General features: G+C 71.2%; 51 protein-coding genes (2 of these 51 cut by a window edge). 34 read left to right on the top strand and 17 right to left on the bottom strand.

Annotation, left to right across the window (positions count from 1 at the left end; genetic code table 11):
• A protein-coding gene (locus AC07FK_RS08570; protein ID WP_479103709.1) for a ComEC/Rec2 family competence protein crosses the window boundary here: on the top strand, positions 1 to 2,092 show its 3' portion. It extends 422 nt beyond the left edge of the window; 2,092 of the gene's 2,514 nt are visible here — the last part of the coding sequence; its start codon lies beyond the left edge, outside the window; its stop codon occupies positions 2,090 to 2,092.
• Positions 2,093 to 2,125: 33 nt separating this feature from the next.
• Here the strand turns inward: AC07FK_RS08570 and AC07FK_RS08565 are convergent, their stop codons facing one another.
• Positions 2,126 to 2,584: a pyridoxamine 5'-phosphate oxidase family protein gene (locus AC07FK_RS08565; RefSeq protein WP_479103707.1), complete on the bottom strand. Its 459-nt coding sequence runs from the start codon at positions 2,582 to 2,584 to the stop codon at positions 2,126 to 2,128.
• An 89-nt stretch (positions 2,585 to 2,673) separates the two neighbouring features.
• The gene (locus AC07FK_RS08560; protein WP_453404199.1) at positions 2,674 to 2,919 is read right to left on the bottom strand and encodes a hypothetical protein; all 246 of its coding nucleotides are present in this window, start codon (positions 2,917 to 2,919) and stop codon (positions 2,674 to 2,676) included.
• Between the two features lie 105 nt (positions 2,920 to 3,024).
• Between AC07FK_RS08560 and holA the strand changes: the two genes are divergently transcribed.
• A complete protein-coding gene (gene holA / locus AC07FK_RS08555) occupies positions 3,025 to 4,008 on the top strand; it encodes a DNA polymerase III subunit delta (RefSeq protein WP_479103705.1) in 984 nt (327 codons plus the stop codon).
• 412 nt (positions 4,009 to 4,420) lie between these two features.
• Here the strand turns inward: holA and rpsT are convergent, their stop codons facing one another.
• Complete coding sequence (gene rpsT, locus AC07FK_RS08550; RefSeq protein WP_028813489.1) at positions 4,421 to 4,687, bottom strand: 30S ribosomal protein S20; 267 nt, start codon at positions 4,685 to 4,687, stop codon at positions 4,421 to 4,423.
• Positions 4,688 to 4,880: 193 nt separating this feature from the next.
• Between rpsT and lepA the strand changes: the two genes are divergently transcribed.
• The 4 genes from lepA (at position 4,881) to hemW (ending at position 12,284) form a co-directional block, all read left to right on the top strand.
• Complete coding sequence (gene lepA / locus AC07FK_RS08545) at positions 4,881 to 6,746, top strand: translation elongation factor 4 (protein WP_479103703.1); 1,866 nt, start codon at positions 4,881 to 4,883, stop codon at positions 6,744 to 6,746.
• Positions 6,747 to 6,980: 234 nt separating this feature from the next.
• Positions 6,981 to 8,870 (top strand): AMP-dependent synthetase/ligase, encoded by a 1,890-nt coding sequence (locus AC07FK_RS08540; RefSeq protein WP_479103701.1) that lies wholly within the window; start codon positions 6,981 to 6,983, stop codon positions 8,868 to 8,870.
• Positions 8,871 to 9,052: 182 nt separating this feature from the next.
• On the top strand, positions 9,053 to 11,029 hold the full coding sequence (locus AC07FK_RS08535) for a SpoIIE family protein phosphatase (RefSeq protein ID WP_479103700.1): 1,977 nt from the start codon (positions 9,053 to 9,055) through the stop codon (positions 11,027 to 11,029).
• A 22-nt stretch (positions 11,030 to 11,051) separates the two neighbouring features.
• On the top strand, positions 11,052 to 12,284 hold the full coding sequence (gene hemW / locus AC07FK_RS08530) for a radical SAM family heme chaperone HemW (protein WP_479103698.1): 1,233 nt from the start codon (positions 11,052 to 11,054) through the stop codon (positions 12,282 to 12,284).
• 97 nt (positions 12,285 to 12,381) lie between these two features.
• Here hemW and AC07FK_RS08525 read toward each other — a convergent pair whose 3' ends face one another.
• Together AC07FK_RS08525 and AC07FK_RS08520 are read right to left on the bottom strand one after the other, a co-directional pair.
• Positions 12,382 to 13,212, bottom strand: coding sequence for a DUF3097 domain-containing protein (locus AC07FK_RS08525; RefSeq protein WP_479103697.1), 831 nt, complete (start codon positions 13,210 to 13,212; stop codon positions 12,382 to 12,384).
• A gap of 27 nt (positions 13,213 to 13,239) precedes the next feature.
• Positions 13,240 to 13,971, bottom strand: coding sequence for an MBL fold metallo-hydrolase (locus tag AC07FK_RS08520; RefSeq protein ID WP_479103695.1), 732 nt, complete (start codon positions 13,969 to 13,971; stop codon positions 13,240 to 13,242).
• A 185-nt stretch (positions 13,972 to 14,156) separates the two neighbouring features.
• Here AC07FK_RS08520 and hrcA point away from each other — a divergent pair, with 185 nt between their 5' ends.
• The 13 genes from hrcA to AC07FK_RS08455 all read left to right on the top strand — a co-directional run bounded on the left by hrcA (position 14,157) and on the right by AC07FK_RS08455 (position 26,566).
• Positions 14,157 to 15,173, top strand: a complete 1,017-nt coding sequence (hrcA, locus tag AC07FK_RS08515; RefSeq protein WP_479103694.1) for a heat-inducible transcriptional repressor HrcA — start codon at positions 14,157 to 14,159, stop codon at positions 15,171 to 15,173.
• Positions 15,174 to 16,307: a molecular chaperone DnaJ gene (gene dnaJ / locus AC07FK_RS08510; RefSeq protein ID WP_479103692.1), complete on the top strand. Its 1,134-nt coding sequence runs from the start codon at positions 15,174 to 15,176 to the stop codon at positions 16,305 to 16,307.
• 67 nt (positions 16,308 to 16,374) lie between these two features.
• On the top strand, positions 16,375 to 17,457 hold the full coding sequence (locus AC07FK_RS08505) for a nitronate monooxygenase (RefSeq protein WP_479103691.1): 1,083 nt from the start codon (positions 16,375 to 16,377) through the stop codon (positions 17,455 to 17,457).
• Positions 17,454 to 18,197, top strand: a complete 744-nt coding sequence (locus AC07FK_RS08500) for a 16S rRNA (uracil(1498)-N(3))-methyltransferase (RefSeq protein WP_479103689.1) — start codon at positions 17,454 to 17,456, stop codon at positions 18,195 to 18,197. The genes AC07FK_RS08505 and AC07FK_RS08500 overlap by 4 nt, the downstream gene beginning before the upstream one ends.
• Positions 18,198 to 18,289: 92 nt before the next feature.
• Positions 18,290 to 18,649 carry a histidine triad nucleotide-binding protein gene (locus tag AC07FK_RS08495; RefSeq protein ID WP_479103688.1) on the top strand — a complete coding sequence of 120 codons (360 nt, stop codon included), beginning with the start codon at positions 18,290 to 18,292 and terminating at the stop codon, positions 18,647 to 18,649.
• Between the two features lie 9 nt (positions 18,650 to 18,658).
• Complete coding sequence (locus AC07FK_RS08490; RefSeq protein ID WP_479103686.1) at positions 18,659 to 19,576, top strand: ribonuclease Z; 918 nt, start codon at positions 18,659 to 18,661, stop codon at positions 19,574 to 19,576.
• A 42-nt stretch (positions 19,577 to 19,618) separates the two neighbouring features.
• A complete protein-coding gene (locus AC07FK_RS08485; protein ID WP_479103684.1) occupies positions 19,619 to 20,608 on the top strand; it encodes an adenosine deaminase in 990 nt (329 codons plus the stop codon).
• 94 nt (positions 20,609 to 20,702) lie between these two features.
• Positions 20,703 to 22,004, top strand: a complete 1,302-nt coding sequence (locus AC07FK_RS08480) for a glucarate dehydratase family protein (protein WP_479103683.1) — start codon at positions 20,703 to 20,705, stop codon at positions 22,002 to 22,004.
• Between the two features lie 146 nt (positions 22,005 to 22,150).
• Positions 22,151 to 23,254 carry a carbohydrate kinase family protein gene (locus tag AC07FK_RS08475; RefSeq protein ID WP_479103945.1) on the top strand — a complete coding sequence of 368 codons (1,104 nt, stop codon included), beginning with the start codon at positions 22,151 to 22,153 and terminating at the stop codon, positions 23,252 to 23,254.
• 140 nt (positions 23,255 to 23,394) lie between these two features.
• Positions 23,395 to 24,408: a PhoH family protein gene (locus tag AC07FK_RS08470; protein WP_479103682.1), complete on the top strand. Its 1,014-nt coding sequence runs from the start codon at positions 23,395 to 23,397 to the stop codon at positions 24,406 to 24,408.
• Positions 24,409 to 24,435: 27 nt separating this feature from the next.
• The gene (ybeY, locus tag AC07FK_RS08465; RefSeq protein WP_479103681.1) at positions 24,436 to 24,933 is read left to right on the top strand and encodes an rRNA maturation RNase YbeY; all 498 of its coding nucleotides are present in this window, start codon (positions 24,436 to 24,438) and stop codon (positions 24,931 to 24,933) included.
• Positions 24,930 to 26,213: a hemolysin family protein gene (locus AC07FK_RS08460; RefSeq protein WP_479103679.1), complete on the top strand. Its 1,284-nt coding sequence runs from the start codon at positions 24,930 to 24,932 to the stop codon at positions 26,211 to 26,213. The genes ybeY and AC07FK_RS08460 overlap by 4 nt, the downstream gene beginning before the upstream one ends.
• Complete coding sequence (locus AC07FK_RS08455; RefSeq protein WP_479103678.1) at positions 26,210 to 26,566, top strand: MmcQ/YjbR family DNA-binding protein; 357 nt, start codon at positions 26,210 to 26,212, stop codon at positions 26,564 to 26,566. The genes AC07FK_RS08460 and AC07FK_RS08455 overlap by 4 nt, the downstream gene beginning before the upstream one ends.
• Positions 26,567 to 26,574: 8 nt before the next feature.
• Here AC07FK_RS08455 and AC07FK_RS08450 read toward each other — a convergent pair whose 3' ends face one another.
• A complete protein-coding gene (locus AC07FK_RS08450; RefSeq protein ID WP_479103677.1) occupies positions 26,575 to 28,002 on the bottom strand; it encodes an MFS transporter in 1,428 nt (475 codons plus the stop codon).
• A 156-nt stretch (positions 28,003 to 28,158) separates the two neighbouring features.
• On the opposite strand from AC07FK_RS08450, the gene AC07FK_RS08445 reads away from it, so the two are divergent.
• From AC07FK_RS08445 to era, 3 genes are all read left to right on the top strand, one after another.
• Entirely contained in the window at positions 28,159 to 28,980 is an 822-nt protein-coding gene (locus AC07FK_RS08445) for a helix-turn-helix transcriptional regulator (protein ID WP_479103943.1), read from the top strand.
• 27 nt (positions 28,981 to 29,007) lie between these two features.
• A complete protein-coding gene (locus AC07FK_RS08440; protein ID WP_479103676.1) occupies positions 29,008 to 29,370 on the top strand; it encodes a cytidine deaminase in 363 nt (120 codons plus the stop codon).
• 148 nt (positions 29,371 to 29,518) lie between these two features.
• Positions 29,519 to 30,460 (top strand): GTPase Era, encoded by a 942-nt coding sequence (era, locus tag AC07FK_RS08435; protein WP_028813516.1) that lies wholly within the window; start codon positions 29,519 to 29,521, stop codon positions 30,458 to 30,460.
• 4 nt (positions 30,461 to 30,464) lie between these two features.
• Here era and AC07FK_RS08430 read toward each other — a convergent pair whose 3' ends face one another.
• Complete coding sequence (locus AC07FK_RS08430) at positions 30,465 to 31,844, bottom strand: GH1 family beta-glucosidase (RefSeq protein WP_479103674.1); 1,380 nt, start codon at positions 31,842 to 31,844, stop codon at positions 30,465 to 30,467.
• Positions 31,845 to 31,850: 6 nt separating this feature from the next.
• Between AC07FK_RS08430 and AC07FK_RS08425 the strand changes: the two genes are divergently transcribed.
• Positions 31,851 to 32,201, top strand: coding sequence for a hypothetical protein (locus AC07FK_RS08425; RefSeq protein ID WP_479103672.1), 351 nt, complete (start codon positions 31,851 to 31,853; stop codon positions 32,199 to 32,201).
• A gap of 105 nt (positions 32,202 to 32,306) precedes the next feature.
• Here the strand turns inward: AC07FK_RS08425 and AC07FK_RS08420 are convergent, their stop codons facing one another.
• Genes AC07FK_RS08420 through AC07FK_RS08410 form a run of 3 tightly spaced genes read right to left on the bottom strand, consistent with a single transcriptional unit; the run spans position 32,307 to position 33,931 of the window.
• Positions 32,307 to 32,546 (bottom strand): type II toxin-antitoxin system CcdA family antitoxin, encoded by a 240-nt coding sequence (locus AC07FK_RS08420; protein ID WP_479103671.1) that lies wholly within the window; start codon positions 32,544 to 32,546, stop codon positions 32,307 to 32,309.
• Between the two features lie 37 nt (positions 32,547 to 32,583).
• Positions 32,584 to 32,850: a protealysin inhibitor emfourin gene (locus tag AC07FK_RS08415; RefSeq protein WP_479103669.1), complete on the bottom strand. Its 267-nt coding sequence runs from the start codon at positions 32,848 to 32,850 to the stop codon at positions 32,584 to 32,586.
• 25 nt (positions 32,851 to 32,875) lie between these two features.
• Positions 32,876 to 33,931 (bottom strand): M4 family metallopeptidase, encoded by a 1,056-nt coding sequence (locus AC07FK_RS08410; protein ID WP_479103667.1) that lies wholly within the window; start codon positions 33,929 to 33,931, stop codon positions 32,876 to 32,878.
• Positions 33,932 to 34,237: 306 nt separating this feature from the next.
• Here AC07FK_RS08410 and leuA point away from each other — a divergent pair, with 306 nt between their 5' ends.
• Positions 34,238 to 35,995: a 2-isopropylmalate synthase gene (gene leuA, locus AC07FK_RS08405; RefSeq protein WP_479103665.1), complete on the top strand. Its 1,758-nt coding sequence runs from the start codon at positions 34,238 to 34,240 to the stop codon at positions 35,993 to 35,995.
• 199 nt (positions 35,996 to 36,194) lie between these two features.
• On the top strand, positions 36,195 to 36,860 hold the full coding sequence (locus AC07FK_RS08400; RefSeq protein ID WP_479103663.1) for a TerB family tellurite resistance protein: 666 nt from the start codon (positions 36,195 to 36,197) through the stop codon (positions 36,858 to 36,860).
• A gap of 25 nt (positions 36,861 to 36,885) precedes the next feature.
• On the opposite strand, the gene AC07FK_RS08395 is transcribed toward AC07FK_RS08400, so the two are convergent.
• The gene (locus AC07FK_RS08395) at positions 36,886 to 38,256 is read right to left on the bottom strand and encodes an FAD-dependent oxidoreductase (RefSeq protein WP_479103662.1); all 1,371 of its coding nucleotides are present in this window, start codon (positions 38,254 to 38,256) and stop codon (positions 36,886 to 36,888) included.
• A gap of 158 nt (positions 38,257 to 38,414) precedes the next feature.
• On the opposite strand from AC07FK_RS08395, the gene recO reads away from it, so the two are divergent.
• From recO to AC07FK_RS08380, 3 genes are read left to right on the top strand one after another with little or no spacing between them, the layout of a single operon-like run.
• Positions 38,415 to 39,161: a DNA repair protein RecO gene (gene recO / locus AC07FK_RS08390; RefSeq protein ID WP_479103660.1), complete on the top strand. Its 747-nt coding sequence runs from the start codon at positions 38,415 to 38,417 to the stop codon at positions 39,159 to 39,161.
• 20 nt (positions 39,162 to 39,181) lie between these two features.
• Positions 39,182 to 40,009 (top strand): isoprenyl transferase, encoded by an 828-nt coding sequence (locus AC07FK_RS08385; protein ID WP_479103658.1) that lies wholly within the window; start codon positions 39,182 to 39,184, stop codon positions 40,007 to 40,009.
• 44 nt (positions 40,010 to 40,053) lie between these two features.
• Complete coding sequence (locus AC07FK_RS08380) at positions 40,054 to 40,581, top strand: YcxB family protein (protein WP_479103657.1); 528 nt, start codon at positions 40,054 to 40,056, stop codon at positions 40,579 to 40,581.
• Positions 40,582 to 40,660: 79 nt separating this feature from the next.
• Here AC07FK_RS08380 and AC07FK_RS08375 read toward each other — a convergent pair whose 3' ends face one another.
• From AC07FK_RS08375 to AC07FK_RS08360, 4 genes are read right to left on the bottom strand one after another with little or no spacing between them, the layout of a single operon-like run.
• Positions 40,661 to 41,119 carry a Fur family transcriptional regulator gene (locus AC07FK_RS08375; protein WP_479103655.1) on the bottom strand — a complete coding sequence of 153 codons (459 nt, stop codon included), beginning with the start codon at positions 41,117 to 41,119 and terminating at the stop codon, positions 40,661 to 40,663.
• 26 nt (positions 41,120 to 41,145) lie between these two features.
• Complete coding sequence (locus tag AC07FK_RS08370; protein ID WP_479103653.1) at positions 41,146 to 42,060, bottom strand: metal ABC transporter permease; 915 nt, start codon at positions 42,058 to 42,060, stop codon at positions 41,146 to 41,148.
• Between the two features lie 2 nt (positions 42,061 to 42,062).
• The gene (locus AC07FK_RS08365; protein WP_479103652.1) at positions 42,063 to 42,836 is read right to left on the bottom strand and encodes a metal ABC transporter ATP-binding protein; all 774 of its coding nucleotides are present in this window, start codon (positions 42,834 to 42,836) and stop codon (positions 42,063 to 42,065) included.
• A gap of 35 nt (positions 42,837 to 42,871) precedes the next feature.
• Positions 42,872 to 43,864, bottom strand: coding sequence for a metal ABC transporter substrate-binding protein (locus AC07FK_RS08360; RefSeq protein WP_479103650.1), 993 nt, complete (start codon positions 43,862 to 43,864; stop codon positions 42,872 to 42,874).
• Positions 43,865 to 44,030: 166 nt separating this feature from the next.
• Between AC07FK_RS08360 and AC07FK_RS08355 the strand changes: the two genes are divergently transcribed.
• Positions 44,031 to 45,416: a glycine--tRNA ligase gene (locus tag AC07FK_RS08355; RefSeq protein ID WP_479103649.1), complete on the top strand. Its 1,386-nt coding sequence runs from the start codon at positions 44,031 to 44,033 to the stop codon at positions 45,414 to 45,416.
• A 261-nt stretch (positions 45,417 to 45,677) separates the two neighbouring features.
• Positions 45,678 to 45,890 (top strand): DUF6243 family protein, encoded by a 213-nt coding sequence (locus AC07FK_RS08350; protein WP_479103648.1) that lies wholly within the window; start codon positions 45,678 to 45,680, stop codon positions 45,888 to 45,890.
• 97 nt (positions 45,891 to 45,987) lie between these two features.
• Here AC07FK_RS08350 and AC07FK_RS08345 read toward each other — a convergent pair whose 3' ends face one another.
• A complete protein-coding gene (locus AC07FK_RS08345; RefSeq protein ID WP_479103647.1) occupies positions 45,988 to 47,442 on the bottom strand; it encodes an MFS transporter in 1,455 nt (484 codons plus the stop codon).
• A gap of 52 nt (positions 47,443 to 47,494) precedes the next feature.
• Between AC07FK_RS08345 and dusB the strand changes: the two genes are divergently transcribed.
• From dusB to AC07FK_RS08325, 4 genes are all read left to right on the top strand, one after another.
• Positions 47,495 to 48,634, top strand: coding sequence for a tRNA dihydrouridine synthase DusB (dusB, locus tag AC07FK_RS08340; protein ID WP_479103646.1), 1,140 nt, complete (start codon positions 47,495 to 47,497; stop codon positions 48,632 to 48,634).
• Positions 48,635 to 49,011: 377 nt separating this feature from the next.
• Positions 49,012 to 51,750 carry a pyruvate, phosphate dikinase gene (gene ppdK, locus AC07FK_RS08335; RefSeq protein WP_479103644.1) on the top strand — a complete coding sequence of 913 codons (2,739 nt, stop codon included), beginning with the start codon at positions 49,012 to 49,014 and terminating at the stop codon, positions 51,748 to 51,750.
• A 604-nt stretch (positions 51,751 to 52,354) separates the two neighbouring features.
• Positions 52,355 to 54,541, top strand: a complete 2,187-nt coding sequence (locus AC07FK_RS08330; protein WP_479103642.1) for a hypothetical protein — start codon at positions 52,355 to 52,357, stop codon at positions 54,539 to 54,541.
• Between the two features lie 476 nt (positions 54,542 to 55,017).
• Complete coding sequence (locus tag AC07FK_RS08325; protein WP_479103641.1) at positions 55,018 to 56,097, top strand: ArsR/SmtB family transcription factor; 1,080 nt, start codon at positions 55,018 to 55,020, stop codon at positions 56,095 to 56,097.
• Here the strand turns inward: AC07FK_RS08325 and AC07FK_RS08320 are convergent.
• Positions 56,067 to 56,986: the 3' portion of an alkaline phosphatase PhoX gene (locus tag AC07FK_RS08320; RefSeq protein ID WP_479103639.1), read on the bottom strand. The gene runs 235 nt beyond the window's last position; the window shows 920 of its 1,155 coding nt (coding positions 236-1,155); its start codon lies beyond the right edge, outside the window; the stop codon is at positions 56,067 to 56,069. The two genes, AC07FK_RS08325 and AC07FK_RS08320, sit on opposite strands and share 31 nt — an antisense overlap.

The following is a 56,986-nucleotide window of genomic DNA, read 5'->3' as shown; positions in this document are numbered from 1 at the left end:
CGTGCGCGGCGACCACACGCTGCCGAGGCTGCTCGTGCTCAACGCGGACATCACGCGCGTCACCCGCCTCACGGGAGGCGACCGGGCGGCGACCGACGTGCGCACGCCGGTCCTGCTGGTCATGCGGGCACGTGGGCTGGCGGCGGCCCACTGGGAGCGGTTGCTGCCGTCCACCGGGCTGCGGCTGACGGTGCGGCTCGCACCGCCGACGGAAGGCGGCGGCGACCGTGTCGCCGCCGTGCTGCGCGTGCCGGACGGCGCACGCCCGGAGACCGTACGCCCGCCGAGTGCCGTACAGCGCACCGCCGGTGGGCTCAGGGCCGGCCTGCGCGAGGCGACCGACGGGCTCGCTCCGGACGCGCGGGCCCTGCTGCCGGGGCTGGTCGTCGGCGACACCTCCCGGGTGCCGCCCGAGTTGCAGGAAGCCTTCGAGGTCACCGATCTCACTCACCTTCTCGCGGTGTCCGGCAGCAACCTCACCATCATCCTGGTCCTGCTGATCGGGCCGCCCGGCACAGCGCTGCGGGCCGAACGCGGCGGGCTCGCCCCGCGCCTCGGGATCCCGCTGCGGGCGACCGCCCTGCTCGGCGGGGGACTGACGCTCGCCTTCGTCGTGGTGTGCCGGCCCGAGCCGAGCGTGCTGCGGGCCGCCGCCTGCGGGCTCATCACACTGCTGGCCATCGGCACCGGCCGCCGCAGGCAGTTGCTCCCGGCGCTCGCGGCCGCCGTCCTGCTGCTCGTGCTGTACGACCCGTGGCTGGCCCGCAGTTACGGGTTCCTCCTCTCCGTACTGGCCACGGGCGCCCTCCTCACCATCGCCCCGCGCTGGAGCGCCGCGCTGCGACGGCGCGGCGTGCCGCCGAGGCTCGCCGAAGTGCTGGCGGCGGCCGCCGCCGCCCAGGCCGTGTGCGCGCCCGTCGTCGCGATGATGGCGGCCCGGGTGAGCCTGGTGGCGATCCCGTGCAACCTCTTCGCCGAGTTCGCGGTCGCTCCCGCGACGGTGCTCGGGTTCGCGGCGCTCGCCACGGCTCCGGTGGCGATGCCCGTCGCCGAACTGCTCGCCCGGTGCGCCGGCTGGCCGGCCGGATGGATCGCGGCTGTCGCCCGCGCGGGGGCCGCGCTGCCCGGCGCGGAGGTCGACTGGCCCGGCGGCTGGCGCGGCGGGCTGCTGCTGGCGGCCCTGACGGTCGTCGCGGTCATGGCCGCCCGCCGCCTCCTGCGTCACCCGTGGCTGAGCGCGGCCTGCGCGCTGCTGCTGGTGCTCGCCGTCCTGCGGCCCGCGCCGCTCACGCGGGTCGTCACCGGCTGGCCGCCGCCCGGCTGGAAATTCGCCATGTGCGACATCGGCCAGGGGGACGCTTCCGTCCTCGCGGCGGGCGAGGGAACGGGCGTCGTCGTCGACGCGGGGCCGGACCCCAAGCGGGTCGACCGCTGCCTGCGCGCGCTCGGCGTCACCCGGGTCCCGCTGGTGCTGCTCACCCACTTCCACGCCGACCATGTGGCGGGGCTGCCGGGTGTGCTGCGCGGACGCTCGGTGGGCGAGATCCGTACGACGAGCCTTCAGGAGCCAGCGGAACAGGCCGCGTTCGTCCGCAGGATCGCGGCTGCGGCGCGCGTACCGCTGCTGGAGACGGCGCCGGGGGAGCGGCGCCGAATCGGCCCGCTGTCCTGGCGGGCCCTGTGGCCGCCGCCCTTCCCCGCTCCGGACCCAGGGGAGCCCAACGACGCCAGCGTCACCCTCATCGTCCGCTCCGGCGCCCTCAGTCTGCTGCTCCTGGGCGACCTCGAACCCCCGGCGCAGCAAGCCCTGCTGAGGGCCCATCCGACCCTTCCGCCCGTGGACGTACTGAAAGTCGCCCACCACGGCTCGGCCTACCAGGACCCGGCTCTGCTCGCCCGCGCCCGCCCCCGGCTGGCCCTGGTGTCCTGCGGCCGTGACAACCCGTACGGCCACCCCTCGCCCCGTACGCTCACCGCACTGCGCACGGGCGGAGCAACCGTGCTGCGCACGGACACGGACGGGGCGATCGCGGTGACGGGGGCGGGGCCGGACCTGCGGGCGCTGGCGGAGGGGGGAGACGCCGGCCCGTAGAACGAGGCCGGCACCTGGACAGGGCGCCGGCCCCTAGACGAGCCAGTTCCCGTCCCGCATCAGTTCCCGCTCGGCCAGTTCGTTCTCCTCGCGCCACGCCTTCACGGTGCGCGGTGTGAGGCGGAGGTACACCCAGGCCCTCCGGTCGCGCGGGTCCCAGCCGCGCAGCTTCGCCGTGAAGGCGTCGGCGGAGCCGGTCGCCAGGTCCGAGCCCTCCACCGGCTCGACGGCGCCCTCGATCAGGACCACGTCCCTGGTGTGGCCGAGACTGACGCGTGCCTCACCGGCCGGGGTGAGGTTGCGTGCTGTCGGGTTCGTCCGCCGGGTGCACATCAGGATCGTGCCGACGTCCCAGACGAAGGACAGCGGCACCAGGCAGGGCACGCCGTCCGGTGAGGCAGTCGCGACCCAGAGGTCCTCGTCCTTCGCCAGGCGGTCGAGGACGTGCTGCTTGCGCTGTTCGCGGGGGCGCGCCGGTTCCGTGATCGTCATGCCCGCACGCTAGCGACGTCCCACCCGCACGCGCCTCGGCCGAACGGCCTAGGACCGGGGGCGGGGAGGGGAGAGGCGGCGGCCGCGCGTCAGGGGCGTTCGAGCCAGCCCTCGTACTCGCCCGCCAGTGCGTGCAGCGCGTCGTCGTCGAGTCGTGCGCCCGGGTCCTCGACGACGACCAGCCACTGCGCGTCCTCGGCGTCGTCCTCGCCGGCCAGCGAATCGCGTATGAGCTGCGGTTCCTCGACGGCTCCGAAGCGCTCGCAGACCGCCACGGCCACCTCCTCGGCGGCTTCCCGGTCGGGCAGGACGAGTACGTGTCTCACATCGCTCACCTGCCCATTCTCCAACACGAACGTCTCCCGGCACGCGAGGGGCCGTCCCCGCGAGTGCCCGTCCGCGCGAGGGGCTGTCGGTGGGCCGTGGGATGCTGGACCACGATGGCCACCAGGAAGAACTCGACCGACGATCCGCTCGCCCCCCTCACCCTCGCCGTGGGGCAGGAGGACCTGCTGCTCGACCGCGCCGTGCAGCAGGTGGTGGCGGCCGCCCGCGCCGCCGACGCCGACACCGACGTACGCGACCTCACGCCCGACCAGCTCCAGCCCGGCACCCTCGCCGAGCTGACCAGCCCGTCGCTCTTCTCCGAGCGCAAGGTCGTCGTCGTGCGCAACGCGCAGGACCTGTCCGCCGACACGATCAAGGACGTGAAGGCGTACCTGGACGCCCCCGCCGAGGAGATCACGCTCGTACTCCTCCATGCGGGTGGCGCCAAGGGCAAGGGGCTGCTCGACGCCGCCCGTAAGGCCGGGGCCCGCGAGGTGCCCTGCCCCAAGACCACCAAGCCCGCCGAGCGGCTGTCGTTCGTACGGTCGGAGTTCCGGGTACTGGGCCGCTCCGCCACCCCCGAGGCCTGTTCGTCCCTCGTCGACGCCATCGGCAGCGACCTGCGCGAGCTGGCCAGCGCCGTGGCCCAGCTCGTCGCCGACGTCGAGGGGACGATCGACGAGGCGGTCGTCGGGCGGTACTACACGGGCCGCGCCGAAGCCTCCAGCTTCACGGTCGCGGACCGCGCCGTGGAGGGCCGGGCGGCCGAGGCCCTGGAGGCCCTGCGCTGGTCGCTGTCGACGGGCGTGGCGCCCGTCCTGATCACCAGCGCGCTGGCCCAGGGTGTCCGGGCGATCGGCAAGCTGTCCTCCGCGCGCGGCGGCCGCCCCGCCGACCTCGCCCGCGAGCTCGGCATGCCGCCGTGGAAGATCGACCGCGTACGGCAGCAGATGCGCGGCTGGACACCGGACGGCGTGGCGCTCGCCCTGCGGGCCGTCGCCGAGGCCGACGCCGGCGTGAAGGGCGGGGGCGACGACCCGGAGTACGCGCTGGAGAAGGCGGTCGTCACCGTCGCCCGGGCCGCCCGCCACCGCTAACCCTGATCGCCCGAAGCCCGTCGGCCCGGACCGCACGAAGCCGCCGGCCCGGCACGGAAGCGCGCCGGCCCGGACGCCACGGACGCCTGGCCCGGACCGCACAAAGCCCCGCCCCCACGCAGCCCCCGCCACCACAAAGCCCCCGCCACCACAAAGCCCCCGCCCCCACACAGCCCCCGGGCACGCACCCCCATCCCCGCAAACCCCCGGACAGCACGAAGGCCCCGGCCGCCGTCCTGGGGAGGACGGGGCCGGGGCCAACGTGTGAAGCCCTGAAGCCTGTCAAAGCTTTGATGCGCCGCACCCGCGTGGCGAACGCAGGCCGCGTGCGGCGCGAGGTGCCGGGTCAGGAGCGGAAGAGAGGGCCCGCTGAGTCCCTACCGGCGATCGTGCGGGTCGTACAAGCGAATGCTCAGCCCTGGAGGGAGGCAACCTTGTGCGCCAGCGCCGACTTCTTGTTGGCGGCGGCGTTCTTGTGGATGACTCCCTTGGAGACTGCCTTGTCGAGCTTGCGGGAAGCCTCGCGGACGGCCACGGTGGCCTTCTCGAGGTCACCAGCGGTGACAGCCTCACGGGCCTTGCGGATCGACGTCTTGAGCGAGGACTTGACGGCCTTGTTGCGCAGGCGCGCCTTCTCGTTCGTCTTGTTCCGCTTGATCTGGGACTTGATGTTCGCCACGAAAGAGCCTCTACAGGTTCGTTGGATCTTCGATGAGTGCCCCGCCGGCCGGAGAGCTACTCCGAGGGTTGTGAGACACAGCTGCTCAGCGTACCAGCGGCCCGCCGGACGGCCCAAACCGAGACCCGGCCGCCGTCCGTGGGACCATGGAAGCTACGTATCGATCCAACATCGCCCCGAGACGAGACCCTGCGTGCCCGCGACTCCTACCCACGTGCCCGAGCCGAGCCGTACCGACCCGGCGCTGATCCGCAACTTCTGCATCATCGCGCACATCGACCACGGCAAGTCCACGCTCGCCGACCGGATGCTCCAGCTGACCGGTGTGGTCGACCAGCGGCAGATGCGTGCTCAGTATCTCGACCGGATGGACATCGAGCGCGAGCGCGGCATCACGATCAAGTCCCAGGCGGTACGGCTGCCCTGGGCGCCCAACGAGGGCCCGGACGTGGGCAACACCCACATCCTGAACATGATCGACACGCCTGGCCACGTCGACTTCACGTACGAGGTCTCCCGGTCGCTCGCCGCGTGCGAGGGCACGGTGCTCCTCGTCGACGCCGCGCAGGGCATCGAGGCGCAGACCCTCGCCAACCTCTACCTGGCGATGGAGAACAACCTCACGATCGTCCCGGTCCTCAACAAGATCGACCTGCCGGCCGCCCAGCCGGAGAAGTTCTCCGAGGAACTGGCCAACCTCATCGGCTGCCAGCCCGAGGACGTGCTCAAGGTCTCCGCGAAGACCGGCCTCGGCGTGGACGCGCTGCTCGACCGCGTCGTTCGCGACATCCCGGCCCCGGTCGGCGACGCGGACGCGCCCGCCCGCGCGATGATCTTCGACTCGGTGTACGACTCGTACCGCGGCGTCGTCACCTATGTGCGTGTCATCGACGGCGGGCTCAACAAGCGCGAGCGCATCCGCATGATGTCGACCAACGCCACCCACGAGCTGCTGGAGATCGGCGTCTCCTCCCCGGAGATGACGCCGTCCGACGGCATCGGCGTCGGCGAGGTGGGCTACATCATCACCGGCGTGAAGGACGTCCGCCAGTCCAAGGTCGGTGACACGATCACGTCCCTGCACAAGGGCGCCACCGAGGCCCTCGGCGGCTACAAGGACCCGAAGCCGATGGTCTTCTCGGGCCTGTATCCGCTGGACGGCTCGGAGTACCCCGACCTGCGCGAGGCGCTCGACAAGCTCCAGCTCAACGACGCCGCCCTGGTGTACGAGCCGGAGACCTCGGCGGCGCTCGGCTTCGGCTTCCGCGTCGGTTTCCTCGGCCTCCTGCACCTCGACGTGATCCGCGAGCGCCTGGAGCGCGAGTTCGGGCTCGACCTGATCGCCACCGCCCCCAACGTGGTCTACCGCGTCGTGATGGAGGACGGCAAGGAACACACCGTCACCAACCCGAGCGAGTTCCCCGAGGGCAAGATCTCGGACGTGTACGAGCCGGTCGTACGGGCCACCATCCTCGCCCCCAGCGAGTTCATCGGCGCGATCATGGAGCTCTGCCAGACCCGCCGCGGCACGCTGCTGGGCATGGACTACCTCTCCGAGGACCGCGTCGAGATCCGCTACACCCTCCCGCTCGCGGAGATCGTCTTCGACTTCTTCGACCAGCTGAAGTCCAAGACGCGCGGTTACGCGTCCCTCGACTACGAGCCCACGGGCGAGCAGGCCGCCTCGCTCGTCAAGGTCGACATCCTGCTGCACGGCGACCGGGTCGACGCCTTCTCGGCCGTGACGCACAAGGACGCGGCGTACGCGTACGGCGTGCGGCTCGTCGCCAAGCTGCGCGAGCTCATCCCGCGCCAGGCCTTCGAGATCCCCATCCAGGCGGCCATCGGCTCCCGGGTCATCGCGCGCGAGACCATCCGCGCCATCCGCAAGGACGTCCTCGCCAAGTGCTACGGCGGTGACATCTCCCGTAAGCGGAAGCTGCTGGAGAAGCAGAAGGAAGGCAAGAAGCGGATGAAGATGGTCGGCAGCGTGGAGGTCCCGCAGGAGGCCTTCATCGCGGTGCTGTCCAGTGACGACTCCGGAGCCAAGAAGAAGTAGTCACGTTCCGCCACCGCGTTCGAACAGCACACGAAAGCGTCCTCCGTACTCACGGACGGGCGCTTTCGTGTGTGAGGGAACAGGAGTGATCAGCGGTTCCGTTCCGTTATGAAGCCGCGCGCCGCAGCCTCTTACGCACCGGCCCCTCGCGCTTTACTCTGATCACCACTCGAAGGTTACTCGCCAGTTAAATACCAGCCAGTCGTGCAGCATGCCGCAGGCCCGGAGGACGTCGTGAGCGACACACAGACCTTGATCGAGAACCGGCCGCCGTCGGTAGCCGCCCTCTTCATTGAGCGCGTGGCTGCCACGCCCGATGCCGAGGCCTACCGATACCCCGTGCCGGCCGCCTCCGGGCAGGGAGCCGACGCCTGGAAGTCGCTGAGCTGGGGACAGGCGGCCGAACGGGTGTACTCCGTCGCCGCCGGTCTGATCGACCTCGGCGTGCAGCCCGAGGAGCGGGTCGCGCTCGCCTCCAACACCCGGGTCGAGTGGATCCTCGCGGACCTGGGCGTGATGTGCGCCGGCGCGGCCACCACCACGGTCTACCCGTCGACCAACGCGGAGGAGTCCGCGTACATCCTGGCCGACTCCGAGAGCCGGGTGCTGATCGCCGAGGACGCCTCCCAGCTCGCCAAGGCGCGCGAGCGCCGGGCCGACCTGCCGAACCTCGCCCACGTCGTCGTCATCGACGCCACGGGCGTCGAGCGGGCCGAGGACGACCCGGAGGGCTGGGTCCTCACGCTCGCCGAACTGGAGAAGCGCGGGGCGGCGTACCTGGAGAAGCACCCGCAGGCGGTCACCGAGCGGGTGGAGGCCATCACGGCCGAACAGCTCGCGACGCTCATCTACACCTCGGGCACCACGGGCCGCCCCAAGGGCGTACGGCTGCCGCACGACTGCTGGTCGTACATGGCGAAGGCCACGGTGGCCACCGGCCTGATCAGCACCACGGACGTGCAGTACCTCTGGCTGCCCCTCGCCCACGTCTTCGGCAAGGTGCTCACCTCCGGGCAGATCGAGGCCGGTCACGTCACCGCAGTCGACGGCCGGGTCGACAAGATCATCGAGAACCTGCCGGTGGTCCAGCCGACGTACATGGCCGCCGTGCCCCGCATCTTCGAGAAGGTCTACAACGGCGTCGCCGCCAAGGCGCGGGCCGGCGGCGGCGCGAAGTACAAGATCTTCCAGTGGGCCGCCGAGGTCGCCCGCGAGTACGCCAAGGTCACCCAGGACAACTTCCGCCGCACGGGCACCGCCTCCGCGCCCTTCGGCCTGACCGCCAGGCACAAGGTGGCCGACAAGCTCGTGTACGCCAAGATCCGCGACGCGTTCGGCGGCCGGCTGCGCGCCTGCGTCTCCGGCTCGGCCGCGCTCGCGCCGGACATCGGCTTCTTCTTCTCCGGCGCCGGCATCCACATCCTGGAGGGCTACGGGCTCACCGAGTCCAGCGCCGCCTCCTTCGTCAACCCCGGCGAGGCGTACCGCACCGGCACGGTCGGCAAGCCGCTCCCCGGCACCGAGGTGCGCATCGCGGACGACGGCGAGATCCTGCTGCGCGGCCCCGGCATCATGCAGGGCTACCACCAGCTGCCCGAGAAGACCGCCGAGGTCCTGGAGCCCGACGGCTGGCTGCACACCGGGGACATCGGGGAGCTGTCCGTCGACGGCTACCTGCGCATCACGGACCGCAAGAAGGACCTGATCAAGACGTCGGGCGGCAAGTACATCGCGCCGGCCGAGGTCGAGGGCCGGTTCAAGGCGGTGTGTCCGTTCGTCTCGAACATCCTGGTGCACGGCGCGGACCGCAACTTCTGCACCGCGCTGATCGCCCTCGACGAGCCGACGATCCTCGGCTGGGCCAAGGACAACGGCCTGGAGGGCAAGTCGTACGCCGAGGTCGTCGCGTCCCAGCGGACCGAGGAACTCATCGAGGGCTACGTGAAGCGGCTCAACGAGGGGCTCCAGCGCTGGCAGACCATCAAGAAGTTCCGGCTCCTGCCGCGCGACCTGGACATCGAGCACGGCGAGCTGACGCCGAGCCTCAAGCTCAAGCGCCCGGTCGTGGAGCGCGAGTACAAGAACCTCATCGAGGAGATGTACGCCGGATCGCGCGAGGCGTAGTGGCGCACGGGGGACGCGCGGGCGCGGCCGGGGAACGGTCCCGCCCGCGCGGCTCTCCGGCCCCCCGTCACCCAGACTCGTTACGGCCACTTCGGTGACTCCGTGCTTATGTGCGGCGTCCGTCTGTCACTCTGTTCCATGTCGCCAGCGGCGTGAGCAGAGAACCGACGGGGAGCCGCACTGTGGGGTCCATTCCGAGGCAGCGGAAGACTACGTACCGCCCGACGCACCTGCCGACCGGGCTGCCCGATCCGCACGCGGCGGCCTGGACCAGCCTGCCCGGGAATTCCCTCGCGCCGGCCGCCGCGCGGCGCTTCGTCCGCGCCGCGCTGGCCGAGTGGACCGGGCTCGGCCTGCCGGCCGCCGAGGGCTTCACCGGCCGGGTCGCGGACGACGCGGTGATACTCGTCAACGAGCTGGTGACCAACGCCGTCGTCCACGCGGGCACGAACGTCGAGCTGGTCTGCCACCTGGAGGAGGCGACGGAGGACGACCCGGCGGCCCTGGTCGTCGAGGTCTCCGACCACCACCCCGCCCGCGTCGTACGGAACGAACCCGGCGGGTCGCCCGCGGCCGGCGGCCAGGAGTTCGGGCGCGGTCTGCACATCGTCGCGGCCCTCTCGGCGTGCTGGGGCGTCACCTACCGCAGCGGTCTCAAGACCGTCTGGGCCCGGATCGCCATCGAGGGCGTACCGCCTGCCGTGTCCGGCGGGCCGGCCGACAGCCCCGAGCAGGCGCTGCAGCGCGGGCTGAGGGCCGCCGAGATCCTCGCGCCCGTGCCCCGGCGGTCCGCGCGCGAGTACGACAGCGACTGGATCAACCGGGGCGCGCTGTCCTTCCTGGCCGAGGCGTCCGACCTGCTGACCGGGCAGTTCGACGAGGACATGATCGCGGCGCTGGCCGCGCAGCTCCTCGTGCCGAGGCTCGCGGACTGGTGCGCGGTGTGGCTGGAGGAGGAGGGCGGCGCGCCGCGCCTGTCCCGCGTCTGGCACCAGCGCGAGTCCAGCATCGAGGAACTGCGCAGACACGTCGAGAAGGAGCCGCCGCCCGCGCTGCCGGAGTCCGCGCGCGGCGGACCGGTGCCCGTGCCGTGGCCGGGCCTGGCCGGTCCGGAGGCCGCCGAGGGCGGTGACGCCGGTGACGGCGGTCCCGGCGGGGACGGTGCGGCGGTCGCGTACCGGCTGATCGCCGGCGGGCGCGGGCTCGGGACTCTGATGCTGGGACGGGCGGCGCTGGAGCGGATGCCCGACGAGGTGACCGGCCTGATCGAGGACTTCGTACGCCGGGTCGCGCTGGCGGTCGCGGCCGCCCGCCAGTACACGCGCCAGGCCACCATCAGCCACGTCCTGCAGCGGGCGCTCCTGCCCGGCCAGATGGCCGACATCCCGGGCGTGGCGCGGGCCCTCGTCTACGAGCCGCGCGGGCAGGGCGTCGCGGGCGGCGACTTCTACGACGTCTTCCCCGGGGTGAAGGGCAGCTGGTCGTTCTCGCTCGGCGACGTCCAGGGCAACGGCCCCGAGGCCGCGGTCGTCACCGGCCTCGTCCGCCCGTGGCTGCGGCTGCTCGCGCGCGAGGGACGGTCGGTCGGCGAGGTGCTGGGCCGGCTCAACGGGCTGCTGCTCGACGACGCGGTGGAGGCGGCGGAGGCGACGGCACGGATGGCGGTGGCCTCGGCGGGCGCTCCCGTGGCGCCGGGCGCCGCGCTGCTGGGCCCCCTGCGCGACGCGGCGCCGCAGCCGCGCTTCCTCTCGCTCCTGTACGGCGAACTGGTGCCGCTCGCGCCCGAGGACGGCGGCGGGGCGCGCTGCACGCTCGCCTGCGCCGGGCATCCGCTGCCGCTGGTGCTGCGGCCCGACGGGAGCGTACGGCCGGCGGCGGCCTCCCAGGTGCTGCTCGGCGTCGTCGACGACGTGAGTTACGAGAGCGAGACCTTCCTCCTGGCGCCCGGCGACACCCTGCTGTGCGTCACCGACGGCGTCACGGAGCGGCGCTCCGGGCGGCGCATGTTCGACGACGCGGACGGGCTGGCGGCGGCGCTCGGGCGGTGCGTGGGGCTGAGCGCGCAGGGGGTCGCGGAGCGGATCATGCGCGAGGTGCACGACTTCTCGCCGACGCCGCCCGACGACGACGTGGCGCTGCTCGTCCTCCAGGCGACGTGAGCGGAGCTGTGACAATGGGGTCATGCCTTCAGTTCTGCCCGACGGTGAGCCCATGCCCCACGACGGGGCGCTGCCCGCGCACGCCCTGGCCGGCGCGGCGGAGCGGCCGCTCGGCTTCTACCTGCACGTTCCGTACTGCGCGACCCGCTGCGGCTACTGCGACTTCAACACCTACACGGCGACCGAGCTGCGCGGTTCGGGCGGCGCGCTGGCCTCGCGCGACAACTACGCGGACACGCTGGTGGAGGAGGTACGCCTGGCCCGCAAGGTCCTCGGCGACGACCCGCGCCCGGTGCGGACGGTCTTCGTGGGCGGCGGTACGCCGACGCTGCTGGCGGCGGGTGACCTCGTACGGATGCTGGGGGCGATCCGCGACGAGTTCGGCCTCGCGGACGACGCGGAGGTCACGACGGAGGCCAACCCCGAGTCGGTGAATCCGCGGTACCTGGCGGAGCTGCGGGAGGGCGGCTTCAACCGCGTCTCCTTCGGGATGCAGAGCGCGAAGCAGCACGTGCTGAAGATCCTGGACCGCACGCACACGCCCGGGCGGCCGGAGGCGTGTGTCGCGGAGGCGCGGGCGGCGGGCTTCGCGCACGTGAACCTCGACCTCATCTACGGCACGCCGGGCGAGTCCGACGCGGACTGGCAGGCGTCGCTGGACGCGGCGATCGGGGCGGGCCCCGACCACGTGAGCGCGTACGCGCTGATCGTGGAGGAAGGGACGCAGCTGGCGCGGCGGATCCGGCGGGGCGAGGTCCCGATGACCGACGACGACGTGCACGCGGACCGGTACCTGATGACGGAGTCCGCGCTGTCCGCCGCCGGGTTCGAGTGGTACGAGGTGTCGAACTGGGCCACGTCCGACGCGGCGCGGTGCCTGCACAACGAGCTGTACTGGCGCGGGGCGGACTGGTGGGGCGCGGGCCCCGGCGCGCACAGCCACGTGGGCGGCGTGCGGTGGTGGAACGTCAAGCACCCGGGCGCGTACGCCCAGGCCCTGGGGGACGGGCGCTCGCCGGGGGCCGGCCGCGAGGTGCTTCCGGCGGAGGACCGGCGCGTGGAGCGCATCCTGCTGGAGCTGCGGCTGCGGGAGGGCGCGCCCCTGTCCTTGCTGCTGCCCGCGGGCCGGGCGGCGGCGGACCGGGCATTGCGGGACGGCCTGCTCGACGCCGGGCCGTACGCGGACGGGCGGGCGGTGCTCACGCTGAAGGGCCGCCTGCTGGCGGACGCGGTGGTGCGGGACCTGGTGGACTGATCACCCCCCGAGTGAACCGTCCTGATTCGGGTCCGGCACCGCGCTCCAGCACGACGACGTCGGGCTGAAACGTCGGATTTCCCGACGCTGCCCAAGATCAGGCGTCACCGTCGGCCGTAACGAAATCGATCAGCTCCTCGACCCGCCCCAGCAGCGCCGGCTCCAGGTCGCGGTACGAGTGGACCGAGCCCAGGATCCGCTGCCACGCCGCCCCCGTGTTCTCCGGCCAGCCCAGCCCCCGGCACACGCCCGTCTTCCAGTCCTGCCCCCGTGGCACCTTCGGCCAGGCGGCGATGCCCACCGCCGACGGCTTCACCGCCTCCCACACGTCGATGTACGGGTGGCCGACCACCAGGACGTTCGCGTCCGTGACCTGGCCGGCGATGCGGGACTCCTTCGAGCCCGGGACCAGGTGGTCGACCAGGACGCCCAGACGCGCGTCCGGGGCCGGACCGAACTCCGCGACGATCGCGGGCAGGTCGTCGATGCCCTCCAGGTACTCCACGACCACGCCCTCGATGCGCAGGTCGTGGCCCCACACCCGCTCGACCAGTTCCGCGTCGTGGCGCCCCTCGACGTAGATCCGCCCGGCCCGCGCCACCCGCGCCCGCGCCCCCGGAACGGCCACCGAGCCCGACGCCGTACGGGCCGGACGCGACGCGGCGGCGGCCGACGGGCGCACCAGGGTGACGACGCGGCCCTCCAGCAGGAAGCCGCGCGGTTCCATCGGGAACACCCGGTGCTTGCCGAAGCGGTCCTCCAGGGTCACCACCGGGCCCTGCGCCGTCTTCTCGCACCGGACCACGGCACCGCAGAAACCGGTGCCGACCTCCTCCACCACCAGGTCGGCCTCGGCGGCCACCTCGGGAACGGGAGCGGTCTTCTTCCAGGGCGGGGTGAGATCCGGCCCGTACTGTCGGCTGCGCATTGGGCCGACGATAGTACCGACCCCAGTTCAGGACGCGCCGAATCGCTCCGCCAGCGCGTCACGCTGCGCCCGCACGTACGCCGCGTCCACGACCGCCCCGTGCCCCGGCACGTACGCCGCGTTCTCGCCGCCCAGCGCGAGCAGCCGGTCCAGGGCCGCCGGCCAGCGGGCCGGGTGGGCGTCGGAGCCGGCCTGGGGGGTGCCGGACTCCTCGACCAGGTCGCCGCAGAAGACCACCTCCGGGCTCCCGGGCACCAGTACCGCCAGGTCGTGGCCGCTGTGCCCGGGGCCGACGTTGGCGAGCAGCACCTGGCGGCCGCCGCCCAGGTCCAGCGTCCACTCGCCGCACACCAGGTGGTGCGGCGCCACCAGTACGTCCGTCGCCTCAGCCGCCGCGCCCCGTTCGACGCCGTGCCGCACGGCGTCGTCCCGCAGCTCGTCCCGCTCGCGGCGCAGCAGCTCGTCCACGCCGACCGCCCCGTAGACCTGGGCGCCCGCGAACGCCGCCGTACCGAGCACGTGGTCGAAATGGGGGTGGGTGAGCGCGATATGCGTCACTCTCCGGCCGGGGCCGAGGAGCCGCTGCGCCTGGGTCCGCAGCTCCACGCCCTCCCGCAGAGTCGCTCCCGTGTCGATCATCAGCGCCCGGCCGTCGCCCCCGGCGACCAGGCCCACCGTCGCGTCCCAGACGGGCATGCGGCGTCGCCCCACGCCCTGCGCGAGCCGCTCCCAGCCCGCCTCTTCCCAACTGACGTCCATACCGCGACGCTAGTGCCATCACCGGGGACCTCGCCCGCTGAACAGCGCCGTCGCGCGACAACGTGACCGGCTGCCCTTGCCCGCGGCGTACCTGCCCGCCGTACACTTGCCGGGGACTGCTGGCACTCGCCCGCAGCGAGTGCCAGGCGCAGGCCGAACGACCGATCAGCTGGAGGTGGTGCGAGATGCTCAGCGAACGCAGACTTGAGGTGCTGCGCGCCATCGTTCAGGACTACGTGGGTACCGAGGAGCCCGTGGGCTCCAAGGCGCTCACGGAGCGGCACAAGCTCGGCGTGTCTCCGGCCACCGTCCGCAACGACATGGCCGTCCTGGAGGACGAGGGCTTCATCGCCCAGCCGCACACGAGCGCCGGGCGCATCCCGACGGACAAGGGCTACCGGCTTTTCGTCGACAAGCTCGCGGGCGTCAAGCCCCTGTCGTCGCCCGAGCGCCGCGCCATCCAGAACTTCATGGACGGGGCGGTCGACCTCGACGACGTCGTGGCCCGTACGGTCCGGCTGCTCGCGCAGCTGACCCGGCAGGTCGCCGTCGTGCAGTACCCGTCGCTGACCCGGTCGACGGTCCGGCATGTGGAACTCCTCTCGCTGGCTCCCGCCCGCCTGATGCTCGTGCTCATCACGGACACCGGCCGGGTCGAGCAGCGCATGATCGACTGCCCCGCGCCCTTCGGCGAGACGTCCCTCGCGGACCTGCGCGCCCGGCTCAACAGCCGGGTCGTGGGCCGCCGCTTCGCGGACGTGCCGCAGCTGGTGCAGGACCTTCCCGAATCCTTCGAGTCGGAGGACCGGGGTACCGTGTCCACGGTGCTCTCCTCCCTCCTGGAGACTCTGGTCGAGGAGACCGAGGAGCGGCTGATGATCGGCGGCACCGCCAATCTCACCCGCTTCGGGCACGATTTCCCCCTCACCATCCGGCCGGTGCTGGAGGCGCTGGAGGAGCAGGTCGTGCTCCTCAAGCTGCTGGGTGAGGCAACGGACTCAGGCATGACCGTACGAATCGGGCACGAGAACGCCCACGAAGGGCTCAGCTCCACGTCCGTCGTCGCGGTCGGCTACGGTTCGGGCGACGAAGCAGTCGCCAAACTCGGCGTGGTCGGACCGACCCGCATGGACTACCCCGGAACGATGGGAGCGGTACGCGCAGTGGCACGTTACGTCGGACAGATCCTGGCGGAGTCGTAAGTGGCCACCGACTACTACGCCGTACTCGGCGTACGCCGCGACGCTTCCCAGGACGAGATCAAGAAGGCATTCCGGCGGCTGGCGCGCGAGCTCCACCCGGACGTGAATCCCGATCCCAAGACGCAGGAGCGTTTCAAGGAGATCAACGCCGCCTACGAGGTGTTGTCGGACCCGCAGAAGAAGCAGGTCTACGACCTCGGCGGCGACCCCCTCTCGCAGGCCGGCGGCGGAGCCGGCGGCTTCGGCCAGGGCGGCTTCGGCAACTTCTCCGACATCATGGACGCGTTCTTCGGCACGGCGTCGCAGCGCGGCCCGAGGTCGCGCACGCGGCGCGGCCAGGACGCGATGATCCGGCTGGAGATCGACCTCAACGAGGCGGCCTTCGGCACCACGAAGGACATCCAGGTCGACACGGCCGTCGTGTGCACCACGTGCTCGGGCGAGGGCGCCGCACCCGGCACCTCCGCCCAGACCTGTGACATGTGCCGCGGCCGCGGTGAGGTCTCGCAGGTCACGCGGTCCTTCCTGGGCCAGGTCATGACCTCGCGCCCCTGCCCGCAGTGCCAGGGCTTCGGCACGGTCGTACCGACCCCGTGCCCGGAGTGCGCGGGCGACGGGCGCGTGCGCTCGCGCCGGACGCTCACGGTCAAGATCCCGGCCGGTGTCGACAACGGGACCCGCATCCAGCTCGCGGGCGAGGGCGAGGTCGGCCCCGGCGGCGGCCCCGCCGGTGACCTGTACGTCGAGATCCACGAGCTGCCGCACGCGGTGTTCCAGCGGCGCGGCGACGACCTGCACTGCACGGTCACCATCCCGATGACGGCGGCCGCGCTGGGCACGAAGTGTCCGCTGGAGACGCTCGACGGGATCGAGGAGATCGACGTACGTCCGGGCACGCAGTCCGGTCAGTCGATCCCGCTGCACGGGCGCGGCGTCACGCACCTGCGCGGCGGCGGACGCGGCGACCTCATCGTGCACGTCGAGGTCCTGACCCCGTCGAAGCTGGACCCGCAGCAGGAGGACCTGATGCGCCAGCTCGCGAAGCTGCGCGGCGAGGAACGCCCCACGGGGCAGTTCCAGCCGGGGCAGCAGGGCTTGTTCTCGCGCCTGAAGGACGCGTTCAACGGGCGGTAGGCGCTTGCCTCCGCGGAGGCGGAAGCCTGGATTCGGCGCAGTGCGGAGGGCATGAAACGATGCGTTCATGTCCTCCGCACTGACCGATCTCTGCCGTTATCCGATCGTGCAGGCCCCCATGGCGGGCGGCGCCTCCAGTCCTCAGCTCGCCGCCGCCGTCTGCGATGCCGGCGGTCTCGGGTTCCTCGCCGCCGGTTACAAGACCGCGGACGGCATGTACGAGGAGATCAAGCAGCTGCGGGGTCTGACGAGCCGGCCGTTCGGCGTCAACCTCTTCATGCCGCAGCCGAGCCACGTCGACCCCGCCGCCGTCGAGGTCTACCGCCACCAGCTCGCCGGCGAGGCCGACTGGTACGACACCCCCCTCGGCGAACCCGACAACTGCGCCGACGACGGCTACGAAGCCAAGCTGGCCATCCTCATCGACGACCCGGTCCCCGTCGTCTCCTTCACCTTCGGCTGCCCCACCCGCCCGGTCCTCGACGCCTTCGCCAAGGCCGGCACCCTCACCGTCGTCACCGTGACCACGCCCGAGGAGGCCCAGGCCGCGCAGTGGACCGGCGCCGACGCGGTGTGCGTCCAGGGCGTCGAGGCGGGCGGCCACCAGGGAACGCACCGCGACGACCCCAAGAACGACGGCAGCGGCATCGGTCTGCTGTCCCTCGTCACGCAGGTCCGCGAGACCGTCCAGCTGCCGATCATCGCGGCGGGAGGGCTGATGCGCGGCGCGCAGATCGCCGCCGTACTCGCCCTGGGCGCGGACGCGGCGCAGCTCGGCACGGCGTTCCTGGTGTGCCCGGAGTCCGGCGCCAACGTCCTGCACAAGCAGGCCATGACCAATCCGCTGTTCGTCCGCACGGAGCTCACCCGGGCGTTCTCGGGACGCCCCGCACGCGGCCTCGTCAACCGCTTCATGCGCGAGCACGGCCCGTACGCCCCGGCCGCCTACCCGCAGGTGCACCACATCACCTCCGGCCTGCGCAAGGCCGCCGCCAAGGCGGGCGACGCGCAGGGCATGGCGCTGTGGGCCGGGCAGGGGCACCGGATGGCGCGCGAGATGCCGGCCGCGCAGCTGGTCGAGGTCCTGGCGGCCGAGACCGACGCGGCGCGCGCGACGCTGGATCTGCGGGGCGCGGGCGGTGCGGTGTGACCGCGCCGGTGTTCGTCGTCGACGCCGTACCGGCGAAGGGCCGGTTCGTACTCGAAGGCCCCGAGGGGCGGCACGCCGTCTCCGTGCGGCGGCTGCACGCGGGGGAGCACGTCGTCCTGACCGACGGGCGCGGTACGGGCGCGGCGGGGGTGGTGCTGGCGGCCGAGGGCAAGGACCGGCTCGTCGTCGACGTGACGGACGTGACCCTGGAGCCGGAACCGGCTCCCCGCATCACCGTCGTACAGGCGCTGCCCAAGGGCGACCGGGGCGAGGTGGCGGTCGAGACGATGACGGAGACCGGCGTCGACGCGATCGTGCCGTGGCAGGCGTCGCGCTGCATCACGCAGTGGCGCGGCGACCGGGGCGCGAAGTCCCTCGCGAAGTGGCGGGCGACGGCCCGGGAGGCGGGCAAGCAGTCGCGCAGGCTGCGCTTCCCCGAGGTCGCGGACGCGCTGACGACGAAGCAGGTGGGCGCGCTCCTGGCCACGGCCGACTTCGCGGCCGTCCTGCACGAGGACGCGTCGGTGGGCAGTGGGGCGCTCGCCACCGCCGAGCTGCCGGAGACGGGTTCCCTCGTGCTGGTGGTCGGTCCCGAAGGGGGCGTGTCCCCCGAGGAGTTGGCGCTCTTCGCCCAGGCGGGGGCGAAGCCGTACCGGCTGGGCGGCAGCGTGCTGCGTACGTCGACGGCCGGCACGGCGGCGGCGGCGCTGCTGCTCGGGCGCACGGGCCGCTGGTCCTGACCGGCTCGGGAGTCGCGGGCCGCGGCACGGATAGCATGCGGCCATACTTGATCAGCACATCCTGATCAGCCGGAACCGAGGAGGCCAGGACCATGGCGGGTGAACCCCAGGCAGACTGCCTGTTCTGCAAGATCGTGGCGGGGGAGGTGCCGGCGACGATCGTCCGCGAGACGGAGACGACCGTGGCGTTCCGCGACATCAACCCCCAGGCGCCGACGCACGTCCTGGTCATCCCGAAGGCGCACCATCCCGACGCCGCCTCGCTGGCCGTCGCCGAGCCGCAGGTCCTCGCGGACGTCCTCGCCGAGACCGGCAGGGTCGCCGCCGACGAGAAGGCCGACGCCACCGGCTACCGCGTCGTCTTCAACACGGGGGCCGGAGCGGGCCAGACCGTCTTCCACGCGCACGCGCACGTACTCGGCGGACGCGGCCTCAACTGGCCGCCCGGATAGGACGTTTCCGTGTCCGCACGAGAACTCGTGGTCCTCGGCACCGCCAGCCAGGTCCCCACCCGGCACCGCAACCACAACGGCTACCTCCTGCGCTGGGACGGCGAGGGCATCCTCTTCGATCCCGGCGAGGGCACCCAGCGCCAGATGCTGCGCGCCGGTGTGGCCGCGCACGACATCAACCGGATCTGCGTCACCCACTTCCACGGTGACCACTCGCTCGGCCTCGCCGGAGTGATCCAGCGCATCAACCTCGACCGCGTCCCGCACCCCGTCACCGCCCACTACCCGGCGAGCGGGCAGCGCTTCTTCGACCGGCTGCGGTACGCCACGGCCTACCGCGAGACGGTCAGGCTGACCGAGGCGCCGGTCGCCGGCGACGGGCCGCTGGCGACCGGTCCCTCGTACGAGCTCGACGCCGTCCGGCTGTCGCACCCCGTCGAGTCGTACGGCTACCGGCTCACCGAGCCGGACGGGCGCCGCATGCTGCCCGAGCTGCTCGCCCGGCACGGCATCAAGGGCCCGGACGTCGGCCGCATCCAGCGCGAGGGGCGGCTCGGCGAGGTCACGCTCGACCAGGTCAGCGAGGAGCGGCGCGGGCAGCGGTTCGCGTTCGTCATGGACACCAGGCTCTGCGACGGCGTGCACGCCCTCGCCGAGGGCTGCGACATGCTCGTCATCGAGTCGACGTTCCTCGACGAGGACATGGCGCTCGCCGCCGAGCACGGTCATCTGACGGCCGGCCAGGCGGCGCGGGCGGCGCGCGACGCGGGCGTACGCCACCTGGTCCTCACCCACTTCTCGCAGCGCTACAACGACCCGGAGGTCTTCGAGCGGCAGGCCCGCGCGGCCGGATTCGACGGCGAGCTGACCGTCGCCGCCGACCTGCTGCGCGTGCCTCTCCCCAAGCGCCACCCCCTCAAGCCCTGAGCCACCGGCTCCCGTCCCCCCCACGCGATCGAGAAGACCTCCATGCACCTCCCCAAGGCCGAACTGCACCTCCACATCGAAGGAACCCTCGAACCGGAGCTGGCCTTCGAGCTCGCCGCCCGCAACGCCGTGGTGCTGCCGTACTCCACCACCGAGGAGCTCCGCCGCGCCTACCTCTTCGACGACCTCCAGTCCTTCCTCGACCTGTACTACGCGCTGATGGCGGTCCTGCGCACCGAGGACGACTTCGACCGGCTCGCCGACGCCTACCTGGCGCGGGCCGCCGCGCAGGGGGTGCGGCACGCCGAGATCTTCTTCGACCCGCAGGCGCACACGGCGCGCGGCGTGGACATCGGCACGGTCGTCGAAGGGCTCGCCCGCGCCCTGGACCGGAGCGAGGAGCGGCACGGGATCTCCACGCGGCTGATCATGTGCTTCCTGCGCGACCAGTCCGCCGAGTCCGCGATGGAGACGCTGGAGGCCGCCCGGCCGTACCTGCACCGCATCGCCGCCGTCGGCCTGGACTCGGCCGAGGTCGGACACCCGCCGTCGAAGTTCCGTGCGGTGTACGAGGCGGCCAGGGAGCTGGGGCTGCGCGCGGTCGCGCACGCGGGCGAGGAGGGCCCGCCGGCGTACATCTGGGAGGCGCTGGACGTCCTCGGCGTCGAGCGCGTCGACCACGGGCTGCGCTGCATGGAGGACCCGGAGCTCGTGGAGCGGCTCGTGCGCGACCGGGTGCCGCTGACGCTGTGCCCGCTGTCGAACGTACGGCTGCGGGCCGTCGACGTCCTGGAGGACCACCCCCTGCGCGCGATGATGGAGGCCGGGCTGCTGGTCACGGTGAACTCCGACGACCCCGCCTACTTCGGCGGATACGCCGGGGACAACTTCCACGCGGTGCGCGAGGCCCTCGGGCTGGGGCAGGAGCAGTTGCGCGAGCTGGCCCGCAACTCCTTCCGCGCGGCCTTCCTCGACCACGACGAGAAGCGCAGGGAGGCGTATCTCGCCGAGGTGGACGCGTACGTCTTCTGATCCGCCGGCGCCCGTACCGTTGACGCCCGCGCGGGCTCGTCCCTACGCTGCATTCCCCTACGTGGACGTCGTCTGCATACGGAGATGAGCTGTTGTGGCGGACCTGACCATCGCGGAAGTCCGGCTGACCCCCGTCCTCGTCTCCGACCCACCCCTCCTCAACGTCCAGGGCGTACACCAGCCGTACACCCCGCGCCTGGTCGTCGAGGTGATCACGGCGGACGGCGTCACCGGTGCGGGTGAGACGTACGGCGACACGAAGTACCTCGAACTGGCTCGCCCGTACGCCGAGCTCCTGACCGGCCACTCGGTCGCGGATCTGAACGGACTGGTCACGCTCGCGCAGCGGGTCGCCGTCGGCGCCGCGCGGGTGGACCACGCCGTCGACGTCAGCGGGCTGCGCGGCGCGCAGACGGCGGACAAACTGCGGCTGTCCGTCGTCTCCGTGTTCGAGGTGGCGTGCCTCGACGCGCTCGGCAAGGCGTACGGGCAGCCCGTGCACGCACTCCTCGGCGGCAAGGTGCGCGACCACGTCGAGTACAGCGCGTACCTCTTCTACCGCTGGGAACGGCACCCGGGCGGCGCGGGCGAGAGCGACGACTGGGGAGCCGCGCTGGATCCGGCGGGGATCGTGGCGCAGGCCCGGCGGTTCGTGCGGGAGCACGGCTTCCGCTCGTTCAAGCTCAAGGGCGGTGTCTTCCCGCCGGAGCAGGAGATCGCCGCCGTTCGGGCGCTCGCCGAGGCGTTTCCGGGGCAGCTCCTGCGGCTCGACCCCAACGGGGCCTGGACGCCGCGGACTTCCCTGAGGGTCGCGGGCGAGCTGGCGGGGGTGCTGGAGTACCTGGAGGACCCCGCGCCCGGGACCGCCGCGATGGCGCAGGTCTCCGCCGGCACGGACGTGCCGCTCGCCACCAACATGTGCGTGACGACCGTCCCCGAGATCCGCGAGGCGTTCCTCACCGACGCCGTGCAGGTCGTCCTGTCCGACCACCACTACTGGGGCGGACTGCGGGCCACCCGTGAACTGGCCGCCGTCTGCCGGGCGTTCGGCGTCGGCCTGTCCATGCACTCCAACACCCACCTGGGCATCAGCCTCGCCGCCATGACCCACGTCGCCGCGACCGTCCCGGGCCTCGACCACTCCTGCGACAGCCACTACCCCTGGCAGGCCGAGGACGTCATCACCCGGCGCCACACCTTCGCCGGCGGCCGTCTCGCCGTCTCCGACGCCCCCGGACTCGGCGTCGAGCTGGACCGCGACGCCCTGGAGCGGCTGCACGGCCGCTGGCTGGACGCGGACTCGTACGGCGCCCTGCGGGACCGCGACGACGCCGCGGCGATGCGCCGGGCGCCGGGGCACGAGACCTGGCAGGCGCCCGCGCTGCCGCGCTGGTGACGCCGGGGGCGGGCCGACGTCGTATCGCCGCGAGCTGCCACCGGCGCGTATCGGGCACACTGGCCTGAACCCGCACCACATCACGGGAGCGCACGGTGAGCACGGAGAGCAAGCACGCGGCGGCCACGACAGCGGCCACGGACGGCATCGAGCGGCAGCACGAGGCCACGGACCTCGACCCCCTGGACGGGCTGCGCGAACCCGATGGACCGTGCTGCGACGTGTTCCTCACCGGCACGGTCTTCCTCGACATCATCTTCACCGGCCTCGACAACGCCCCGGTGCGCGGCACCGAGTCCTGGGCCCGCGGCATGGGCTCCAGCCCCGGCGGCGTCGCCAACATGGCCACCGCCCTGGCCCGTCTCGGCCTGCGCACGTCGCTGGCCGCGGCCTTCGGCGACGACCACTACGGCGAGTACTGCTGGGACGCGCTCGCCGACGGCGAGGGCATCGACCTGAAGATGTCACGGACCGTCCCCGGCTGGCACTCGCCCGTCACCGTCTCCATGGCGTACGAGGGCGAGCGCACCATGGTCTCCCACGGCCACGAGGCCCCGCCGCCGGCCGGGCCCGGACCCTTCCCCGACTGCCCGCCCCGCGCGCGGGCCGCCATCGCCGCCCTCACGCCCGGCCGGACGGAGGAGTGGATCGCCTCCGCCGCCCGCCGCGGGGCGAAGATCTTCGCCGACGTGGGCTGGGACGACACGGGCCGCTGGGACCTGGCCGGCCTCACCGACCTGGCGCACTGCGAGGCGTTCCTGCCCAACGCCGAGGAGGCCATGCGCTACACCCGAACCGACTGCCCGCGCGCCGCCGCCCGCGCCCTGGCCGAGAAGGTCCCGGTCGCGGTCGTCACGCTGGGGGCCGAGGGCGCGTACGCCGTGGACGGCTCGACCGGGGAGACCGCCGAGGTGCCCGCCATCGCAGTGGAGGCGCTGGACCCGACCGGCGCGGGCGACGTCTTCGTGGCCGGTTTCGTCACCGGCACCCTCGCCGGCTGGCCGCTCGCCGACCGGCTGGCCTTCGCGGGACTGACCGCGGCCCTGTCGGTGCAGGAGTTCGGGGGATCGCTGTCGGCGCCCGGCTGGTCGGAGATCGCGGCCTGGTGGCAGCAGGTGCAGGCGGTCGACGGGCAGGACCCGCAGGCGCTGCGCCGGTACGCCTTCCTGGACGGGCTGCTGCCGACCGCGACCCGGGCGTGGCCGTTGCGCAGGGCGGTGCCGACGATCGGTTTCCGCAGGCCCGCGTGACCGGGCGGTGAGCCCGTGCCGGGGCCGGGTGCGAAAAGCCTTCGGCCTTGTCAGTGCACCGTCGTACGCTTGGACGCAAGAGGTTGTCGAGCAGCGAGAACCCTGCAACGGGAGGTACGTGCAGGCCACAGTGCCGGCCCATGACTCAGACACCCACACAGCCGCAGGCCCGCGCCCAGTTCACCGTGCCGGACACACACCCCATGGTGATGGTCCTGGGTTCCAGCGATTCCCTGTTGCGCGTGATCGAGAACGCCTTCCCCGACGTGGACATCCACGTCAGGGGGAACGAGGTCAGCGCGGTCGGTGACCCGACGGAGGTCGCCCTGATCCAGCGCCTGCTGGCCGAGATGATGCTGGTGCTCCGCACCGGACTGCCGATGACGGAGGACGCAGTGGAACGCTCGATCGCCATGCTCAGAGCGAACGGGAACGCCGGTGGCGCGGAAGCCGTCACCGAGACCCCGGCCGAGGTGCTCACGCAGAACATCCTCTCCAGCCGCGGTCGCACCATCCGCCCCAAGACGCTCAACCAGAAGCGGTACGTCGACGCCATCGACAAGCACACCATCGTCTTCGGCATCGGCCCCGCCGGTACGGGCAAGACCTACCTCGCCATGGCCAAGGCGGTCCAGGCCCTGCAGTCCAAGCAGGTCAACCGGATCATCCTGACCAGGCCCGCCGTCGAGGCGGGCGAGCGGCTGGGCTTCCTGCCCGGCACGCTCTACGAGAAGATCGACCCGTACCTGCGCCCGCTCTACGACGCCCTGCACGACATGCTCGACCCCGACTCGATCCCGCGCCTGATGGCCGCGGGCACGATCGAGGTGGCCCCGCTGGCGTACATGCGCGGCCGGACGCTCAACGACGCGTTCATCATCCTCGACGAGGCGCAGAACACCAGCGCCGAGCAGATGAAGATGTTCCTGACCAGGCTCGGCTTCGACTCGAAGATCGTCGTCACGGGCGACGTCACCCAGGTCGACCTGCCGGGCGGGACGAAGAGCGGTCTGCGCCAGGTCCAGGACATCCTGGACGACGTCCCCGACGTCCACTTCTCCCGGCTCACGTCCCAGGATGTCGTCCGGCACAAGCTGGTCGGCCGTATCGTCGACGCGTACCAGAAGTACGACGACAGCCAAAACGGGCTGTGACTTTGAAGCAGGGGTAGATCCAGCACCATGTCGATCGACGTCAACAACGAATCCGGCACCGAAGTCGACGAGCAGGCGATCCTCGACATCGCCCGTTACGCGCTCACCCGGATGCGGATCCACCCGCTCTCCGAACTGTCGGTGATCGTCGTGGACACGGCCGCCATGGAGCAGCTCCACATCCAGTGGATGGACCTCCCGGGACCGACGGATGTCATGTCCTTCCCGATGGACGAGCTGCGTCCGCCGAAGAAGGACGACGAGGAGCCCCCCCAGGGGCTCCTCGGTGACATCGTGCTCTGCCCCGAGGTCGCCCAGAAGCAGGGGGAGGAGGCGGACACGCGGCACTCCATGGACGAGGAACTCCAGCTCCTGACCGTCCACGGCGTGCTGCACCTGCTGGGCTACGACCACGAGGAGCCGGACGAGAAGGCCGAGATGTTCGGCCTCCAGGCGGCGATCGTCGACGGCTGGCGAGCGGAGAAGGGCCTGACCGGTCCGTCCCCCGCGCCGACCGTCTCATGACCGCCCAGCTGATCACCGGCGCCGTCCTGCTGGTCGTGGTCGCCTGGCTGGCCGCCTGCGCCGAGGCGGGCATCGCCCGCGTGTCCAGCTTCCGGGCCGCCGAGGCCGTACGGTCCGGCCGGCGCGGCAGCGCCAAGCTGGCGCAGGTCGCGTCCGACCCGGTCCGGTACCTGAACGTGGCCCTGCTGATGCGGGTGGCCTGCGAGATGGCCGCCGGCGTCCTGGTGACGTACGCCTGCCTGCGCGAGTTCGACGCGACCTGGGAGGCCCTGGCCGTGGCCATCGGCGTGATGGTCCTGGTCTCGTACGTCGCCGTCGGCGTCTCCCCGCGCACCATCGGCCGCCAGCACCCGCTCAACACGGCGACCGCGTCCGCGTACGTCCTGCTGCCGCTCGCCCGCGTCATGGGCCCCGTCCCGCAGCTGCTGATCCTCATCGGCAACGCGCTCACGCCCGGCAAGGGCTTCCGCAAGGGCCCCTTCGCCAGCGAGGCCGAGCTGCGCGCGATGGTCGACCTGGCCGAGCAGGAGTCACTGATCGAGGACGACGAGCGCCGCATGGTGCACTCCGTCTTCGAGCTCGGGGACACGCTGGTGCGCGAGGTCATGGTGCCCAGGACCGACCTGGTCTCCATCGAGCGCTTCAAGACGATCCGCCAGGCCCTCACCCTCGCCCTGCGCTCCGGCTTCTCCCGCATCCCGGTGACCGGCGAGAACGAGGACGACATCGTCGGCATCGTCTACCTCAAGGACCTGGTCAGGAAGACGCACATCAACCGCGAGTCCGAGTCCGACCTCGTCTCGACCGCGATGCGCCCCGCCGTCTTCGTCCCCGACACAAAGAACGCGGGCGACCTGCTGCGGGAGATGCAGCAGGAGCGCAACCACGTCGCCGTCGTCATCGACGAGTACGGCGGCACGGCCGGCATCGTCACCATCGAGGACATCCTCGAAGAGATCGTCGGAGAGATCACGGACGAGTACGACCGCGAACTGCCGCCCGTCGAGGAGCTGGACGACGGCTGCTACCGGGTGACCGCCCGGCTCGACATCGGCGACCTCGGCGAGCTCTTCGGCTTCGACGGGTTCGACGACGAGGACGTGGAAACGGTCGGCGGGCTGCTCGCCAAGGCGCTCGGCCGCGTGCCGATCGCCGGCGCGCACACGACGGTGGACCTCCCCGACGGGCGCGCGCTGCGCCTGACCGCGGAGTCCCCGGCCGGCCGCCGCAACAAGATCGTCACGGTGCTGGTGGAGCCGCAGAAGAAGGAGGAGGCATGACGCCGCAGGAGCTCAGGGCGTTCTGTCTGGAATTCAACGCCGCGACCGAGGAGTTCCCCTTCGGCCCCGAGACCTCGGTCTTCAAGGTCCTCGGGAAGCTCTTCGCGCTCAGCGCCCTGGACGCCGAGCCGCTCACCGTCAACCTCAAGTGCGAACCGGAGATCGCGGTGCGGCTCCGCGAGGAGCACGCGGAGATCGTCCCCGGCTGGCACATGAACAAGCGCCACTGGAACACGGTCACCGTCGACGGGCAGCTCCCGGACCGCGTGGTCCGGGAGCTGATCGAGGACTCGTACGACCTGGTCGTGGCCGGCCTCCCGAAGGCCGAGCGCCTGCGGCTCGACCGGGCCTGACACCGGCCTCAGACGCCGCGCCGGGTCCGCAGCCCCACACCCACCAGGACCGCCGCCGCGACCACGATCGCCGCGTCCACGGCCAGGACCGTGCGGACACCGTCGAAGAGCGAGCCGTGCGTCGTCGCCAGCACGCCCAGCATCGGGATGCCGACGGTGAGGCCGACCTGCTGGGTCGTGGTGACGAGCCCGGTCGCCAGGCCCTGCTCCTCGTCGGGGACGCCGGACGTGACGATCAGCCCGTACGAGATGATCGCGCCCAGGTGGCACATGCTCGCGAGCGATACGGCGGCGGTCGCCAGCAGAGCGCCCGTCTCGGTGCCGACGGCGAGCAGGACGGCCACGAGCACGCCCTGGCCGAGCAGCGAGCCCACGAGCGTGCGGCGGGCGCCGAAGCGGCCGATGACCCGGGGGGCGAACGTGCCGGCCACGACGGACAGCGCGCCCTGGAAGCCGAAGACGAGGCCGGTCCGGAAGGCGGAGAGCTCCAGCACCTCCTGGAGGTAGAGGGTGAGAACGAAGACGACCGTGCTCATCATCGAGAACGTCACCAGCCCGCCAACATTGCCCCAGGCCACGGTCCGGCGGCGCAGCATCGGCAGCGAGACGAGCGGCGCGGCGGCATGGGACTCGACGTACCAGAAGGCGGCGAGAAGGAGGACGCCCGAGACCAGCGTGACCCGGACGTCGGCGCCGCCGAACCCGTGCTCCGCCGCCGTCGACAGGGCGTAGATCAGTGCCAGCAGGCCGCCCGTGACGGTGACCGCGCCGGGCAGGTCGAGGCGCGGGCGCCCGGGGTGGCGGGACTCCGTCAGCAGACCCGGCGCGAGAACGAGGACGAGCACGGAGGCGACAGCCAGCAGGCCCATCGTCGAGCGCCAGCCGAGGGTGTCGGTCATGACGCCGCCGAGCACCATGCCGACGGTGAACCCGAGCGAGAGCAGCGTGCCGCTGATGCCCAGCGCCCGGTCGCGCTGCGGGCCCTCGGGGAACGTGGTGGTCAGCAGCGACATGCCGGTCGGCACGATGGCGGCGGCGCCCAGCCCTTGGAGCGCCCGCCCGGCCAGGAAGGAGGCCGGGTCCCAGGCGAAGGTGGCGAGGAGGGAGGCGGCGCCGAAGACGGCGAGGCCCGCGAGGAACAGCCTGCGCCGCCCGAACAGGTCGGCGGCCCGCCCGAAGAGCAGCAGGAATCCGCCGGAGGGCAGTGCGAAGGCGGTGACCGCCCACTGCAGCGCGGACCGGCTCATGCCGAGGTCCTCGCCGAGGACGGGCAGCGCGACGTTCAGTACGGAGAAGTCGAGGGCCACCATGAACTGGGCGGCGCAGAGCACGAAGAGGACCAGCCTGGCGCGGGCGGAGAGCTTCACGGGGACCGGCGCCGGTGCGGACGCCGGCGTGGTCACCGGCGTGGTCGGGGTGGAGGTGTCTGTGGGCATGCCCGCCACCCTGCGGCCGTCGGAACAACCGTGGGGAGCGGGAACTTATCCTGTTGCTGCCACCACCAGGCAGCGGGACAGGGGGAGTACGTGGAGCGCTTGGCCGCACCGGTCGATCTCAAAGCTCACCGTCTGGGCGAACTGCGCGAGTTCCTGATGAGCAGACGCGCCCGGGTCAGCCCGGCGGAAGCCGGACTGCCGGACGGCGGAGGCAGGCGGCGTACGCCCGGACTGCGCCGGGAGGAGGTGGCCGTCCTCGCGGGCGTCGGCGTCTCCTGGTACCAGTGGCTGGAGCAGGGCCGGGACATCACCGTCTCGCCGCAGGTGCTCGACTCGGTGGGCCGGGTGCTGCGGCTGAGCAGCGCGGAGCGCCGTCACCTGTACGTCCTGGCCGGGCTCAACCCGCCCGCGCCGGAGGTCGATCCGCGGTACGCCGACATGTGCGAGGGTCTGCGCCGGCTGATCGACGCGTGGATGCCGTACCCCGCGCACATCATGGACGCGTACTGGAACACGGTCGTCCACAACGACGCGGCCGGCGCGGTGCTGGGCATGCGGCCCGGGATCACTCAGAACTGCCTGGTCGCCTTCTTCACCGACCCCGTCTACCGCTCGCGGGCGAAGAGCTGGGAGCAGAACGCGGCGAACGTCGTCGCGCAGTACCGGGCCGCGTGCTCGGAGCGGCCGGACGACGAGGGCTTCCGCGCGGTCGTCGACGAGGTCACCGAACTCTCGCCCGAGTTCGCCGAGCTGTGGCGGCGGCGGGACATCGCGCCGGGCGGCCAGGTCCGCAAGGAGATGGAACACCCGGTGGTCGGCACGCTCGTCGTGGAGTCGACGCAGCTGCGCGTGCCGGCCCGTCCCGACCTGGCGATCGTGCTGCACACGGCGCTCCCGGAGGCGGACACGGCGGCGAAGCTGGAGTGGCTCGCCTCGCCGGAGGGGCGGCGCGGCTCGATGTACCCGGTCGCGGGCTGAGCGGTGCCCGCTCCCTATGCTCGGGGCATGACTGAGACCACGCCGAGCACCGAACTCGACCCCGAGGACCGCAAGATCATCACGCTGGCGCGCAGCGCGCGGGCGCGCAACGGGGTGCCGGAGGGAGCGGCCGTACGGGACGAGACGGGCCGTACGTACGTCGCCGGGACCGTCGCGCTCGACTCCCTGCGGCTGAGCGCACTGCGCACCGCGGTGGCGATGGCCGTCGCGAGCGGCGCGACGTCGCTGGAGGCGGCGGCGGTCGTGACCGACGCGGAAGGCGCCTCGGAGGAGGACCGCGCGGCGGTGCGCGACCTGGGCGGGGCGGCGACGCCGGTGCTCGTCGCGGGGCCGGACGGGGTGCTGCGGGCCAGCGTCACGGCGGGCTGACGCCAAGGCCGGCGCGGCCGGGCGTGAGCCCCCGCCGCACGGGGGCGCCGCCGCCGAGGCCGGAAAGCGCCGCCTTGCCGGGCCGCACGCCCGCCCCCGGGGCGGGCACTGGTCGGCTCCGCGGCGTACATCGGGGAGAATGGCACGCATGAGCGCTCGCACCCAGTCTTCCGAGGCCCCCCACCGGGCCGGCTTCGCCTGCTTCGTCGGCCGCCCCAACGCGGGCAAGTCCACCCTGACGAACGCTCTGGTCGGCCAGAAGGTCGCCATCACGTCCAGCCGGCCGCAGACCACCCGCCACACCGTGCGCGGGATCGTGCACCGCCCCGACGCGCAGCTGATCCTGGTCGACACCCCCGGCCTCCACAAGCCGCGCACGCTGCTCGGCGAGCGTCTCAACGACGTCGTACGCACCACCTGGGCCGAGGTCGACGTGATCGGCTTCTGCCTGCCCGCCGACCAGAAGCTCGGCCCCGGCGACAAGTTCATCGCCAAGGAGCTCGCGGGGATCAAGAAGACGCCGAAGGTCGCGATCGTCACCAAGACCGACCTCGTCGACTCCAAGCAGCTCGCCGAGCAGCTCATCGCCATCGACCAGCTCTCCAAGGAGCTCGGCTTCGAGTGGCAGGAGATCGTCCCGGTGTCCGCCGTCGGCGACAAGCAGGTCTCGCTCCTCGCCGACCTGCTGATCCCGCTGCTCCCCGAGAGCCCGCCGCTCTACCCCGAGGGCGATCTCACCGACGAGCCCGAGATGGTCATGGTCGCGGAGCTGATCCGCGAGGCCGCGCTCGAAGGCGTACGGGACGAGCTGCCGCACTCCATCGCGGTCGTCGTCGAGGAGATGCTGCCGCGCGAGGACCGCCCGGCCGACAAGCCGCTCCTCGACATCCACGCGAACGTCTACATCGAGCGTCCCAGCCAGAAGGGCATCATCATCGGCCCCAAGGGCCAGCGCCTGAAGGACGTGGGCACGAAGTCGCGCAAGCACATCGAGGCCCTGCTGGGCACGCCGGTCTTCCTCGACCTCCACGTGAAGGTCGCCAAGGACTGGCAGCGCGACCCGAAGCAGCTACGCAAACTGGGCTTCTGAGCCGTCACGGCCGCCCGGACGCCCCGGGCGGCCGCTGCTCGCGCAGCGCGTCCCGCAGCCAGTGGAACGACGCCTTCGGCGTCCGGGCCAGCGTCTCGTAGTCGATGTGCACGAGGCCGAAGCGCTGGGCGTACCCCTCGGCCCACTCGAAGTTGTCCGTCAGCGACCAGACGAAGTAGCCGCGTACGTCGACGCCCGCCTCCAGCGTCCGGTGCAGCGCCCGCAGGTGGCCGTCGAGGAAGGCGATCCGCTCCTGGTCGTCCAGACCGTCGTACGGGCAGCCGTTCTCGGTGATGACGACCGGCGGCAGCCGGTCGCCGTACCGCTCGCGCATGGAGGTCAGCAGCTCGGTCAGGGCCTCCGGGACGACCGGCCAGCCGAAGGCCGTGCGCGGGTGGCCCTCGATCTCCCGTACGGAGAACGGCATCTCCGGCGGTATCCCGACGCCCGCGAAGTCGGTGGGCGCGTCCGCGCCGGGGGCCCCGACCAGCGTCGGCTGGTAGTAGTTGACCCCGTACCAGTCGACCGGCCGCGCGATGACCTCCAGGTCCTCGGCCACCGGACCGGGAAGCATCTCGGCGATGCCGTCCGGATACCGCCCGAGCAGCAGCGGGTCGGCGAACAGCCGGTTGAGCAGCAGGTCGTACAGGCCGGCAGCGCCCGTGTCCTCTTCACCCTCCGACGCCGGCCACACCGGTCCGTGCGAGTTGGCGATCCCGATGCCGCCCGCGCCCCTGGCCCGCAGCGCCTGTACGGCGAGTCCGTGGCCCAGGAGCTGGTGGTGGGCGGCGGGCAGCGCGTCGAAGAGCAAGCGCCTGCCGGGGGCGTGCTCCCCGAGCCCGTAGCCGAGCAGCGTCACCTCGGCGGGTTCGTTGAGCGTGATCCAGCGGTCCACCCGGTCACCCAGCCGGGCGGCCACCGCATCGGCGTACTCCGCGAACCGGTGGGCGGTGTCCCGCTCCAGCCAGCCATCGGCCTTCTCCAGCGCCAGCGGGGTGTCCCAGTGGAAGAGGGTCGGCACCGGACGCACCCCGGCGGCGCACAGCTCGTCGACGAGCCGGTCGTAGAAGCCGAGCCCGGCCGCGTTCACCGGCCCGCAGCCCTCCGGCATCACCCGCGGCCAGGCCACCGAGAAGCGGTACGCCCCGACGCCCAGGTCCTTGATCAGTGCGACGTCCTGGGCGTACCGGTGGTAGTGGTCGGTCGCGACCGACGCGTCCGAACCGTCCTTGATCCGTCCCGGCTCGGCGGCGAAGGCGTCCCACGACGACGGCCCCCGGCCGCCCACGCCGACCGCGCCCTCGATCTGATGAGCCGAAGTCGACACCCCCCAGAGGAAGTCGGCGGGGAAGCGGGGCAGCGGGTGCGGCGGCAGCGACGTCATCCAGCGATGCTCGGTACCGCCGGTAACCCTGTCAATGGGGCCTGTGCGGGAATGTGGTCGCGTCAGACCGCGATCAGCCGGACCCGGCCGCCGCAGAGCTTCGTCATGTCGTCGATGTCCATGTCGTCGATGTCCGACGTCGTCCGACGTCAGTATGGCGACCGGGCCTGCCTGCCTGCCGGCCGCTTCGGCGATGGTGGCGTCGATCGCGTACTTGCGCCCGTGCAACCCGGCATCCTTGAGCAGCCGGGCCGCGGCCTTCGCGCCGCGCTCCGGGACCGGTTCCACCTTGATACGGGAGAGCAGCCGGTTTTCGGTCTTCGCGTGTGCGACCTCGATGATCGGTGTTGGCGCTGACGACCAGGTCGGTCTCGCTGCGCTGTGCCGCGTCGACGAGCGCGGTGACCTTGCGGTCACCGGCGGTCCAGGCGGACAGGCCCTGGAAGTCCAGGACAAGGGTCGTCACGCCGCTTCCTCGCGCGGGGCACCGGCGCCGTGCAGCAGCGCGTCGGCCTCGGCGCGCTCCTCGTCGGTGAACGCGGCGTGCTCGCGTTCGTAGCGTCGCAACTCCTCGGCCAGCAGGTCGTTGCGGATTCTGCGGGCGAGGGCTTCCGCCGCGTAACCGGACAGGTTGTCCGTGAGCCCGCGAGCCGACTCCACGAGTTCCTCGGGAAGCGAGATGGTGATCTTCTTGGTGGCCACGCACCACCACACTGCGGTACGGCGATCCGTGGACCGTTCAGGCCCCTTCCTTCAGCACCTGTGAGATGAGCCGGCTCTGCGCCTCGGTCAGCCTCGGGTCCGCGCAGTAGACGGTCTTCCCGTCGACCGTGATCTGGTAGCTGAACCCGTCCGGCACGCCGACCGGCGGCGTGCCCCGGCCGGCGGAGACCGCCTCCTCGACCAGGGTGTGCCATTCCGCGGCGTCGGTCCGTCCGGAGGTGTCCACCTCGGCGTACCGCTCGATGCCGGCGAAGCCTCCTGTGCGCCTTACCCCGATTCGCATGGTTCCGTTCTAGTACGGATACGGCTCAGCCGGTAGGCACCCCGACCACGGACCACGCTTTCAGCAGAGCCTCCCGCTCCTCGCCGTCACCGAAACGGGCCTGCGCCGCCGCCACGGTGGCCCGCGCGAAGTCCGCGAAGCTCGCGTCGACCTGGAGGCCGCCGCCGGTCAGGGTGTCGTACCAGATCTGTCCCGCCCGCTCCCACGCCTTGCCGCCGAGGTCCGTGGCGAGGAGGTAGAAGGCGTGGTTCGGGATGCCGGAGTTGATGTGGACGCCGCCGTTGTCGCGGCCGGTGCGGACGTAGTCCGCCATCCTCGCGGGCTGCGGGTCCTTGCCGAGCACGTCGTCGTCGTACGCCGTGCCGGGCGCCTTCATGGAACGCAGGGCCACGCCGGTGACGCGGTCGGTCAGCAGGCCCGCGCCGATCAGCCAGTCGGCCCGTTCGGCCGTCTCGTCGTTGACGTACTGCTTGACCAGGGAGCCGAAGACGTCGGACACGGACTCGTTGAGGGCGCCGGGCTGGCCGAAGTACGTGAGGTTGGCCGTGTACTGCGTCATGCCGTGGGACAGCTCGTGGGCGATGACGTCCACGGGGAGCGTGAAGTCGCGGAAGATCTCGTCGCCGTCGCCGAAGACCATCTGCTCGCCGTCCCAGAAGGCGTTCCCGTAGTTCTCGCTGTAGTGGACGCTCGCGACGAGCGGCAGGCCGTTCCCGTCGATCGAGTCGCGCGCGAAGGCTGTGAGGAGGAGTTCGAACGTCGCGCCCAGACCCGCGTACGCGCGGTTGACGGTCGCGTCCCCGCCCGGCTCCTCGCCCTCGCCGCGCACTTTGACGCCCGGCAGCCGCTGGCGGTTCTGCGCGTCGTGGACGGTGCGGTGCGGCTTGCCGTCCGCCGCGCCGGACCCGGCGGCCGCCGGGACGCCGAGCACCGTGGTCAGCCGGCGGTGGGTGCGCTGGGCGGCGTCTGCTTCGAGGGTCCGGCGCGCGGGGCCCGCGAGTGCCGGGTCGTCGGCCCGGGCGAGCTCGTCGAGGATGTGGGGCGGCACGATGGTGCAGAACACGGGATGTGTGGCCTTCATGGCCGCAATGTCGCACTGGGTCACCGAGCAGTCACTACTTGCGACCACGATTGATGAAATCGAGTGAAGGATCACTTTCGCCCGTTACCCGCCCGTTACCCCCGGGGTGGTCCCGCATACTGATACGGGTCCGGCGAAACCGGCCCGACTCGGCTAGGCTGCGGCACATCATGCGTTACGGGCTGCTTCTCCTTAGCTGCCGCGGCGAGGGTCTGTAGTTCCAGGCCGACCCCCTCCCCGCGGAGTCTGGTGCTGCAGCGACACCGTCGGCCGTCCCCTTTGCAGGACACCGAGGAGCCCCACGCGATGAACGCCCCTGTTGGCCGCCCCACGCCGATCACCAACGCGACGCAGCTGCAGAAGCCGTCCGGGATGCCGATCCACAAGTACGGCTCGTACGAGGCCGTCGACATCCCCGACCGCACCTGGCCCGACCACCGGATCACCAAGGCGCCGCGCTGGCTGTCCACCGACCTGCGTGACGGCAACCAGGCCCTGATCGACCCCATGAGCCCGGCCCGCAAGCGCGAGATGTTCGACCTGCTCGTACGCATGGGCTACAAGGAGATCGAGGTCGGCTTCCCGTCCTCCGGCGAGACCGACTTCGCGTTCGTGCGCTCCATCATCGAAGAGGGCGCGATCCCCGAGGACGTGACGATCTCCGTCCTGACCCAGGCGCGCGAAGAGCTGATCGAGCGGACCGTCGAGTCGCTGGTCGGCGCCCGCCGCGCGACCGTGCACCTCTACAACGCCACCGCGCCGACCTTCCGCCGCGTCGTCTTCCGCGGCTCCAAGGAGCAGGTCAAGCAGATCGCCGTGGACGGCACGCGGCTGGTCATGGAGTACGCCGACAAGCTGCTGGGCCCGGAGACGGTCTTCGGCTACCAGTACAGCCCGGAGATCTTCACCGACACCGAGCTGGACTTCGCCCTGGAGGTCTGCGAGGCCGTCTGCGACGTGTGGCAGCCGGAGGAGGGCCGGGAGATCATCCTGAACCTGCCCGCCACCGTGGAGCGTTCCACGCCGTCCACGCACGCGGACCGCTTCGAGTGGATGTCGCGCCACCTGACGCGGCGCGAGTACGTCTGCCTGTCCGTGCACCCGCACAACGACCGCGGCACCGCCGTCGCCGCCGCCGAGCTGGCGATCATGGCGGGCGCGGACCGCATCGAGGGCTGCCTGTTCGGGCAGGGCGAGCGCACCGGCAACGTCGACCTGGTCACCCTGGGCATGAACCTCTTCTCGCAGGGCGTCGACCCGCAGATCGACTTCTCTCAGATCGACGACATCCGCCGCACCAGCGAGTACTGCAACCAGATGGAGGTCCACCCGCGCCACCCCTACGCGGGCGACCTGGTCTACACCGCCTTCTCCGGCTCCCACCAGGACGCCATCAAGAAGGGCTTCGACGCGATGGAGGCCGAGGCGGCCGCCGCCGGCAAGACGGTCGACGACATCGAGTGGGCCGTGCCGTACCTGCCGATCGACCCGAAGGACGTGGGCCGTTCGTACGAGGCGGTCATCCGGGTCAACTCGCAGTCCGGCAAGGGCGGCATCGCGTACGTCCTGAAGAACGACCACAAGCTGGACCTGCCGCGCCGCATGCAGATCGAGTTCTCCCGGATCATCCAGGCCAAGACGGACGCCGAGGGCGGCGAGGTCACGCCGAAGGCGATCTGGTCGGTCTTCCAGGACGAGTACCTGCCGAACTCCGAGAACGCGTGGGGGCGCATCCAGCTGCGTTCCGGTCAGACGACGACCGACAAGGACGGCCAGGACACGCTGACCGTCGAGGCGGTCGTGGACGGCGTCGACACGGTGCTGACAGGCACCGGCAATGGCCCGATCTCGGCCTTCTTCGAGGCGCTGGGAGCGGTCGGCGTGGACGCCAGGCTGCTGGACTACCAGGAGCACACGATGAGCGAGGGCGCGAGCGCCCAGGCCGCCTCGTACATCGAATGCGCCATCGACGGCAAGGTTCTGTGGGGCATCGGCATCGACGCGAACACCACGCGCGCCTCCCTGAAGGCCGTCGTCTCGGCCGTGAACCGGGCCACGCGCTGACACTCCGGGCTCCGGTGATGTGAAGCCGGGCGGGTCGATTTTCGGCCACGCCCGGCCTTTCGCGTGTCCCCGGCACCGCGAGGGTGCTGACGTGAGATCTCGGATGTGGCTAACATCACGGCAACACGGCAGCGTTGCCGGAGCGTTACGGAGGTGCGACGTGCTGCGAACCCGAGGGCGGAAACGATGCGTGTGGGGCATGCGCACCGCATGGAACACCGTCGGCGACGGTGACTTCTTCTGCCCCGGCTGCGGCGGCGACCGCAACTACCGGCGGCGCACGGGCCGCAGGCGCTTCACCGTGCTCGGCGTCCCGCTCCTGTCGCGCGGCGATGTCGGCCCGGTCGTCGAATGCGCGGCCTGCCAGGGCCACTTCGGCACCGAGGCGCTCGACCACCCCACCACCGTGCGCCTCGCCGCGATGCTGCGCGACGCCGTCCACACCGTGGCCCTCGCCGTCCTCGCCGCGGGCGGGACGTCCTCCCGCACGGTCCGGGTGACCGCGGTCCAGGCCGTCCGGGCCGCCGGGTTCGACGACTGCACCGAGGACCGGCTCACGACCCTCGTCGACGCCCTCGCGGCCGACACCGGGCGTCTCCTGGGGGCGTACGAAGGGGCTCCGGATCCCTCCGACCCCTGCGGCGCCGCGCTCGCCATCGAACTGCACGAGGCGCTCGAACCGCTGTCCCCGCACCTCGCGCCCGCGGGCCGCGAAGCGATCCTGCTCCAGGGCGCCCGGATCGCCCTCGCCGACGGCCCGTACAGCCCCGCCGAGCGCGAGGTGCTGACGATCGTCGGCGGCGCGCTGCTGATCCGCCCGGAGGACACGGCCCGGCTGCTGTCGACGGCGCGTACGCCCTCGTGAAGCGGGCCGGGCCCGTCCGCCCGGCTCAGTCCCGCGGCTCCTCGCTCGCCCTCAGCATGGCCTCACGCTCGACGATCTTCACGCGCTCGCGGCCCTCGGCCTCGCCCAGCGCGCGCTCCGCGCTGTCGAGGCGGTGCCAGCCCTCCCACGTCGTGTAGGCGACGCCCCTGCCCGCGAGGAAGTCCACCACGGCGTCCTCCGCGGGCGCGGCAGGGGCGGGCAGACGGCCGGCCCCGTGGTCCTCCAGCAGGTTCGCCACCGTCTCGTTGGCGTCGCCCTTGGTGTGGCCGATGAGGCCGACGGGGCCGCGCTTGATCCATCCGGTGACGTACGTCGACGGCAGGTGCCCGCCCGCCTCGATCACGCGGCCGCCCTCGTGCGGAACGGTGCCGGTGGTGAAGTCGAAGGGAAGCTTGGGGAGTTCGTCCGAGAGGTAGCCGACCGCGCGGTAGACGGCCTGCACGTCCCAGGTCTGCGTCTCGCCCGTGCCCGTGACGTTGCCCGTGCCGTCGAGCCGCGTGCGCTCCGTGCGAAGCCCCACGACCCTGCCGTCCTCGCCGACGACCTCGGTGGGCGACTCGAAGAAGTGCAGGAAGAGCTTGTGGGGCCGGTCGCCGATGTCGCGGATCGCCCAGTTCTCCAGCGTCTTGGCGACCATGTCCGCCTGCTTGTTGGCGCGGCGGGTGGCGATGCTGCCGTCGTCGTAGTCGATGTCCTCGGGGTTGACGACGACCTCGATCGTGGGGGAGTGGTCGAGCTCGCGCAGTTCCATCGGGCTGAACTTCGCCTGAGCGGGACCGCGCCGCCCGAAGACGTGGATCTCGCGGGCCCTGTTGGCGGCGAGGCCGTCGTACACGTTCGGCGGGATCTCGGTCGGGAGCAGCTCGTCGGCGGTCTTCGCGAGGATGCGGGCCACGTCGAGCGCCACGTTGCCGACGCCGAGCACGGCGACCTTCTCCGCGTCGAGCGGCCAGGTGCGCGGCACGTCGGGGTGCCCGTCGTACCAGGAGACGAAGTCGGCCGCGCCGTACGAGCCGTCGAGGTCGATGCCGGGTATGTCCATCGCCCGGTCGGCGCTCGCGCCGGTGGAGAAGATCACCGCGTCGTAGAACGCGCGCAGGTCGTCCAGGCCGATGTCCGACGGGTAGTCGACGTTGCCGAAGAGCCGTATCTGCGGCTTGTCCAGGACCTGGTGCAGCGCCGTGACGATGCCCTTGATGCGGGGGTGGTCCGGGGCGACGCCGTAACGGATCAGCCCGAAGGGCGCCGGCATCCGCTCGAAGAGGTCGATGGAGACCCCGGGGTCGGTCGCGGCGTCGGACTTCAGCAGGGCGTCGGCGGCGTAGATTCCGGCGGGGCCGGCGCCCACGATCGCGACCCTCAGGGGGCGGGGCATGGGGGATTTCCCTTCGGGTGGCGACAACTGTCTCGTGCGTCACCCTAGGCAACGAAATGCCCGGACAGGTACGCGACCCCCGCCTATGACCTCATAAGCAGACCTTATGACCACCCAAAGGTCTCCTTGATGGGTGCCCGGTGGGCGAGAATGGTCGCATGACCCTGTTCCGCGACGACGGCATCGTGCTGCGCACCCAGAAGCTCGGTGAGGCGGACCGGATCATCACGCTGCTCACCCGAGGTCACGGCCGCGTACGCGCGGTCGCGCGGGGCGTGCGGCGGACCAAGTCGAAGTTCGGCGCGCGCCTGGAGCCCTTCTCGCACGTCGACGTGCAGTTCTTCTCGCGGGGCAGCGAACTCGTCGGGCGCGGCCTGCCGCTGTGCACGCAGAGCGAGACGATCGCTCCCTACGGCGGCGGAATCGTCACGGACTACGGCCGCTACACCGCCGGTACGGCGATGCTGGAGACCGCCGAGCGGTTCACCGACCACGAGGGCGAGCCCGCCGTGCAGCAGTACCTGCTGCTCGTCGGCGGCCTGCGCACCCTCGCCCGCGGCGAGCACGCCCCCCACCTCATCCTCGACGCCTTCCTGCTGCGCTCGCTGGCGGTCAACGGGTACGCGCCGAGCTTCGACGACTGCGCGCGGTGCGGGCTGCACGGGCCGAACCGGTTCTTCTCCGTCGCCGCCGGCGGCGTCGTCTGCGGCGACTGCCGGGTGCCCGGAAGCGTCGTACCCTCGGCGGAGGCCGTCGGACTGCTCAGCGCGCTGCTGACGGGGGACTGGGAGACGGCGGACCGATGTGAGGCGCGGCACGTCCGGGAGGGCAGCGGACTGGTGTCGGCCTACCTGCACTGGCACCTGGAGCGCGGGCTGCGCTCGCTGCGGTATGTGGAAAAGTGAATCGAGGGAGAGGCAAACTCATGGCACGACGCGGGATTCTGGGCCGTAACCGGCGCGAGTACAAGACGCCGGAACCGCACCCGTCCGGTGCGCGGCCGCCGAAGATCCCCGGCGAGCTCGTACCGGAGCACGTGGCGATCGTCATGGACGGCAACGGCCGCTGGGCCAAGGAGCGCGGGCTGCCGCGCACCGAGGGCCACAAGGTCGGCGAGGGCGTCGTGCTCGACGTGCTCAAGGGCTGCCTCGAGATGGGCGTCAAGAACCTCTCCCTGTACGCCTTCTCCACCGAGAACTGGAAGCGCTCGCCCGAGGAGGTGCGCTTCCTGATGAACTTCAACCGGGACGTCATCCGCCGCCGCCGGGACGAGATGGACGAACTCGGCATCCGCATCCGGTGGACCGGCCGCATGCCGAAGATGTGGAAGTCCGTCGTCCAGGAGCTCCAGGTCGCCCAGGAGCAGACCAAGGACAACGACGCCATGACGCTGTACTTCTGCGTCAACTACGGCGGGCGCGCGGAGATCGCGGACGCGGCGCAGGCGATCGCGCGCGACGTCGCGGCCGGCCGGCTCGACCCGTCGAAGGTCAACGAGAAGACCTTCGCCAAGTACATGTACTACCCGGACATGCCGGACGTGGACCTCTTCGTGCGCCCCAGCGGCGAGCAGCGCACGTCCAACTACCTGATCTGGCAGAGCGCGTACGCCGAGATGGTCTTCCAGGACGTCCTGTGGCCCGACTTCGACCGCCGCGACCTGTGGCGCGCCTGCGTCGAGTACGCCTCCCGCGACCGCCGCTTCGGCGGGGCCGTCCCGAACGAACAGCAGCTCGCCGCCGGCAGCATGTAGGGCGGCGCGGGCGCGCCCGCCGGACGTGGCTAGGATCCCGCCCCATGAACGATCAGGGGCGGGACATGAGCCAGGCCGGGGAGACCGTCGAGCTGACCTACCGGCCGACGCGCGGCGACGTTCTGGCGGGCATCCGGATACGCGAGCGCGTCCGGCGGCTCGACGTACTGCGGTGGGCGCTGATCGCGCTGATCGCGGGGTTCGGCCTGCTGCTGGCGCTGAGACCGGGCGGCGCGGGGGCGATGAACGTCCTCGTGTACGGACTGATCGCCCTGTGCCTGTGGTGGATCCCGCGTCTCCAGGCCAGGCAGGTGCTGCGGACGGTGGAGTGGCAGGGCGAATACCGTACGACCGTCACCGACGCGGGCGTCTCGGCCGCCAACGACTACGCCACGCTTGCCCTGCGCTGGTCGCTCTTCCGGGGCTACCAGGAGACCGCGGACCACGTCGTCCTGCTCAGCCGGGACCCGAACATCCTGTGCGTCGAGGTCCTCCCCAAGCGGGGGCTCGCGGACCCGGCCGACGCGGACCGGCTGCTGGCGCTCCTCGACCGCAACCTGCGGCGGCTCTGAGGGGCTCGGGAGACGGCGTGAGGGCAACGAGAGCGGGCCCGCACCGGACACGTCCGGTGCGGGCCCGCCGACGTACGTCTCAGACCTTCGCCGCGCACTCCACACAGGTGCCGAAGATCTCCACGGTGTGCGCCACGTTCACGTACCCGTGCTGGGCCGCGATGGCCTCCGCCCACTTCTCGACCGCGGGGCCCTCGACCTCCACGGCCTTGCCGCACACCCGGCACACCAGGTGGTGGTGGTGCTCGCCGCTGGAGCAGCGCCGGTACACCGCCTCGCCCTCGCTGGTGCGCAGCACGTCCACCTCGCCGGCGTCGGCGAGGGACTGCAGGGTGCGGTAGACCGTCGTCAGCCCCACCGAGTCGCCCCGGTGCTTGAGCATGTCGTGAAGCTCCTGCGCGCTGCGGAACTCGTCCACCTCGTCGAGCGCGGCCGCCACGGCGGCCCGCTGCCGGGTGGACCGGCCACGCACCGGGGATGGGGTTCCCGCAGTGCTCACAGGTGCCTCCTCTGGTCGCCCGTACGTATGCCGGGCCATTCTGCCAGGTCGCCGCCGGACGCCGGTCAGACCTTGGCGCCGTTGGCGGGGCGGAAGCCGTCGGGCAGTCCGCCGGCCTCCACGCTACAGGCGGCCGCCGTTCCGGCCTCCGCCTCGCTCGCGGCGCGGGCCCGGCGCCGGGCGAGCGGGGCGGCCAGCGCGGTGAGCAGGAAGAAGACGCCGATGGCCAGCAGCACGATGGTCGCGCCCGGCGGCACTTCGTACTCGTACGAGGTCACCGTGCCGGCCAGCGTCACGGCCGTGCCGATGGCCACGGCCAGGACGAACGTGACCTTGAAGGACCGCGTGATCTGCTGCGCCGCGGCCACCGGCACCACCATCAGCGCGCTGACCAGCAGGAGCCCGACGACGCGCATCGCGACCGTGACCGTGACCGCCGCGGTGACGGCGATCAGCAGGTTCAGGGCGCGCACCGGCAGGCCGGTCACGCGGGCGAACTCCTCGTCCTGGCTGATCGCGAAGAGGTGCCGCCGCAGGCCGACCGTGACGAGTATCACAAAGGCGGCCAGCAGGCAGATCGCGACGACGTCCGCGTCCGAGACGGTCGACAGCGAGCCGAAGAGGTACGACGTGAGGTTGGAGTTCGAGCCGTTCGGCGCGAGGTTGATCAGCAGGACGCCACCCGCCATGCCGCCGTAGAAGAGCATGGCCAGGGCCATGTCGCCGCGCATGCGCCCGTACCAGCGGATCAGTTCCATCGCGACGGCGCCGGCGATCGAGACGAGGGCGGCCATCCACACCGGGTTGGCGCTCAGCAGGAAGCCGAGGCCGACGCCGGTCATGGCGACATGGCCGATGCCGTCGCCCATCAGGGCCTGGCGGCGCTGTACGAGGTAGATGCCGACCGCGGGGGCGGTGATGCCGACGAGGACGGCGGCGAGCAGGGCCCGCTGCATGAAGGCTGTTTCGAGAATTTCCATGATCAGGTCAGCAGTCCCGTCCGGACGCGCTCGGAGTCCGAGTGCGGGTGTACGTGGTCGTGGCCGGGCAGCGCGTGCTGCCCCAGCGACTCCGGAGGCGGTCCGTCGTGGGTGACGCATCCGTCGCGCAGCACCACCGCGCGGTCGATCAGCGGCTCCAGGGCGCCGAGTTCGTGCAGGACGAGAAGGACGGTCGTACCGGCGACGACCTGCTCGCGCAGGGTCGCGGCCAGGATCTCCTGACTGGCGAGGTCCACACCGGCCATCGGCTCGTCCATGATCAGCAGTTCCGGCTCCGAGGCGAGCGCCCGCGCGATGAGCACGCGCTGGTGCTGGCCGCCGGACAGGGCGTTCACGGAGTCCCTGGCGCGGTCCGCGAGACCCACGAGCTCGATGGCGCGGTGCACGGCGGCGCGGTCGGCCCTGGTGGGCCACCGCAGCTTCGCGCGGGAGAGGCGGCCGGAGGAGACGACCTCGTACACGGTGGCGGGAACGCCGCTGGCGGCCGTGGTGCGCTGCGGTACGTACCCGACGCGGGACCAGGAGCGGAAGCGGCGCAGCGGCGTACCGAAGAGCTCCACGGAGCCGCCGGTGAGGGGCACCTGGCCGATGACGGAACGCACCGCCGTCGACTTGCCCGAGCCGTTCGCGCCCAGCAGCGACACGACCTCACCCCGGTGCACGGAGAGGTCGACGCCGCGCAGCACGGGGCGCGAGCCGAGGGTGGCCGTGGCGCCGCGCAGGGATATGACGGGCTGCTCTGGCTCAGACTTCATGGCTCGCGCCTCCGATGGTGCCGGGGTGATCTGCTTCACTTCGCGCCGAGGGCCTTCTCCAGCGCGGCGAGGTTGGACTCCATGACCTCGATGTAGTCAGCGCCCTTGGACTTGTCCGTGATTCCCTCCAGCGGGTCCAGGACGTCGGTCCGCAGTCCGGTGTCGCCCGCGAGGGTCTTGGCGGTCCTGTCGCTGACGAGTGTCTCGAAGAAGACCGTGGTGACCTTGTCGTCCTCGGCGGTCTTCTGCAGGGACTTCATGCGGGAGAGGCTGGGCTCGGACTCGGGGTCGATGCCGCTGATGCCCTCCTGCTTGAGGTGGTAGCGCTCGGCGAGGTAGCCGAAGGCGGCGTGGGTCGTGATGAACGTCCGGGTGTCGGTGTTCTTCAGGCCCTTCTCGAACTTCTCGTGCAGGCCGTCGAGCTTGCCGACCAGGGCGGCGGTGTTCTTCTTGTACGCGGCGGCGTTGTCGGGGTCGGCCTTCTCCAGGGCCTTGCCGACGCCCTCGGCGACCTCGGCGTACTTCACCGGGTCCAGCCAGATGTGGGGGTCGCCGCCCGCTTCGGAGTGGCCGTGGCCCTCTTCTTCGGCGTGCTCGTCCGTGTGCTCCTCGCCGGCGTGCTCGTCGCCGCCGGTCTCGGTGCCGTGCTCTTCGAGGTGGGTGAGGCCGGCGGCGTCGACGGTGTTCTTCACACCGGACTGCGCGACGGCCTCGTCGACGGCGGGCTGGAGGCCCTTGAGGTAGAGGATGAGCCCCGCTTCGCCGAGACCGGCGGTCTGCTTCGGGCTGAGCTCCAGGTCGTGCGGCTCCACGCCGGGCTTCGTGAGGGTCGATACGGCGACGTGGTCGCCGCCTATCTCCTCGGCCAGGTACTGCATGGGGTAGAACGACGCCACCACGTCGAGCTTGCCGTCGCCGTTCTTCCCGGCGGGGCCGGAGGAGGAACCGCAGGCGGTGACGGCCATGAGGCCGAGCGCGACAGCTCCGGCGGTAGCGGCGGTGGGTATGAGGCGTCGTCGTACGTTCATGACTCCCATTTTCAACTAAAGTGGAAACGATTGTCAATAATGGGTGGTGTGACGTGAGCCCGGGCTGCGACCGCGTCCTTACCCCGGTACCGATTTGATCCGGGGGGTACGAGCGCCGGTAATCTGAATCATTCGCGTTCGTCGTCGTCGTAATGAAGAGAGCACCGTGGCCGCCGACAAGATCGACACCATCGTCAGCCTGAGCAAGCGCCGTGGCTTCGTCTACCCGTGCAGTGAGATCTACGGCGGCTCCCGGGCCGCCTGGGACTACGGACCGCTGGGTGTCGAGCTCAAGGAGAACATCAAGCGCCAGTGGTGGCGCTCCATGGTCATCGCGCGCGAGGACGTCGTCGGTCTCGACTCCTCGGTGATCCTGGCCCCCGAGGTGTGGGAGGCGTCCGGTCACGTCGCGACGTTCTCCGACCCGCTCACCGAGTGCACCGCGTGCCACAAGCGCCACCGCGCGGACCACCTGATCGAGGCGTACGAGGCCAAGCACAACGGCCGCGCCCCCGAGAACGGTCTCGCCGACGTCAACTGCCCGAACTGCGGCACCAAGGGCCAGTTCACCGAGCCCAAGCAGTTCTCCGGCATGCTGGAGACGCACCTGGGCCCGACCCAGGACACCGGCTCGCGCGCCTTCCTGCGCCCCGAGACCGCGCAGGGCATCTTCACCAACTTCGCCCAGGTGCAGCAGACTTCGCGCAAGAAGCCGCCGTTCGGCATCGCGCAGATGGGCAAGTCCTTCCGGAACGAGATCACTCCGGGCAACTTCATCTTCCGCACGCGCGAGTTCGAGCAGATGGAGATGGAGTTCTTCGTCAAGCCGGGCGAGGACGAGCAGTGGCAGGAATACTGGATGGAGCAGCGCTGGAGCTGGTACCGCGAGCTTGGTCTCCGTGAGGAGAACATGCGCTGGTTCGAGCACCCGGCGGAGAAGCTCTCGCACTACTCGAAGCGCACCGCGGACATCGAGTACCGCTTCAACTTCGGCGGCAACGAGTTCTCCGAGCTGGAGGGCGTCGCCAACCGAACCGACTTCGACCTCAAGGCCCACTCCAAGGCCTCGGGCCAGGACCTGTCGTTCTTCGACCAGGAGGCCGGCGACCGCTACACCCCGTACGTCATCGAGCCGGCGGCCGGCGTGAACCGCGCCATGCTCGCCTTCATGCTCGACGCGTACACCGAGGACGAGGCCCCCAACGCCAAGGGCGTCATGGAGAAGCGCACCGTCATGCGTCTCGACCCGCGCCTCGCGCCGGTCAAGGTCGCGGTGCTGCCGCTGTCCCGCAACCCGCAGCTGTCGCCGAAGGCCAAGGGCCTGGCGACCGACCTGCGCAAGAACTGGAACATCGAGTTCGACGACGCGGGCGCCATCGGCCGCCGCTACCGCCGTCAGGACGAGATCGGTACGCCGTTCTGCGTCACCGTCGACTTCGACACCCTCGACGACAACGCCGTGACGGTGCGCGAGCGCGACACCATGAAGCAGGAGCGCGTCTCGCTGGACCAGATCCAGTCGTACCTGGGCGGCCGCCTCCTCGGCTGCTGACCCGCTCGTACGTCCCGAAGGCCCCGGTTCCGCCCAGCGGACCCGGGGCCTTCCGGCGCGCCGCGTCCGGTGCGCACCGCGGTGCCGCGGCCGCGTGCCCACGGCGGCCCTGGCCGGAAAATCTGGTGCCCGGTGCTCCCGAGGCCGGGTAATGTCGCATGCATGTTCTTCCAGATCTACGAGTGAGCGCGCGGCGGACCCCACGTCCGCCCCCCACCCGACGAATCCGCAGATCACTTCACACCACATCGGGAGAACCCCGTGGCAAAGAGCCGCAACAACCTTCTCGGCGTAGGCGGCCAGCGCAAGAGGATGTCCCGCGCCGAGGTCGCGGACAACGGCCCCACGCGCAACGCCGACCGCAGGCTCGCGTCCGACCACAAGCAGGAGCTGCTGCGCAAGATGCGTGAGCGCGCCGCCGGCGACGAGGGCGGCGAGGCGACCGCTGAGGGCGCCCAGGACGCGCAGAGCTGACGCGGCACCGCCGTACGCACCAGCAGTACAGGCAGTACGCCACGGCCCGTGGGCCCGGACCGCACGCAGCGGTCCGGGCCCACAGGTCTGTCCGGCCTCAGCGCACCGCGCCCGCCGGCGGCCGGCCCGTCGGGGAGTCCTCCAGCCGCGCGGCCGCCCGGGCGGCTGTCCCCCGGGCCCACAGGCCGCTGGTCAGCGCCCCCACCAGCAGGACGCACAGCCCGCACCCGGCGATGATCCACCAGGCCGGCCTGCTCGCCGCGACGAAGGCGGCGTCGTACGGGCGCTCATGCACCCCGGCGGCGAGCACCGCCCCGATGACGGCGACGCCCAGCGTCTGGCCGACCTGCCTGCTGGTCGAGGCGACGGCCGCGGCCACGCCCGCCTGGGCGCGCGGCATGCCCGACACGGCCGTGTTGGTGATCGGCGCGTTGACCATGCCGAAGCCGAGGCCGAAGAGCACGTAGCCGGTGAACAGCAGGGGCGTGGACGTCTCCGCCTCGAACGCCGCGAACAGGACGCCGCTCGCCGCCATAGCGACGCCGGCCACCAGCAGCGGCAGCCGCGGGCCGCGACTGCCGACGAGCCGTCCGGACAGCGGTGCGCAGACCAGGGTCAGCCCCGCCATCGGCAGCATGTAGAGCCCGGCGTGCAGGGCGGAGAACCCGCGCACATCCTGGAGGTACAGCGTGTTCACGAAGAGGAACCCGCCGAGCGCCGCGAACGCGCACACCGCGATCACGGTGGCCCCGCTGAAGGGCGCGCTGCGGAAGAACCGCAGATCGATGAGTGGCTCCGCCCGCCTCGGTTCGTACACGAGAAGGCCCACGAGGGCCGTCACGGCCGTTCCCGCGCACAGCAGGATCGGCGGCGAGGTCCAGCCCGCCACGGGCGCCTCGATGATCGCGTACGTCAGCGAGCCGAGGAGCGCGATGACGAGCAGCTGTCCCACCGGGTCCGCGCGGCGCGGTTTGGGAGCGCGGGATTCCGGTACGTAGCGGGCCGTCAGCAGCAGTGCGGCGAGTCCGACCGGCAGGTTGACCCAGAAGATCGCCCGCCAGCCCACCGCGTCGACCAGCAGGCCGCCGATCAGCGGTCCGGCGGCCATCGAGATCCCGACCACACCGCCCCACACGCCGATCGCGCGGGCCCGGTCGCGCGGCTCGGTGAAGGTGTGGGTGATGATCGACATGGCGACCGGATTGAGCATCGAGCCGCCGACGGCCTGGACCATGCGGAACGCGACGAGCGCACCGAGACTCGGGGCGAGCGAGCAGAGCAGCGAGCCGAACGTGAAGAGCACGAGACCGGCCAGGAAGACCTTGCGCCGTCCGATCCGGTCGGCGGTGGAGCCGGCGAGCATCAGGAGCGAGGCGAGGACGAGCGTGTACGCGTCGACCGCCCACTGCATCCCGGCCACCGTGGCGCCGAGTTCCGCGCGCATGGACGGGAGGGCGACATTCAGTGCGGTGTTGTCGAGGCTCACGATCAGCAGGCTCATGCAGCAGATCGCCAGCACCAGCAACCGCCGCCGGTGACCGAGCTCGGGCATACGCGGATAGTACGGCTCACTAACGACTCCCGCCGTACGGGACAATGGGGCCATGACCACCGCGCTCCCCATGCTCTCCATCGGCCCGCACTCCGTGCAGCCGCCGGTGGTGCTCGCGCCCATGGCCGGCATCACCAACGCCCCGTTCCGCACCCTGTGCCGCGAGTTCTCCGGCGGGAAGGGGCTGTTCGTCAGCGAGATGATCACGACCAGGGCGCTGGTCGAGCGCAACGAGAAAACGATGCAGCTGGTCCACTTCGACGCGACGGAGACACCGCGCTCGATCCAGCTGTACGGCGTGGACCCCGTCACGGTCGGCAAGGCGGTCCGCATGATCGTGGACGAGGACCTGGCCGATCACATCGACCTGAACTTCGGCTGCCCGGTGCCCAAGGTGACGCGCAAGGGCGGCGGCTCGGCGCTCCCGTACAAGCGGCCCCTGCTGCGGGCCATTCTGAACGAGGCCGTGTCCAACGCGGGCGAGCTGCCGGTGACGATGAAGATGCGCAAGGGCATCGACGACGACCACCTCACCTACCTCGACGCGGGGCGGATAGCGGTGCAGGAGGGCGTCACGGCCATCGCCCTGCACGGGCGCACGGCGGCGGAGCACTACGGCGGTACGGCCGACTGGGACGCCATCGCGCGCCTCAAGGAGCACGTGCCGGAGATCCCGGTCCTCGGCAACGGCGACATCTGGTCCGCCGACGACGCGCTGCGCATGATGCGCGAGACCGGCTGCGACGGTGTGGTCGTCGGGCGCGGGTGCCTGGGGCGGCCGTGGCTGTTCGGGGACCTGGTGGCGGGCTTCGAGGGCACGGGCGCGTACGCCGCCCCGACGCTGCGCGAGGTCGCCGCGGTGATGCGCAGGCACGCGGAACTGCTCGGGGAGTGGATCGGGGACGAGGCACGCGGGGTCATTGACTTCCGTAAGCACGTCGCCTGGTACTTGAAGGGCTTCTCCGTCGGATCGGAGATGCGGAAGAAGCTTGCTATCTCCTCATCCCTGGACGAAATGGACGCTCACTTGAGCGAGCTCGATCTGGACCAGTCGTGGCCCGTGGGGGCGGACGGACCCCGGGGGCGTTCGTCCGGCAATGGGCGGGTTGTCCTGCCGGACGGCTGGTTGAAGGACCCGTACGACTGCTCCGCCGTGAGTGCGGAAGCGGAGTCGGACACGTCCGGGGGCTGAGATTCCGGTCTCGGTAGGGTCTCATCTGAGAAGTGATCCTCGCCACGCCTGATGCGTTCGTTGCTCAGATGAGCACATCAGGCGGGGTTGCACCTCTCAAAAGGTGGCACTGGGTGCCACCTTCTTTTGTTTTGATCGATCAAAGCATCCCTCACTCTGAGGTGATGATCTGCGCGAAAAGCGCGACTCTTCGTAGTGATGGCTTGAATACTTGAACGAATGCTCTGAGGGGTTCGGAGCTGTTGATCACTTTCGATCTGCTGGCGGACGAGTGGTTAAGGCCGCATGACAGTCAGGTGGACGTACCCAGACACCTTCGATCTGGGTATGTTCCTCGCCGTCAGGGCAGCCACCGCGTCCTCGAGGAGTCGAGACCCGTGTCGGAAAACAAAGAACCCCAGGTAGCCAGCGCGCCCGAGGGTCAGAAGTTCGTTTATGACTTCACCGAAGGCAACAGGAACCTCAAGGACCTGCTGGGCGGCAAGGGTGCCAACCTCGCCGAGATGACCAACCTCGGGCTGCCCGTCCCTCCGGGCTTCACCATCACCACCGAGGCGTGCAAGGTCTACCTCGACAGCGGTGAGGCTCCGGAGGCGCTGCGGGCCGAGGTCAGTGCGCACCTCGACGCCCTCGAGCAGAAGATGGGCAAGAAGCTCGGCCAGGCCGACAACCCCCTGCTCGTCTCCGTCCGCTCGGGCGCCAAGTTCTCCATGCCCGGCATGATGGACACCGTCCTGAACATCGGGCTCTCCGACAAGTCGGTCACCGGCCTCGCCAAGCAGGCCGGCGACGAGCGCTTCGCGTGGGACTCCTACCGGCGCCTCATCCAGATGTTCGGCAAGACCGTCCTCGGCGTCGACGGCGAACTCTTCGAAGAGGCGCTGGAGCAGGCCAAGCACGCCAAGAAGGTCACGGTCGACACCGACCTGGAGGCGGCCGACCTCAAGAAGCTGGTCCGGAAGTTCAAGAAGATCGTCTCCGACGAGGCCGGACGCGACTTCCCGCAGGACCCGCGCGAGCAGATGGACCTCGCCATAAACGCGGTCTTCGACTCGTGGAACACCGACCGCGCCAAGCTGTACCGCCGCCAGGAGCGCATCCCCGGCGACCTCGGCACGGCCGTCAACGTCTGCTCCATGGTCTTCGGCAACCTGGGTCCCGACTCCGGCACCGGCGTCGCCTTCACCCGCGACCCCGCCAGCGGCCACCAGGGCGTCTACGGTGACTACCTGCAGAACGCGCAGGGCGAGGACGTCGTCGCCGGCATCCGCAACACCGTGCCGCTCGCCGACCTCGAGAGCATCGACAAGGCGTCGTACGACCAGCTCATGCAGATCATGGAGACGCTGGAGACCCACTACAAGGATCTCTGCGACATCGAGTTCACCATCGAGCGCGGCCAGCTGTGGATGCTCCAGACCCGCGTCGGCAAGCGCACCGCCGGTGCCGCCTTCCGCATCGCCACGCAGCTCGTCGACCAGGGCCTCATCGACGAGGCCGAGGCGCTCCAGCGCGTCAACGGCGCCCAGCTCGCGCAGCTGATGTTCCCGCGCTTCGACGAGGAGGCGAAGACCGAGAAGCTCGGCCGCGGCATCGCCGCCTCTCCGGGCGCCGCGGTCGGCAAGGCGGTCTTCGACTCGTACACGGCCGTCAAGTGGTCGCGCTCCGGCGAGAAGGTCATCCTCATCCGCCGTGAGACGAACCCCGACGACCTCGACGGCATGATCGCCGCCGAGGGCATCCTGACCTCGCGCGGCGGCAAGACCTCGCACGCCGCCGTCGTCGCCCGGGGCATGGGCAAGACCTGTGTCTGCGGCGCCGAGGAGATCGAGGTCGACACCAAGCGCCGCCGGCTGACCGCCCCCGGCGGGATCGTCGTCGAGGAGGGCGACGTCGTCTCCATCGACGGCTCCACCGGCAAGGTGTACCTCGGCGAGGTACCCGTCGTGCCGTCCCCGGTCGTCGAGTACTTCGAGGGCCGCATGCACGCCGGCGCCGACGACGCCGACGAGCTCGTCGCCGCCGTGCACCGGATCATGGCGTACGCCGACCGGGTCCGCCGCCTGCGGGTGCGCGCCAACGCGGACAACGCCGAGGACGCCGCGCGCGCCCGCCGCTTCGGCGCCCAGGGCATCGGCCTGTGCCGCACCGAGCACATGTTCCTCGGTGAGCGCCGTGAGCTCGTCGAGCGGCTGATCCTGGCCGACACGGACGACGAGCGCGAGCAGGCGCTGGGCGCGCTGCTGCCGCTCCAGAAGGCCGACTTCATCGAGCTGTTCGAGTCGATGGACGGACTGCCGGTGACGGTGCGGCTGCTCGACCCGCCGCTGCACGAGTTCCTCCCCGACATCACCGAGCTGTCGGTCCGTGTCGCCCTCGCCGAGTCCCGCAAGGACCACAACGAGAACGACCTGCGCCTCCTGCAGGCCGTGCACAAGCTGCACGAGCAGAACCCGATGCTGGGTCTGCGCGGTGTACGTCTGGGTCTGGTCATTCCGGGCCTGTTCGCGATGCAGGTCCGCGCCATCGCCGAGGCGGCCGCGCACCGCAAGAACGCCAAGGGCGACCCGCGTGCGGAGATCATGATTCCGCTCGTCGGCACCGTCCAGGAGCTGGAGATCGTCCGCGAGGAGGCCGACCAGGTCATCGCGGAGGTCGAGGCCGCGACCGGCACGAATCTGAAGCTGACCATCGGCACGATGATCGAGCTGCCGCGCGCCGCGCTGACCGCCGGCCAGATCGCCGAGGCCGCGCAGTTCTTCTCCTTCGGTACGAACGACCTCACCCAGACCGTGTGGGGCTTCTCCCGCGACGACGTCGAGGCGAGCTTCTTCACGGCGTACCTGGAGAAGGGCATCTTCGGGGTCTCCCCGTTCGAGACGATCGACCGGGACGGCGTCGGCTCACTCGTGCGCTCCGCCGTGGAGGCGGGCCGCGCCACGCGCCCCGACCTGAAGCTCGGCGTCTGCGGTGAGCACGGCGGCGACCCGGAGTCGGTGCACTTCTTCCACGAGGTCGGCCTGGACTACGTGTCCTGCTCGCCCTTCCGGATCCCGGTCGCGCGTCTGGAGGCCGGCCGCGCCGCGGCGCAGTCGACGGGCTCCGACAGCCGCTGAGAACCGGCTCTATATCACCGGAGCCGCCATTAGTCAACCCCGGTCGGGGGGTCAACGGCGGCTCCGGGGCCCCGAAGAGGGCGGCACCTTCGCGAGAGGGTGCCGCCCTCTTTTTTGATGTGCCGATTGCGCACTGCCGAGGTTGTTGTTTTTCCTAAGGGCGCACAATGTGCCGCGACTCGCGCGCAATCGCTGCGGTAAGGCGGTGAAATCGCCTTCAATCAGCTGGGTTTGATCAGTCTTGATCATTCGTCGCCATGCGCTGGTGGCGGAGCAATGTGATGAGCATGCTGGTCCCGTCAACGAGACGTCCTGCCGGGCGTCGGTCGGAGTGCGGGTAGCAGCCACACCATTCTTGCGAAGGATTAAGCGATGTCCGCCTCCGTGCATTCTGACGCTGCCCCCGAGTCCGACGGCCCGGATGACGAAACCCGGCGCAAAATTTCTTCGTGGTAGGGGAAGCCGTCTCGGACGACCGTACGTGGGGAACGCTGCAGAGGCTCACCAAGTGGCTTATCGACTTGTTCCGTGTTCGAGACTGATCGTATGGGGTGTCAATATGAGTGAGTTGCATGTCGACGGGCCGTTTCCGTCGCCAGTTTCCATGGAACGGCAGAAAGTGTGGATGCAGGCGGTGCTGGCTACGCCGGGGGTCAACGTCCCGCTCGCGGCCCTGGAGAACGTCGCTCCGTTCATCGTGGATCCCGAGCTGACCCTGAGTGAACCTGACGCCCAAGGTGTGCGCACCCTCAAGGGCGACGCCGTGCGTCGTGTGCGCACCGAGGCGGGAGACATGGTCATCGCCGTCGTGCGCATGCACGGCGCCGGGGGAGTCGTCTGGGGGCACAACGAACGGATCAGTTCGATCTGGCGCACCGCCGCCGATCCGGCGGTCGGCCGTGAGACCAAGAAGTCGCTGACCCCCGTGCGCCCGTGGCGGGGGCCCGACGACCAGGGTCAGGAAAAGATCTTCGCCGCCCTGGAGAGTTCCGCGTGGAACCGGCAGTCGCTCGTCATCAATATCGAGGAGACCTCCGACGAGTTGCGCAAGCGCGACAAGGTCCGTCCGTACGACCTGCTGGAGGATCTCGTCCTCAACGGACAGCAGGAACCGGGAATGTACGTTCCGCAGATGGTGCGCCTGGAAGAGAACCCGGAACTCGACGAGGACGGCAATCCGCTCCACCCGGGCGAATACTGGGGATGGATGGCCGTGAGGGGGAACAACAGGACACAGAAGCGGCATGAGATCTTCGGGCTGACTTCCACCGACGTGCTCACCGGTGTTCCGGCTGCGAAACTTGGGCGCAGTGGGAAAGGTGTTGTCCTGGAACCCGGCCGCTGGCTCGCCGAGTTCTCGGAAATCCTCAACAAGGAGCATGCCGAGACGCCGGAGGGCGAAGATCCGCAGAGCGCATCCCGGGCGCGGAGGGCGGCATCCGTCGCCGTCGTCGACGCGCATTTGGTGATCGGCACGGAAACACCGAAGCGGCTCTACCGGATCGTGCAGATGAGCAACCGGCGCGACCACGTCCACCCGCCGCTGGAATTCGACGCCAACGACCGCTCCCGGGCACTGGGCCGGAGCGTACTGGGCATGTACGTGGCGCAGGGCGTGCTCGACGAGAGGACGGCGGAGGTGCTGTCCGGCCTGGCGCCCGTCCGGGACCTGCCGGGAGCCTCGGAGAACATGTCGGTCTCCGAGCTCCGGGACCTCCGTTCCATGCGGCTGCTGGACGAGCTGTTCCCCAAGGACCAGCGCAAGCGCCTGCTGCTGCGCCGGGTGCTCAGCGAGTCCCCGCCCTCCCAGCTCAAGGGGCCCGAGATCAACCAGCGTGCCCGCACCTGGTCCGCCCTCACCTCCGAGAGCTATCCGGAGCCCTGGAATCCACGCATCGGGGAGATCTTCACCACCAAGGCGCGGGACGGGTTCGAGCTCTCCGGCCGTCCGCTGCGCGAACTCCTGGCGGCCGCCGACAGGGATGACGCCGCCTTCGACGAACTCGTCACCTACCGGGCCGCGCACTGGCTGGCCGCGTTCGACCTCATCGACGCGGACCGCGGGTCGCTCGCCGTCCAGCAGGCCCTGAACGACGACGGCGAGAAGGTCAGCAGGGTGCGGCGTTCGGTCACCAACTGCCTCCAGGCCCTGCGGTACGAGAAGAGCAGGCGGATGGCGGTCGGGCTGCTGAGGGAGCTGGCCGCCGCGATGGACGAGGGCGACCGGCCGCCGTGGCGGGTCAGCGGCTCGGGAACGGTGCTGCCCAACGAGAGGATCACTCCTCTCTGGTTCGACCTGCACTTCCCCAAGGAAACGGGGATGCGGCCACGGAAGCAGCCGGTCCCCGCGCCGCGCAGCGGCCACTGGACCTCCACCGCGGGTCCCGCCCCCGCCCCGGGCGCGCCTCCGGCCGCGCCCGCCCTGTGGCCGGCGCGCCACCCGACCGCCCCGCCGGCGACCGCAGCCGCGACTGTCCCGGCCCCGGTGACGGCCGGGACGGTCGCGGACGCGGACGCCGGCACGGACGCCGTGGAGCGGGCGGGCGGTGCGGGTGAGGGGACCCTGGCGGAGTCGGCGGACGACCTGGGGGAGCGGCTGCGGCGGCTGCTCGACGAGGCGACCGGGATCGACGACGCGGTACGCCGCCTGTCTCAGCGGGCGCGCGACGAGGCGGGGGGCCGCGCGCTCAGCCGTCGGCAGGCGGATGAAGCGGTGCTCCGGCTGACCCGGACGATCGCGAAGCTGCGTGCCCTGCCGGAGGCCGTCGAGGACCTGGCGGAGCCCTCCTGACCCCTCGTCGGGGCCCTCCCGGCCCCGGCGGCGCCCCTCGGGGCGGCACGGTCGCGGCGTTGCCGATGTGTGTGAACGTGTGCGTTCCTGTGGCGGCAAATGACATCGGGATTAGCCGAAGCGCTCGGCAGTACGCGTGTGAACAAGCCCGCGGCAGCAGTTGAATTCCGCCAGTTTTCCCGAAAACGAGGCAGGATGCGGTCGCCGGATCCCCACCCGACGACCACATCCTGATACCTCGTCGGACACTGAGCCGCTACCTTCGCCGACCGCCGCCAGACCCAGCAAAGCCCCCCACGGCCTTCACTGCGTCTTTCCGGTGACTCCGGTGTCGTGCCCGACGAGGACAGCATTTCGTTCGGCACAGGGAGCGCGCGATGCGTTTCAACTGTGGCCGAAAGGCCGTGGTGACGGCGTGTGATGGCGTGCATACTCGGTTGCGGGGGGCGATTGCGGATGCAACAGATGGGGCTTCGGTGCTACGTGTTCATTTCTCCGGTGTTGACCTGTCGAGGATTCGGCTGTCCGACCGGCCGGACGCGTTGTGGGAAACGGTGCTCAGCTTTCACAGATTGCGGGACCGGCGCGGTGCCAAGGTGTTCGGAGAATGGCGCCGGGAATCACGGACTCGGTTGAACGGTGAAACACGACTGCTGGCATCCCTCATACCGAACAGGGGTTATTTCCCCGATTTCCTGACGCCCCGCGAGGGAGCCCGCGGCATCGAAACGGGCATCGAGGCCGTGCGCGGCACCGCCCCCGAGCGGCTGCGCGCGGAGCTGGCCCTGCTCGCCGCCTCCCACCGCCCGGCCGACCGTACGTCCGCGAGCAGCCGTGCGGCGTCCACGCACCAGCGCCTGGCTCCCCTGGCCGGCGGCCGCGGCGAGCCCCTGGCCCGCCTCGCCGTCGCACTGCGCGGTTACCACCGGGCCGCCGTCGAGCCGTACTGGCCGCACATCCAGGGCCGTGTCGAGGCCGACCGGGCGGCCAGGGGCCGCGCCCTGCTCGACGGCGGCGCGGACGAGCTCCTCGCCTCGCTGCCGCCGATGCTGCGCTGGCGTCCGCCGGTCCTGGAGGCGGACTATCCGGTGGACCGCGACCTGTACCTGGGCGGCCGGGGCCTGCTGCTCCAGCCGTCGTTCTTCTGCCGCGGCACCCCCGTCGTCTACCGCGACCCGCAGTTGCCGCCCGTGCTGGTCTACCCCGTGACCCAGGCGGACGCCCCGGCGCCCGTCGACGACCCCGGGCCGCCCCTCGGGCGCCTGGTCGGCCACACCCGGTCGGCGGTCCTGGGGGCCATCGGCGGCGGCTGCACGACGAGCGAACTCGCCCGCAGGGCCGGGGTGTCACTCGCCTCGGCGAGCCAGCACGCGTGCGTGCTGCGCGAAGCGGGCCTGATCGTCACCCTGCGGCACGGCAACGCGGTGCTCCACACGCTGACGCCACTGGGCGCCGCCCTCCTGCGGGGCGGCGCCACGGCGGAAGCGCTCGTACTGTCGTCGGACGTGCCGGGAGCGGAGGGCCGTCAGGCCCGGAACGGACCCGTCACCTCGTAGGTGATGCCGCCGGACGAGCTGCCCGTCGTACCGCGCTGGCTGGAGAAGTACAGGCGCCTGCCGTCCGGGGAGAACGCCGGTCCGGTGATCTCCGAGCCCGACTGGCCGTCGATGCGCAGGAAGGGGGCGACCACGTCGTCCGGCGTGATCACGCAGATCTCCATGGTGCCGCCGTCCTCGGCGACGAACAGGTCGCCGGACGACGTGCCGGTGACGTTGTCCACGCCGGTCAGCGGCGCGGTGCCGTTCACCAGCGAGTCGTCGTAGGCGAGCTCGATGGTCCGGGCGGCCGCGTTGTACTGCCAGACGCGGTTGTCGCCCTTGGTGGTGAACCAGCAGACGTCGTCGGCGTAGTAGCAGCCCTCGCCCCCGTTGAAGCGCTTGGCTCCGGAGACCTGGTTGCGGGTGGCCGTGGCACCGCTCGGGTCGGGGACGGTGGCCCAGGTGACGGGGCCGGACGTGCCGGAACCCATCTTCAGCACCTCCAGCGTGCCCGCCGAGAGGTCGCCCCAGGTGGTGGGGGTGAAGCGGTAGAAGCAGCCGTCGGAGACGTCCTCGGTGAGGTAGATCGTCCGGCGTACGGGGTCCGCCGCGGCGGCCTCGTGCTTGAAGCGGCCCATCGCGTCGCGCCGCACGGCCGCCTTCACGCCCCACGGGTCGCTCTCGTAGACGTACCCCCGGTCGACCTCCTCGCAGGAGAGCCAGGTGTTCCACGGCGTCTTGCCGCCCGCGCAGTTCTGGCGGGTGGAGGACAGGATGCGGTACGCGCCGGTGATCGCGCCGGTGGCGGAGAAGCGGACCGCGCTCGCGCCGCCGGAGGGGTTGATCTCCGAGTTGGACACGTAGATCCAGCCGGTGCCGTCGGCGTAACAGGCACCGCCGTCCGGCG

It is taken from the genome of Streptomyces sp. NPDC046122 (assembly GCF_056429965.1).
This window is presented reverse-complemented; position numbering and strand designations above follow the sequence as displayed.

Bases quoted from the DNA above. Each gene is read 5' to 3' on its own strand.
- AC07FK_RS08565 (WP_479103707.1), bottom strand. From the start codon at position 2,584: ATGACGATCACGGAACCGGCGCGCCCCCGCGAACAGCGCAAGCAGCAC.
- holA (WP_479103705.1), top strand. From the start codon at position 3,025: ATGGCCACCAGGAAGAACTCGACCGACGATCCGCTCGCCCCCCTCACC.
- hemW (WP_479103698.1), top strand. From the start codon at position 11,052: ATGCCTTCAGTTCTGCCCGACGGTGAGCCCATGCCCCACGACGGGGCG.
- AC07FK_RS08525 (WP_479103697.1), bottom strand. From the start codon at position 13,212: ATGCGCAGCCGACAGTACGGGCCGGATCTCACCCCGCCCTGGAAGAAG.
- AC07FK_RS08520 (WP_479103695.1), bottom strand. From the start codon at position 13,971: ATGGACGTCAGTTGGGAAGAGGCGGGCTGGGAGCGGCTCGCGCAGGGC.
- hrcA (WP_479103694.1), top strand. From the start codon at position 14,157: ATGCTCAGCGAACGCAGACTTGAGGTGCTGCGCGCCATCGTTCAGGAC.
- AC07FK_RS08505 (WP_479103691.1), top strand. From the start codon at position 16,375: ATGTCCTCCGCACTGACCGATCTCTGCCGTTATCCGATCGTGCAGGCC.
- AC07FK_RS08495 (WP_479103688.1), top strand. From the start codon at position 18,290: ATGGCGGGTGAACCCCAGGCAGACTGCCTGTTCTGCAAGATCGTGGCG.
- AC07FK_RS08485 (WP_479103684.1), top strand. From the start codon at position 19,619: ATGCACCTCCCCAAGGCCGAACTGCACCTCCACATCGAAGGAACCCTC.
- AC07FK_RS08470 (WP_479103682.1), top strand. From the start codon at position 23,395: ATGACTCAGACACCCACACAGCCGCAGGCCCGCGCCCAGTTCACCGTG.
- ybeY (WP_479103681.1), top strand. From the start codon at position 24,436: ATGTCGATCGACGTCAACAACGAATCCGGCACCGAAGTCGACGAGCAG.
- AC07FK_RS08460 (WP_479103679.1), top strand. From the start codon at position 24,930: ATGACCGCCCAGCTGATCACCGGCGCCGTCCTGCTGGTCGTGGTCGCC.
- AC07FK_RS08455 (WP_479103678.1), top strand. From the start codon at position 26,210: ATGACGCCGCAGGAGCTCAGGGCGTTCTGTCTGGAATTCAACGCCGCG.
- AC07FK_RS08450 (WP_479103677.1), bottom strand. From the start codon at position 28,002: ATGCCCACAGACACCTCCACCCCGACCACGCCGGTGACCACGCCGGCG.
- AC07FK_RS08445 (WP_479103943.1), top strand. From the start codon at position 28,159: ATGAGCAGACGCGCCCGGGTCAGCCCGGCGGAAGCCGGACTGCCGGAC.
- AC07FK_RS08440 (WP_479103676.1), top strand. From the start codon at position 29,008: ATGACTGAGACCACGCCGAGCACCGAACTCGACCCCGAGGACCGCAAG.
- era (WP_028813516.1), top strand. From the start codon at position 29,519: ATGAGCGCTCGCACCCAGTCTTCCGAGGCCCCCCACCGGGCCGGCTTC.
- AC07FK_RS08430 (WP_479103674.1), bottom strand. From the start codon at position 31,844: ATGACGTCGCTGCCGCCGCACCCGCTGCCCCGCTTCCCCGCCGACTTC.
- AC07FK_RS08425 (WP_479103672.1), top strand. From the start codon at position 31,851: ATGCTCGGTACCGCCGGTAACCCTGTCAATGGGGCCTGTGCGGGAATG.
- AC07FK_RS08415 (WP_479103669.1), bottom strand. From the start codon at position 32,850: ATGCGAATCGGGGTAAGGCGCACAGGAGGCTTCGCCGGCATCGAGCGG.
- AC07FK_RS08410 (WP_479103667.1), bottom strand. From the start codon at position 33,931: ATGAAGGCCACACATCCCGTGTTCTGCACCATCGTGCCGCCCCACATC.
- leuA (WP_479103665.1), top strand. From the start codon at position 34,238: ATGAACGCCCCTGTTGGCCGCCCCACGCCGATCACCAACGCGACGCAG.
- AC07FK_RS08400 (WP_479103663.1), top strand. From the start codon at position 36,195: ATGCGCACCGCATGGAACACCGTCGGCGACGGTGACTTCTTCTGCCCC.
- AC07FK_RS08395 (WP_479103662.1), bottom strand. From the start codon at position 38,256: ATGCCCCGCCCCCTGAGGGTCGCGATCGTGGGCGCCGGCCCCGCCGGA.
- recO (WP_479103660.1), top strand. From the start codon at position 38,415: ATGACCCTGTTCCGCGACGACGGCATCGTGCTGCGCACCCAGAAGCTC.
- AC07FK_RS08385 (WP_479103658.1), top strand. From the start codon at position 39,182: ATGGCACGACGCGGGATTCTGGGCCGTAACCGGCGCGAGTACAAGACG.
- AC07FK_RS08380 (WP_479103657.1), top strand. From the start codon at position 40,054: ATGAACGATCAGGGGCGGGACATGAGCCAGGCCGGGGAGACCGTCGAG.
- AC07FK_RS08375 (WP_479103655.1), bottom strand. From the start codon at position 41,119: ATGGCCCGGCATACGTACGGGCGACCAGAGGAGGCACCTGTGAGCACT.
- AC07FK_RS08370 (WP_479103653.1), bottom strand. From the start codon at position 42,060: ATGGAAATTCTCGAAACAGCCTTCATGCAGCGGGCCCTGCTCGCCGCC.
- AC07FK_RS08365 (WP_479103652.1), bottom strand. From the start codon at position 42,836: ATGAAGTCTGAGCCAGAGCAGCCCGTCATATCCCTGCGCGGCGCCACG.
- AC07FK_RS08360 (WP_479103650.1), bottom strand. From the start codon at position 43,864: ATGAACGTACGACGACGCCTCATACCCACCGCCGCTACCGCCGGAGCT.
- AC07FK_RS08345 (WP_479103647.1), bottom strand. From the start codon at position 47,442: ATGCCCGAGCTCGGTCACCGGCGGCGGTTGCTGGTGCTGGCGATCTGC.
- dusB (WP_479103646.1), top strand. From the start codon at position 47,495: ATGACCACCGCGCTCCCCATGCTCTCCATCGGCCCGCACTCCGTGCAG.
- AC07FK_RS08330 (WP_479103642.1), top strand. From the start codon at position 52,355: ATGGAACGGCAGAAAGTGTGGATGCAGGCGGTGCTGGCTACGCCGGGG.